36 protein-coding genes are annotated in these 48,942 nt (G+C 63.0%); 23 read left to right on the top strand and 13 right to left on the bottom strand.

The window, feature by feature from the left end:
- Positions 1-607 precede the first annotated feature (607 nt).
- From JQ574_RS32495 to JQ574_RS32485, 3 genes are read left to right on the top strand one after another with little or no spacing between them, the layout of a single operon-like run.
- The gene (locus tag JQ574_RS32495; protein WP_212209369.1) at positions 608-2,677 is read left to right on the top strand and encodes a DEAD/DEAH box helicase; all 2,070 of its coding nucleotides are present in this window, start codon (positions 608-610) and stop codon (positions 2,675-2,677) included.
- 60 nt (positions 2,678-2,737) lie between these two features.
- Entirely contained in the window at positions 2,738-4,099 is a 1,362-nt protein-coding gene (locus JQ574_RS32490; RefSeq protein WP_212209370.1) for an adenylosuccinate lyase family protein, read from the top strand.
- A gap of 54 nt (positions 4,100-4,153) precedes the next feature.
- A complete protein-coding gene (locus JQ574_RS32485) occupies positions 4,154-5,410 on the top strand; it encodes an aminopeptidase (RefSeq protein WP_212209371.1) in 1,257 nt (418 codons plus the stop codon).
- 24 nt (positions 5,411-5,434) lie between these two features.
- Here JQ574_RS32485 and JQ574_RS32480 read toward each other — a convergent pair whose 3' ends face one another.
- Both JQ574_RS32480 and JQ574_RS32475 read right to left on the bottom strand, forming a co-directional pair.
- The gene (locus JQ574_RS32480) at positions 5,435-6,487 is read right to left on the bottom strand and encodes an amidohydrolase (protein ID WP_212209372.1); all 1,053 of its coding nucleotides are present in this window, start codon (positions 6,485-6,487) and stop codon (positions 5,435-5,437) included.
- 42 nt (positions 6,488-6,529) lie between these two features.
- On the bottom strand, positions 6,530-7,345 hold the full coding sequence (locus tag JQ574_RS32475; RefSeq protein WP_212209405.1) for an MBL fold metallo-hydrolase: 816 nt from the start codon (positions 7,343-7,345) through the stop codon (positions 6,530-6,532).
- A gap of 221 nt (positions 7,346-7,566) precedes the next feature.
- On the opposite strand from JQ574_RS32475, the gene JQ574_RS32470 reads away from it, so the two are divergent.
- Positions 7,567-8,451, top strand: coding sequence for an alpha/beta fold hydrolase (locus JQ574_RS32470; RefSeq protein ID WP_409363408.1), 885 nt, complete (start codon positions 7,567-7,569; stop codon positions 8,449-8,451).
- Positions 8,452-8,522: 71 nt separating this feature from the next.
- On the opposite strand, the gene JQ574_RS32465 is transcribed toward JQ574_RS32470, so the two are convergent.
- The 4 genes from JQ574_RS32465 to JQ574_RS32450 form a co-directional block, all read right to left on the bottom strand.
- A complete protein-coding gene (locus tag JQ574_RS32465; RefSeq protein WP_249119748.1) occupies positions 8,523-9,161 on the bottom strand; it encodes a 5-bromo-4-chloroindolyl phosphate hydrolysis family protein in 639 nt (212 codons plus the stop codon).
- Positions 9,162-9,263: 102 nt separating this feature from the next.
- Entirely contained in the window at positions 9,264-10,322 is a 1,059-nt protein-coding gene (locus tag JQ574_RS32460) for a toxic anion resistance protein (protein WP_212209375.1), read from the bottom strand.
- Between the two features lie 216 nt (positions 10,323-10,538).
- Complete coding sequence (locus JQ574_RS32455; RefSeq protein ID WP_212209376.1) at positions 10,539-12,062, bottom strand: permease; 1,524 nt, start codon at positions 12,060-12,062, stop codon at positions 10,539-10,541.
- A complete protein-coding gene (locus JQ574_RS32450) occupies positions 12,059-12,808 on the bottom strand; it encodes an ABC transporter ATP-binding protein (protein WP_211999308.1) in 750 nt (249 codons plus the stop codon). The genes JQ574_RS32455 and JQ574_RS32450 overlap by 4 nt, the downstream gene beginning before the upstream one ends.
- 350 nt (positions 12,809-13,158) lie before the next feature.
- Here JQ574_RS32450 and JQ574_RS32445 point away from each other — a divergent pair, with 350 nt between their 5' ends.
- From JQ574_RS32445 to JQ574_RS32420, 6 genes are all read left to right on the top strand, one after another.
- Entirely contained in the window at positions 13,159-14,034 is an 876-nt protein-coding gene (locus JQ574_RS32445) for a branched-chain amino acid ABC transporter permease (RefSeq protein ID WP_212209377.1), read from the top strand.
- An 8-nt stretch (positions 14,035-14,042) separates the two neighbouring features.
- Positions 14,043-15,194, top strand: coding sequence for a branched-chain amino acid ABC transporter permease (locus tag JQ574_RS32440; RefSeq protein ID WP_212209378.1), 1,152 nt, complete (start codon positions 14,043-14,045; stop codon positions 15,192-15,194).
- Positions 15,191-15,949, top strand: coding sequence for an ABC transporter ATP-binding protein (locus tag JQ574_RS32435; protein ID WP_212209379.1), 759 nt, complete (start codon positions 15,191-15,193; stop codon positions 15,947-15,949). Before JQ574_RS32440 ends, JQ574_RS32435 begins: the two co-directional genes overlap by 4 nt.
- A 10-nt stretch (positions 15,950-15,959) precedes the next feature.
- The gene (locus tag JQ574_RS32430) at positions 15,960-16,739 is read left to right on the top strand and encodes an ABC transporter ATP-binding protein (protein ID WP_211999311.1); all 780 of its coding nucleotides are present in this window, start codon (positions 15,960-15,962) and stop codon (positions 16,737-16,739) included.
- A 119-nt stretch (positions 16,740-16,858) separates the two neighbouring features.
- A complete protein-coding gene (locus JQ574_RS32425) occupies positions 16,859-18,697 on the top strand; it encodes a long-chain fatty acid--CoA ligase (protein ID WP_212209380.1) in 1,839 nt (612 codons plus the stop codon).
- Between the two features lie 91 nt (positions 18,698-18,788).
- Positions 18,789-19,988, top strand: a complete 1,200-nt coding sequence (locus tag JQ574_RS32420; RefSeq protein WP_212209381.1) for an ABC transporter substrate-binding protein — start codon at positions 18,789-18,791, stop codon at positions 19,986-19,988.
- Positions 19,989-20,453: 465 nt separating this feature from the next.
- Here the strand turns inward: JQ574_RS32420 and JQ574_RS32415 are convergent, their stop codons facing one another.
- Genes JQ574_RS32415 through JQ574_RS32405 form a run of 3 tightly spaced genes read right to left on the bottom strand, consistent with a single transcriptional unit; the run spans position 20,454 to position 23,782 of the window.
- Positions 20,454-22,655 (bottom strand): PQQ-dependent dehydrogenase, methanol/ethanol family, encoded by a 2,202-nt coding sequence (locus tag JQ574_RS32415; RefSeq protein ID WP_212209382.1) that lies wholly within the window; start codon positions 22,653-22,655, stop codon positions 20,454-20,456.
- Positions 22,656-22,676: 21 nt separating this feature from the next.
- Positions 22,677-22,967 (bottom strand): hypothetical protein, encoded by a 291-nt coding sequence (locus tag JQ574_RS32410; protein WP_212384176.1) that lies wholly within the window; start codon positions 22,965-22,967, stop codon positions 22,677-22,679.
- Entirely contained in the window at positions 22,964-23,782 is an 819-nt protein-coding gene (locus JQ574_RS32405) for a transglutaminase-like cysteine peptidase (protein ID WP_212209384.1), read from the bottom strand. The genes JQ574_RS32410 and JQ574_RS32405 overlap by 4 nt, the downstream gene beginning before the upstream one ends.
- A gap of 619 nt (positions 23,783-24,401) precedes the next feature.
- Here JQ574_RS32405 and JQ574_RS32400 point away from each other — a divergent pair.
- Positions 24,402-30,059 (top strand): VCBS domain-containing protein, encoded by a 5,658-nt coding sequence (locus JQ574_RS32400; RefSeq protein ID WP_212209385.1) that lies wholly within the window; start codon positions 24,402-24,404, stop codon positions 30,057-30,059.
- 239 nt (positions 30,060-30,298) lie between these two features.
- Positions 30,299-32,527, top strand: coding sequence for a CHASE2 domain-containing protein (locus tag JQ574_RS32395; protein ID WP_212209386.1), 2,229 nt, complete (start codon positions 30,299-30,301; stop codon positions 32,525-32,527).
- Positions 32,528-32,666: 139 nt separating this feature from the next.
- On the opposite strand, the gene JQ574_RS32390 is transcribed toward JQ574_RS32395, so the two are convergent.
- Complete coding sequence (locus JQ574_RS32390) at positions 32,667-34,280, bottom strand: ABC transporter substrate-binding protein (protein WP_409363407.1); 1,614 nt, start codon at positions 34,278-34,280, stop codon at positions 32,667-32,669.
- Positions 34,281-34,530: 250 nt separating this feature from the next.
- Between JQ574_RS32390 and JQ574_RS32385 the strand changes: the two genes are divergently transcribed.
- From JQ574_RS32385 to JQ574_RS32355, 7 genes are all read left to right on the top strand, one after another.
- Complete coding sequence (locus JQ574_RS32385) at positions 34,531-36,150, top strand: ABC transporter substrate-binding protein (RefSeq protein WP_249119751.1); 1,620 nt, start codon at positions 34,531-34,533, stop codon at positions 36,148-36,150.
- A gap of 200 nt (positions 36,151-36,350) precedes the next feature.
- On the top strand, positions 36,351-37,304 hold the full coding sequence (locus tag JQ574_RS32380) for an ABC transporter permease (RefSeq protein ID WP_212209388.1): 954 nt from the start codon (positions 36,351-36,353) through the stop codon (positions 37,302-37,304).
- Positions 37,305-37,370: 66 nt separating this feature from the next.
- Entirely contained in the window at positions 37,371-38,258 is an 888-nt protein-coding gene (locus tag JQ574_RS32375) for an ABC transporter permease (RefSeq protein ID WP_212209389.1), read from the top strand.
- Positions 38,259-38,262: 4 nt separating this feature from the next.
- Complete coding sequence (locus tag JQ574_RS32370) at positions 38,263-39,294, top strand: ABC transporter ATP-binding protein (protein WP_212384175.1); 1,032 nt, start codon at positions 38,263-38,265, stop codon at positions 39,292-39,294.
- Positions 39,295-39,309: 15 nt separating this feature from the next.
- Entirely contained in the window at positions 39,310-39,507 is a 198-nt protein-coding gene (locus JQ574_RS32365; protein WP_192737026.1) for a hypothetical protein, read from the top strand.
- Positions 39,504-40,916 carry an amidase gene (locus JQ574_RS32360; RefSeq protein WP_212209391.1) on the top strand — a complete coding sequence of 471 codons (1,413 nt, stop codon included), beginning with the start codon at positions 39,504-39,506 and terminating at the stop codon, positions 40,914-40,916. The genes JQ574_RS32365 and JQ574_RS32360 overlap by 4 nt, the downstream gene beginning before the upstream one ends.
- A complete protein-coding gene (locus JQ574_RS32355; RefSeq protein ID WP_212209392.1) occupies positions 40,913-41,893 on the top strand; it encodes an ABC transporter ATP-binding protein in 981 nt (326 codons plus the stop codon). The genes JQ574_RS32360 and JQ574_RS32355 overlap by 4 nt, the downstream gene beginning before the upstream one ends.
- A gap of 161 nt (positions 41,894-42,054) precedes the next feature.
- Here JQ574_RS32355 and JQ574_RS32350 read toward each other — a convergent pair whose 3' ends face one another.
- Positions 42,055-42,228 (bottom strand): hypothetical protein, encoded by a 174-nt coding sequence (locus JQ574_RS32350; RefSeq protein WP_212209393.1) that lies wholly within the window; start codon positions 42,226-42,228, stop codon positions 42,055-42,057.
- 224 nt (positions 42,229-42,452) lie between these two features.
- Here JQ574_RS32350 and JQ574_RS32345 point away from each other — a divergent pair, with 224 nt between their 5' ends.
- The 3 genes from JQ574_RS32345 to JQ574_RS32335 all read left to right on the top strand — a co-directional run bounded on the left by JQ574_RS32345 (position 42,453) and on the right by JQ574_RS32335 (position 46,068).
- Positions 42,453-42,695: a GlsB/YeaQ/YmgE family stress response membrane protein gene (locus tag JQ574_RS32345; RefSeq protein WP_212209407.1), complete on the top strand. Its 243-nt coding sequence runs from the start codon at positions 42,453-42,455 to the stop codon at positions 42,693-42,695.
- Positions 42,696-43,015: 320 nt separating this feature from the next.
- Complete coding sequence (locus tag JQ574_RS32340; protein WP_212209394.1) at positions 43,016-44,761, top strand: type I secretion system permease/ATPase; 1,746 nt, start codon at positions 43,016-43,018, stop codon at positions 44,759-44,761.
- Entirely contained in the window at positions 44,758-46,068 is a 1,311-nt protein-coding gene (locus JQ574_RS32335) for an HlyD family type I secretion periplasmic adaptor subunit (RefSeq protein WP_212276567.1), read from the top strand. The genes JQ574_RS32340 and JQ574_RS32335 overlap by 4 nt, the downstream gene beginning before the upstream one ends.
- Before the next feature lie 157 nt (positions 46,069-46,225).
- Here the strand turns inward: JQ574_RS32335 and JQ574_RS32330 are convergent, their stop codons facing one another.
- Positions 46,226-46,543, bottom strand: coding sequence for a hypothetical protein (locus JQ574_RS32330; RefSeq protein ID WP_312014918.1), 318 nt, complete (start codon positions 46,541-46,543; stop codon positions 46,226-46,228).
- A gap of 313 nt (positions 46,544-46,856) precedes the next feature.
- Positions 46,857-47,750, bottom strand: coding sequence for a VOC family protein (locus JQ574_RS32325; protein ID WP_212209397.1), 894 nt, complete (start codon positions 47,748-47,750; stop codon positions 46,857-46,859).
- Positions 47,751-47,995: 245 nt separating this feature from the next.
- On the opposite strand from JQ574_RS32325, the gene JQ574_RS32320 reads away from it, so the two are divergent.
- Positions 47,996-48,847: a metal-dependent phosphohydrolase gene (locus JQ574_RS32320; protein ID WP_212209408.1), complete on the top strand. Its 852-nt coding sequence runs from the start codon at positions 47,996-47,998 to the stop codon at positions 48,845-48,847.
- Positions 48,848-48,942: the final 95 nt, after the last annotated feature.

Here is a 48,942-nt window from a genome sequence, read left to right as displayed (position 1 = left end):
GAGCACGGCATAAGCCGTAAAGCCATTGCGCAGGGAAGGCCGGGTGTTCTCCGCTGCCCTGTATGCTCGTGTGCAGCATTTCTTGTGCTAACCGCACACGGGACCGCGGGTGCAGCGCGCACCCGGTCTTCCTTGCGCCCTCTCATGAGAGGGCGGGAAGTTTCTGGCAAAGCTCGGGCGCAGTGCGTCGCGAGATTGCGAAGGTGTGTTCAGTGTTCAGTGCAGCAACAAAGAACGCCGTCGTCCCGGCCTTGACCACAGATGCGCAATTGCGCATCGGGGGACCCATAATCACAGGAAGAAGTTTTGCGGATGGTCTCGGCTACCGAACCTCATCGAGAGATCACGCGGTATGGGTCCCGGCTCAAGGCCGGGACGACGGGATATCGCTGCAATATCAACACCATAGCCCCGCCGTTAACGACGCAATGCAGCCTCCACCAACATTCCATGGCGCTTTGGCTGCGAATGGCCTAAAGGGTGCCTATCTCATTCAAATCGTTCGGGTCATCGGACCCGCGCATCCTCCAGCCGGCAGCCTCGATCGTATGGTTCGAGGCTTTATTCGGCTTTCCGGCGCAGCTGCGCCCATTAAGGTTCTGATCTCGTGACATCCCTGACCACAAGTCCGCCGCTCGCCCGAGCCCTGGCCGAGCGCAATTTCGATTCCCTGACGCCGGTCCAGACCGCCGTGCTGGCAAATGACGCTGCCGGCCGCGACCTGCTGGTGTCGGCGCAGACCGGCTCCGGCAAAACCGTCGCCTATGGCCTCGCCATATCAGCCGAACTGCTCGGCGATGCCGAGCGGTTCGAGCGGGCCGGCGCACCGCTTGCCCTGATCGTCGCACCGACGCGCGAGCTGGCGCTGCAGGTCCATCGCGAACTCGCCTGGCTCTATCAATACGCCGATGCGCGCGTGGTTTCCTGCGTCGGCGGCATGGATCCGCGCCGTGAACAGCGCGAGCTCGCGGCCGGCGCCCACATCGTGGTCGGTACCCCGGGGCGGCTGTGCGATCATTTGAGGCGCAACAGGCTGGATATTTCCGAACTGAAGGCCGTCGTGCTCGACGAGGCCGACGAAATGCTCGATCTCGGTTTTCGCGAGGATATGGAATTCATCCTCGAGACCACGCCGGAGACCCGCCGCACCCTATTGTTCTCGGCGACCCTGCCGCGCGTCATCATCGCCCTGGCCAAGGAATATCAGCAGGAAGCTTTCCGCATCGAGGTTGGCGGCGACGAAGGCGGTCATGCCGACATCGATTACCGCGCCATCCGGATCGCGCCTGGCGACGTCGACCATGCGGTCGTCAACACCTTGCGCTTCTTCGAATCGCCGAGCGCGCTGGTGTTCTGCAACACCCGCGAGGCGGTGCGGCATCTGCAGGCAACGTTGTCGGAGCGCGGCTTCTCGGTCGTGGCGCTATCGGGCGAATTGACCCAGAACGAGCGTACCCACGCACTGCAGGCATTGCGCGACGGCCGCGCCCGCGTTTGCGTCGCGACTGATGTGGCCGCGCGCGGCATCGATCTGCCAAACCTCGATCTCGTCATCCACGCCGATATTCCGAACGATCCTGAAGTCATGCAGCATCGCTCCGGCCGCACCGGCCGTGCCGGCCGCAAGGGGGTTAGCGTTCTATTGGTGCCGCCGGCGCGCAAGCGGCGCGCAGAAGTGCTGCTGAACCTGGCCGGCATCGATGCGATCTGGGGTACGGCGCCGCAGGCCGATGAAATCCGCAAGCTCGATCAAGAGCGCATGCTGAAGGATGCGCTGTTCGCCGAAGAAACTACGCCCGAGGATTTGATGTTGGCGCAGGCCCTGCTCGCCGAGCGCTCGGCCGAGGATATTGCCGCGGCACTGGCGCGCCTCTATCGATCACGGCTGCCCTCGCCGGAAGACATCATCGATCCCGGCGAACATCGCAGCCGGGGCCGCGAGGATCGCGGCCGTGAAAGTGATAGTCGTGCGCCGCGCGGTGACGACCGCAACGCCGGTCCACGATCCAAGTCGAAAAAGCCGTCGGCGCGCCACGTCATGGGCGAGAACAGCGTCTGGTTCCGCGCCTCGATCGGCAGCCGCAAGAATGCCGAGGCGCGCTGGCTGTTGCCGATGATCTGCCGCCGCGGCGGCATCGACAAAACAGACATCGGCGCCATCCGCGTCATGGACACGACGACCGAGTTCGAAATTTCCGCGCGCGCCGCCGACAAATTTGTCGGCAACCTCCGCCGTCCCGACAAGGAAGACAATATTCGCATCGAGCCCTTGCCCGAGGGCCCGCAGGGCGAGCCCGCGGCCGAGAAGCGTCCGCCTGCGCGCGAGCGTGAGGAGAGGGCGCCGAGGCCGCACGGCAAGCCGTGGCAAGACAAGCCGCGGGAAGCAAAGCCCTGGGACAAGCCTCGCGAAGACAAGCCTCACGACGAAAAACCCCGTGATGAAAAGTCCCGTGATGAAAAGTCCTGGGGCAACAAGCCGCCCGGCGGCAAATCCCGCGACAGCAAGCCGTATGAAGACAAGCCTCGCAGCGAAAAGGCGCCTGGATTCGACAAGGAAAGGCGTTACGACAAAAAGCGGCCATTCCGGGAGAAGCCTGCTTATGCCGCCAAGCCGAAACATGCCGGCGCTGCGAAGCCCGCATTCGGAAAGAAGAAAAAGAAGAAATTCCGCGACTGAGGGGGCGTGACGATGGTCTGAGCGTCCGGCATCCTTGAGGCGCGATTCGAAGGAAACGACATGCCCGCCTTTCCGACCTCGACCACCGTCCTCGACTCCATCCTGTTCCGCGACGCCTTCGGCACGCCGGCGATGCGGGACGTGTTTTCGGATTTCAGCCTGATCTCGCGCTACGCCGAAGTCGAGATCGCGCTGGCCAAGGCCGAGGCGCGCTGCGGCGTGATCCCGGCGCAAGCCGCCGAGGAAATCGCAAAGCGAACCGACGTCTCGGCGTTCGATTTCGACCTGCTGCGCAGCGAGACCGATATCGTCGGCTATCCGATCCTGCCGCTGGTGCACCAGATGGCAAACCAATGCGGCGAGGCCGGCCGCTACGTGCATTGGGGCGCGACCACGCAGGACATCATGGACACCGCCGTGGTGCTGCAGGTCCGCGCCGGGCTCGAAATCATCGAGGCTGACATCGCCGCCCTCCGCGGCATCCTCGCCGATCTCTCCAGGCGCTATCGCGACACACCGATGGCGGGGCGCACCCATCTGCAGCAGGCGCTGCCGGTGACGTTCGGCTACAAGACCGCGATTTATCTCGCGATGTTCGATCGCCACGCCGAGCGCCTCGCGCAATTGAAGCCGCGCGTCCTTGTCGGCCAGTTCGCAGGCGCCGCCGGCACGCTGGCCTCGCTCGGCGACAAGGGGTTCGAGGTTCAAAAGGCGCTGTGCGAGGAACTCGGGCTCGGCGTGCCGGTCTCCACGTGGCACGTCGCACGCGACGGCCTTGCGGAAGTGATCAATTTCTTCGGCCTCGTCACCGGCTCGCTCGGCAAGATCGCGCTCGACATCATGATCATGGCGTCGACCGAATTCGCCGAACTCTACGAGCCGTTCGTGAAAGGCCGCGGCGCGTCCTCGACCATGCCGCAGAAACGCAACCCGATTTCATCCGAACTGATGCTGGCGGCGGCCAAGGGCGTGCGCCAACACGCCGGCTTGATGCTGGACGCGATGGTGCAGGACTTCGAGCGCGCCACCGGGCCGTGGCATGCCGAATGGATGGCGATCCCGGAAAGTTTTGTCCTCACCGCAGGCGCGCTGCATCAGGCGAAATTCGCGCTGGGCGGCCTGATCGTGGACGAGACGAAGATGGCTGACAATCTCGACATCAGCCGCGGGTTGATCGTCGCCGAAGCCGTGATGATGGGGCTTGCTCCGGACATCGGCCGGCAGGAGGCGCACGACGTCGTTTATGACGCCTGCCGTGTCGCCAATGACAAAGGCATGACGCTGGCCGATGCGCTGTCCGTGGATCCGCGCGTTTCCTCGCGCATCGACCGCGCGACCATCGACCGCCTGACCTCGCCGAAGAACTATCTCGGCCTCGCGCCCGAGATGGTCGATCGCGTATTGGCGGCGTCGAAGCGTTGAAGGAACCAGCCGGTTCGCCTATCTCTGTAGCAACGATTGATTTGAGGACCCGTCATGACCGCACACGAACGTAATTTTTCGACACCGATCGATCCCGTGAAACTCGACCGCCTTGCCGAGGTCGCCGTGAAGGTCGGCCTGCAGTTGCAGCCGGGCCAGGACCTGCTTTTGACCGCGCCGTCGGTGGCGCTGCCGCTGGTTCGAAAAATTGCCGAGCATGCCTACAAGGCCGGTGCGGGCCTGGTGACGCCGTTCCTCTCCGACGAAGAGATCACGCTGTCGCGCTATCGCTACGGCCACAATGACGGGTTCGATCGCGCGGCCGGCTGGCTCTATGAGGGCATGGCGAAGGCGTTCGGCAATAACACCGCGCGGCTGGCGATCGTCGGTGACAATCCGATGCTGCTGTCGGGCGAGGATCCGACCAAGGTGGCGCGCGCCAGCAAAGCCAATTCGATGGCCTATCAGCCGGCGCTGGAAAAGATCGTCAATTTCGAAACCAACTGGAACATCATCGCCTATCCGAGCCCGGCATGGGCGAAGCAGGTATTTCCCGACGTTGCCGAGGATGTCGCGGTAGCCAAACTGGCGGACGCGATTTTTGCGGCCTCGCGCGTCGATCAGGACGGCGCGGTCGCGGCGTGGGAAAAACACAACGCTGTGCTGCGCGAGCGCACGCAGTGGCTGAACGGCCAGCGCTTCCACGCGCTGAAATATTCGGGGCCGGGAACGGATCTGACGATCGGTCTCGCCGACGGCCATGAATGGGAGGGCGGCGCCTCGACGGCCAAAAACGGCATCACCTGCAACGCCAATATCCCGACCGAGGAAGTCTTCACCACGCCGCACTGCCGGCGCGTCAGCGGGCATGTCGTCAGCTCCAAGCCGCTGTCCTATCAGGGTACCCTGATCGACAACATCGCGGTGCGGTTCGAGGAAGGCCGCATCGTCGACGCAAAGGCGTCGCGCGGCGAGGAAGTGCTCAAGAAGGTGCTCGATACCGACGAGGGCGCGGCGCGGCTCGGCGAAGTGGCGCTGGTGCCGCACTCCTCGCCGATCTCGAAGAGTGGATTGCTGTTCTTCAACACGCTGTTCGACGAGAACGCCGCCTCGCACATCGCGCTCGGCCAATGCTACTCGAAATGTTTCGTCGGCGGCGACAAGCTGACGCCGCAGCAGATCGCGGCGCAAGGCGGCAACAAGAGCCTCATTCATATAGACTGGATGATCGGCTCGGCCGAGACCGACATCGACGGCATTCACACCGACGGAAGCAGCGTCCCGGTGTTCCGCAAGGGCGAATGGGCGTGAGCAGGCGCTCACGCCGGCCGTGAGCTAGGTCAGCTGCAACCTGTAAAAGTCCGTCGCCGTCCTGGAAAACATCGCCGTCTTCTCGGCCTCGCTGTATTGCGCAGCGAGGCGCTTGAAGGCGTTGAAGATCACGTGATAGCTGCACTGGCCTTTATCGGGCGGAAAATTGCTCTCGAACATGCAGCGGCTGGGTCCAAAGGCCTCGATGCACGTCTCTATATAAGGGCGCCACGCGGCGGCGGCCTGTTCCGAAGTCGGCGGCTTCGGCCGCAGATGGAAGTCATAGCCGAGCAGGGCCATCGCAAGCCCGCCGAGCTTGACCACGACATTGGGACATCTGGCGATCTCCTGGATCGAGGCCTTCCAGACTGGAAAGATCTCCTCTCGCCGGCCCGCGTAACTGCCGATGCCGATCGGGCCGCCGCAATGATCGAGCACGATCCTGGTGTCCGGGAAGGCGCGGGCAAGATCGGTGAGTTCGCCGATCTGCGGATGGAACAGCCAGCCTTCGAAACTGAGGTCGAGCGGCGCGAGACAGGCAAAGCCCTTGCGAAAGGTTGCGTCGAGCAGCAGGCCCTGCGGCCGCGTCGCATAAATGCCGGCGACATCGGGATCGGCATCCCACGCCGCGGAATGCCGGATGCCGCGGAAGCGGCCATTGCCGGCGACGATCTCCGCCTCCAGCACCGGCCTGGCGCCTTCGCCAAGCAGCAGATTGACGTGGCTGACGATGCCGGCGCAGATCGCGGCCTTGCCGTATCCGCCGCTCGCCGCCATCGCGGCAATGCCGTTGGCGAATTCTACTTCGCCGACCGGCCGGAACGCCTCGGGCCCACTGGCGCGGTACATAGAACGGCAATCGACATAGACGGTCGCGATGATGTTGTGGCCGGAGGCGACATCGGCCGCCATCTCCTCGATCAAGTAGCGCTGCCCGCCGCGGTCCCAGAGATGATGGTGGGGGTCGACGATCGGGCGGTCGGGGTCGATGATCGCCTCGGTGTGTTGCGCCAGCCAGTCTTCGCGCGGATCGGCATAGAGCCCGCTCTTCGAGGCGGGTGCAGTGCTGACGGCCATGGATGGTCGCTCCCTGATTCTTATTATCGTTGTCGTGCCGGCTCACACCCCGTCGAGAATGATCACCGTCGGCGTGGTGGGCAGCGTTTCCCGCGAAATCTTCAGGGTTCGCTGGGTGCGCTGGTCGATCTCGAACTGCTTGCCGATCAGCCGCATGAATTCGTCGAGCGGGGTCGCAAAACGATGCATCGGCAGCACCACGGAGGCGCGCAGGCGCTTGGTGATTTCGGAGACGCCGTCGAGCGACATCGTGAAGGTGCCGTCGATCGGGACCATCACGATGTCGAGCCGGCCGATCGCCGCGAAATGGCTGTCGTCGAGCTTGTGATGCAGATGGCCGAGATGGCCGATGCAGAGGCCGGCGACCTCGAAGATGAAGATCGAGTTGCCGTCCCGGATCATCTCGCCGCCGGCGCCATCGCCGTAGTAGCGGCGGATGTCGGTGGTCACGTTGCGGATATAGACATCATCGACGCGCAGGCCGACCAGCGCAGGCTGCCCCTTCTCACCCCAGCCGTGCAGCACATGCTTGATCTTGGGGTCGGGAAACAGCGTGAAATGCGTCGAATGCGCCCGGTTCATGGTGACGACGTCGGGCAGCCGCCCGGTCTGGTAGTAGCCGTTGAAATCGGTGCCGATCCGCACCCCGCCGGGCGTGTCGATGTAATAGGTGGAATGACCGACATAGGTGATCGCGACTTCTTCCACCTTGGCGGCGGTGCGGCGGAGGCTGACCGGCACAGCCCACGGCGGGGCGTTGGCCATCGCCAGGCATTCACTGCGGAGCGGCGATTGCGCGGTCGCAGGAACGATCAGCGAACCGAGAAAGGCAGTGGCAAGCACGAGCGATCGCAGCATGGCATGACCCGTATGCGGCGACGGCCGCTGGCATACTGTATCGCCGAATTCAGCGCCCGTCATGATGTCAATCGCGCACAGCTCCCGTGCCACATTTGCTTCACCGGCGTTAGGCGATACCGTGTGGCCGGATGCCACAACGGAGTGACGCCTTGACCGAACAAGCCTCCACGCCAGCCAAAAAGACCCCACGCGCACCATCTTCGAGGCGGCTGGAACCGCTGCGCAGCATAGATGCCGGCGTGCTCAAGATCGCCTATTACGAGGCGGGTCCGGCGGATGGGCCGGTCGTCATGCTGATGCACGGCTTCCCTTACGACATTCACACCTATGTGGACGTGGCGCCGCAGCTTGCCGCCGAAGGGTGCCGCGTCATCGTTCCCTATCTGCGCGGCTATGGGCCGACCCGGTTTCGCGACAAGGCCACGCGGCGGTCGGGCGAGCAGGCGGCATTGGGCGCGGATTTGATGGCGCTGATGGATGCGCTCGGCATCAAGCGCGCGGTGTTCGCGGGCTATGATTGGGGCGGCCGCGCCGCCTGTATCGGTGCGGCACTCTGGCCGGAGCGCTGCATCGGCCTGGTGTCGGTCAACGGCTACAACATCCAGGATATCGCCAACGCGATGGTGCCGGCGCGGCCGGACCGCGAAGTGGCGCTCTGGTATCAGTATTATTTCCAGCTCGAGCGTGGCCGCGCCGGCCTTGCCGCCGACCGGCGCGGGATCGCCAAGTTATTATGGCAGCAATGGTCGCCGAACTGGCATTTCGACGACGCCTGCTTCGAGCGGACCGCAGTCGCGCACGACAATCCTGACTATGTCGAGGTGGTGATCCACAGCTATCGCCATCGCTACGGCCTTGCCGAGGGTGATCCGCAATATGCCGATCTGCAGCGCCGGTTGGCGGCGCAGCCCGCGATTGTGGTGCCGACCATTACGCTCGACGGCGACGGGGATGGCGTGAGCCCGGCCACCGACGGCAGCAAGAGCGCGCCGAAATTCGCCGGCCGCCGGGTTCATCGGGTGGTGCCGCGCGCCGGGCATAATTTGCCGCAGGAAGAGCCCGAGGCGTTTGCGGCGGCGGTGCTGGAATTGATCAGGGCGTAGGCAGAGCAGCGATCGAACGAGCGAAGTTGAGAAGCAGTAGCTGGCTACGCCGTCGCCAATCGATCGAGCCGTCAGGCTCTCCCTTTCCCTGGATCCGAGGGAGCGCCGAGTTGTGGCGGTGGCCCGAGGTCATCGTCGAGTGAGCTCTTCAGCAGCTTGAGCTCGATGTCCAGATTGCCGAGGTCGGCACTCTGCAAATTCCTCGCGTAATGGGTGAACGCGGTATCGAGCCGGTCGATCAGTTCAGCCGTCGTGGTGATCCGCACCGTGTCGCGCATGCCGCCCTTCTCAAGCAGCGCGTAGGCCTCGGCGAGTTCGGCCGCCCGCGGCAAATAATAGGTGAGGAAGCGCCGCACCAGGTCGACGCGCAGCGGGTCATCTTCGACACCCGCGAAGATCTCGCGGGAAACCCGCGCCAGATGGCGCACGCGGTCGGCGACCTCAGGCGTGCCGATCGAACTCACGGCGACCTCCAGCCGCACCGCCAGCGGCTCGGCATCGGTCAGCAGTTCCCGCGCGAATTCGATTCTGCCTCGCGCGGCCCCGCTGGAATCCAGCCCCTCGAACGGTTTGCGCGGCGAAAACGCCGTCACCAGCCCGCCGCCCGCCGCCAGGCTGACGATGCAGGCGACCCAGAATGGCATGCCGGCGCCGATCGCCAGCACCGGCAGCAGGACGGCGGCCGCGGCGCCGCCCGCGATCCAGTTCATGGCTGAAAAGCCTGATAGCATTCCGTTATAGCCTCGCACCGCGCGAAGCGCCAAGCGCCAGCGCCAACAGCAGGCCGGCAAGGCAACGTCGCATCGCGGACTTCATGTCGTCGACTTGGACATCGCTGACTTCAACTCGTCGGTCAATTGCGCCATCCGCTGCTCGATCTCGGCGCGCTTCTTGCGGCCTTCCGCCTGGACGTTGAGGACGCCCGAAATCGTGTCGACCAGATCGCTATTGGTTTTCTCCAGCGTCGCGATATCGATGATGCCGCGCTGTGATTGCTTTTCGATCTCGATCGCCTGGGTCTTCATCATCTCAGAGGCCTGTTTCATCATCTCGTTGGTGGCGTCGGTGACGGTCTTCTGCAAGTCGAGCGCGGACTTCTGGCGGGTAAGGCCGAGCAGCAGGATCATCTTCTGCTTCCAGACCGGGATCGTCAGTTCGGTCGTCGCCTGCAGGTTCTCGATTAGGGTCTCGTCGCCGGACTGCACGATACGGATCTGCGGCAACTGCTGAATGCCGATCTGGCGCGCCTGCTGCAGATAGAAGACGCGCTTCTCGAGCCGGTCGAGCGCCTGCGCGGCATCCTGATAGGTTTGCGCCGCCAGCAAGGCGTCGCTGCCTTCGCCGGCTGCCTTCACGGCCTGTTCAAGTTCGATCAGCCGGCCACGGCGGAAGTCTTCGGCAAAGGTCTTGCCGGCGGCGATGTGCGAATCGAGGTCGCCGAGCGATGCCTTGGTTTGTTCGTGCAGTTCGTCCAGCACGGCGATATCGCGCCGCAAGGTTTCCTTGTTGCGGTCGAGTTCGACGCAGACGCGGTCGATCTGGGAGGCGACGTCGCCGAATTGTTCGGAGAACCGCCGCAAGCGCGATTCCATCGAGGAGAACAGGCGCGTGAAAAAGCCGCTGTCCTTGAGCGTCGCTGGATCGAGCCCGCGCGCCTTGCCCAGGATGTCCGACAACAATTTGCCTGTCGTCCCGAGCTCCCGGTTCTGGGTTTGGGCGAGGATGCGGTCCGCGAACTCAACGACTGATCGCTGCGCGCGATCGCCGAAGGTAACGATGCGCGACCGATCGGAGATGTCGATCTCCGACTTGATCCGCGCGACCGCGGTCGCGTCCACCATGACCGCCGGGACATTGATGGCTTCGCTCATCGCGCTTCCTCTCCTGTGTGCTCATTCCCGGGGTGCCACATGGTGCCGCGGTAGTGCTTCGGCAAGATAGCCCAGCCAGCCAAACGAATCGATGACGGCGGCGTGGCCTCCCAGCCAATCAGGCTTGCCGGAAATCTGTCCTCAACTTCAATAGGATATCGCTTTGTCGGGGCTCGATCTGCCGAGGTTCACGGCTGAATGCCGGACGCTTCCGCATCAATCCCTTCGCGGGCTGATCTTCCACGTCCCGGCCAGCATCAGCGCGGTCATGGCGCCGCTGATGAGGGCGGCGATCGGGATTGTGACGGCGAGGATCGCGGTCGCCGCCCATCCGATCGAGCAGAACGCCTCGGCAAATGTCGCGATGCGTGACGAGGTCTGGCGGCGGCGAAACTGGCTGCGCTTGGCCTGGACGCGAAACCACAGCTGGATCGCGGCCGCCGACACGGTGGCGATGACGACGAAGATGGCGGTGACCGCTGCCTGCACGGGCGAGGCCAAGGCCAGTGCAGCCACCAAGGGAGCGAAGATGACGCCGATCGCGATCATCACCACTTCGACCTTGGCCCTGATCACGCTGCCGGGCGGCATCGGGGCGGTCGCGACCAGATCTGCCGCGTCCTCGCCTGAAATCGTCAGCCAGGCGAGACCGCCGGCGAGCTGGCCGGCCGCCATCACGATCACGGGCGTGATCAGGACGGTCGCGGCCGAGCTATCGGAGAAGCTGCGCCACAGCATCAGCGCCGGCGGCACCAGATAAAGCAATTGCATCAGGCTCTGCGACACCAGCCAGGGATCGCGCCGCAGCAGCATGAACTCCTTCCAGCGCAGCGCGGCTTGCCGCGAACCGCGGCGAAACGAGGTCGTCCGCGACCCGCGTCGGGTTGTCGTTGCGGTCGCGGCGGCGCTGACGACGGTGCCGGCAAATTTTGGCGAGAAGACCGCCATCACGCCGCCGAGCAGCACGAGGCTGCCGGCCAGCAGAAGCGAGAGCATTTCGCCGTCCCCGATCGCGGCGCGCGCCGGCCACCACAGCGGACTGTCGAAATCGGGGGCGTAGGCCGCCGCGGCGTCCGACGTCAGCACCGTGAACCGCGACAGCGTGCCGTAGGAGAGGATCGCGGCGACCTGAAGCGCGATGACAAAACCCGCGCCGATGACGGCGGCGAGAATTTGCGCGGCGAGCCGCGTGCGGCTCGGGCCGATCAAGCGAAACAATAGTACCGTGATTGCGATCGCAACCGCCGCGGCCGACAGGCCAATGGCGATGACGACGCCAAACGCCGAAAACCACCTGATGCCGCCGCCGATCACGAGAACGTCGACGAAAGGGCTCGACAACAGCAGCGCCATGGCCGTGACCGAGAGTGCGATTGCCGCGATCCGCACCGAGAAGATGTTGGTCAGCCTGACCGGCGACGACATGATCAAATCGAGGTCGGCGCGCGCATAGAACACCCGCGTCACCGATTCGATCGCCTGCGACAGCATCAGGGCCCAGGCCAGGAAGATCGTTGCTGACATGACGATCAGCGTCGGCTTGTCGAGCGGGGCCTGCAGATCGGCAAAGCGGCCGATCACCGCATAGGCCGGCAGATGCAGGAAGGCGGCGAGCACGAGCAGCCCGATCACGGCGCGCGTTCGTTTTCGCCGCGCGCCCGTCATCATGGCGAGCCATTCGCGCCACGCCAGCCGGATTTCGTGCCGGGCAAACCAGGTGAGATCAGCGGCCGAACTCATGCGGCCGCGTCGGTGTCGACGAGTGCAATGAACATGTCTTCGAGGCTGGTGTCGTTACGGCCGTTCTGCTGGCGCAATTCGGTGAGCGTGCCTTCGGCCACCAGCCGGCCCGCGGCGATGACGCCGATCCGGTCGGCCATCCGTTCGGCGACTTCGAGAATATGCGTCGTCATGATGACGGTGCAGCCGGCGCGGACGCGTGCCTGCAGCAATCCCTTGACGTGACGCGCGGACAGCGCGTCGAGGCCGGTGAGCGGTTCATCGAGGATGATCAGGCGGGGGTCATGGACCAGTGCACCGGCCAACGCCACCTTCTGGCGCATACCTTTCGAAAAGCCTTCGCAGCGTTCGTGCAGATGCGGCTGAAGCCCGAGCGACACCAGCAGATCCTGCGCGGAGGATTCGGCAATCGAAGCATCGACGCCCCAGAGGCCGGCAACGAATTCGAGATATTCCAGGGGCGTCAGCTTGTCATAAATCATCGGCTCGTCCGACACCCACGCCATGATCTGCTTGGCGGCGACGGGATCGGCGAGTGCATCGATGCCCAATATAGAGACAGCGCCGGCGTCGGGCCGCAACAGCCCGGCCACCATGCGCAACGTCGTGGTCTTGCCGGCACCGTTGGGGCCGAGCAGGGCGTAGAATTCGCCGCGGTGGACGGTGAGATCGAGGGCATCGACCGCCGGGCGGTCAAAACGCTTCGTTAACCCTCGCACCTGCAACGCTGATACATCGGGGTTCATGAGGTCGGGACGGTCCGGGTTTCATGTGTCGCCGCGAACCATGGACCCAAGAACTTTCGGTGCGGTGAATCGAAGACCCCAAATCGCGCCGATATGAACGCTTCCAAGGCAACTTCCAAGGCAACTTCCAAGGCAACTTCCAAGGCGACTTCAAAGCCAACTTCCGCCCTGCGGCATTTCTGCGCAATTGTTAACGCGGGTCGCAACCAGCGCTCTGTTGACAGTCGTCGGCGCTTTGGTCTCAATGGGGACGGACATATGTGGCCTTCAGCGCTTCGACACAAGAGCGCGAAGGCAGGATGCGTTAAGGCGATCCGTAGAATCGCGGGGCATCCGGGGGAGGGGAATCAATGCTGGACTTCGTTCAGCAACTGGTGAGTGGCATCGCACTTGGCTGCGTTTACGGCCTGATCGCGCTCGGCTTCGTGCTGGTGTACAAGGCCACCGAGGTCGTCAATTTCGCCCAGGGCGATTTGATGATGCTGGGCGGTTTCTTCGCCTTCACTTTCATCGGTATGCTCGGCCTCAATTACTGGCTCGGATTCGCCGGCGCCGTCATCTGCATGGCGCTGTTTGGCATGCTGGCCGAACGCGTGGTGGTGCGTCCGATCCTCGGCTATCCCCAGTTTTCCATCATCATGGCGACGATCGGGCTCGGATACTTCCTGCGCTCCATCGCCGGCATGATCTGGGGCACCGACGACCTCAAGATCGAGACCCCGTTCAGCCAGGGCGTGTTGCGGATCGGCTCGCTGGTGCTGGCCCATGACAAGCTCTCGGTGATCGCTGCGACCATCATCCTTTGCGGCTTGCTCTATCTGTTCTTCAACCGCACCACGCTCGGCACCGCGATGCGCGCCAGTTCCGAGAACATGCTGGCTGCCTATTACATGGGCATTCCGGTCAAGCGGGTGGTGTCGATCGTCTGGGCGATCAGCGCTGCGGTCGCAACAGCTGCCGGCGTGCTGCTGGCTCCGATCACCTTCATTCATTCCAACGTCGGGCTGGTGCTGGGATTGAAGGCGTTTCCCGCCGCGGTGCTCGGCGGCTTCGGATCGATTCCAGGTGCGGTGGTCGGTGGTGTCCTGATCGGCGTGATTGAGAGCATGGCCGGCTTCTATCTGCCGCAAGGCTGGAAAGACGTCGCGCCTTACCTCGTTCTCCTCGTGGTGTTGCTGCTCAAACCCGAAGGCCTGTTCGGTGTGCACACACGCAAGAAGGTTTAGGGGCCGCGATGCGTTTTCTCTTCAAGACCGACTACGAAGACGACATCCGGTTGATGCCGCACAGCGGCTATCTGGTCACCTATGGCGTGCTGCTGGCACTGCTGGCGATCGCGCCGTTTGTGCTGTCCAGCTATATTGTCAGCCAGCTAGTGTTCGTCTGCATCTACGCTACCGTCGGCGTCGGGCTGATGATCCTGACCGGCTTTACCGGGCAGGCGTCGCTGGGGCACGCCGCCTTCCTCGCCATCGGCGCCTATACGGCGGCCTTCCTGCAGCAATACAACGTCCCGTTTCCGGTGTATTTCCTGGCCGCAGGCCTGCTGACCGGCGTAGTCGGCGCGCTGGTCGGATTCCCGGCGCTGCGGCTGCAGGGCATCTATCTCGTCATTGCGACGATTTCCTTTGCCTTCATCGTCGAGGAAATCCTGGCGCGCTGGGAAAGCGTGACCCATGGCAATGAGGGCATGCGCGTCAAGACCATGCAGTTGTTCGGCATGGCGATATCGCGCGATAGTCCGAGCTTCTATTTCCTTTGTCTGGGTTTCCTGATCCTGACCATCGTCGGCACCCTGAACCTCCTGCGTTCGCCGACCGGCCGCGCCTTCGTCGCCATCCGCGACAGCGAGACGGCGGCGCGCAGCATGGGCATCAACGTCTCGCTCTACAAGGTCAAGTCGTTTGCGATCAGCGCCGCGATCACCGGATTCGCGGGCTGCCTGTTCGCCCACAAACTTTCCTTCATCAGCCCGGAAATGTTCACGCTGCTGCTCTCGATCGAGTTCATCATCGTGATCCTGATCGGCGGCTCGTTCAGTCTGCACGGCGCGGTGCTGGGCGCCATCTTCCTGGTCATGATCGATCCGCTCCTGACCTATCTTAAGGACGACTTGCCCGGAATGATCGCGGGCGTCGCTTCGACGTTTGGCGCGGGCAAGGAGAGTGCGTCTCAAATTCAGGACAAGGCCGCCGCCATCGCTTCCGCCAACGGCCTCAAGGGCGCGATCTACGGCCTGATCATCGTGCTGTTCGTGCTGTTCGAGCCGCTTGGCCTCTACGGACGCTGGCTGAAGATCAAGCTCTTCTTCCAGCTGTTCCCGCTCTACAAGCGCGCCACTTTCAAGCGGCAGAAAATCTATGTGAAGTCGGAGCGGAACCGATGACCTATTTCCGTGCCGAAGACCTGTCCTTGCACTTCGGTGGCCTCAAGGCGGTCGATGCCGTCAGCTTCGCGGTGGAGAAGGGCGAGATCCTCTCGATCATCGGCCCCAACGGCGCCGGCAAGAGCTCGATCTTCAATCTGATTTCGCGCATTTACCCGCCGACCTCGGGCAAGATCTACTTCGAGGATCAAGACATCACCCAGCAGCCGGCTTACGAAATCGCCGGCCTCGGCATTGCCCGCACCTTTCAGAACATCGAACTGTTCGAGAACGCGACGATGCTGAGCAATCTCTTGGTCGGCCGGCACCGCCACTCCACCACGCAGCTGTGGCAGGAGTTGCTGTTCCTGCCGAGCGTGCGCGCCCACGAAAAGGCGCATCGCCGCCGTGTCGAGCAGGTGATCGAGTTCCTCGACCTCGAAGTCTATCGCGACAAGCTGATCTCGGGGCTGCCCTACGGCGTCCGCAAGGTGATCGAGCTTGCACGCGCGCTGTGCTCGGAGCCGAAACTGATCCTGCTGGACGAGCCGTCTTCCGGGCTGAACGTCGAGGAAACCGGCGACATGTCGTTCTGGATCCGCGACCTGAAGACCGACCTCGGCATCACCGTTCTGATGGTCGAACACGACATGTCGCTGGTGAACCGGGTGTCGGACCGGGTGATCGCACTGAATTACGGCAAGGTGATCGCGATGGGGTCACCTTCCGAAGTGCAGCGCCATCCCGACGTCGTCGCCGCCTATCTCGGCGCATAAGGATGATGCCATGAGTGCTCCCGACATCATCCTGAAGCTCAGCAATATCGAGAGCTATTACGGGCCGATTCAGGCGATCAGGGGCATCAGCCTCGAAGTGCCGCGTGGCAAGATCGTCACACTGCTCGGCGCCAACGGCGCCGGCAAGACCACCGTTTTGAAAACCATTTCCGGCATCCTCGATCCGCAGAAGGGATCAATCGAATTTCTGGGCAAATCAATCCAGCGCGTGGAAGCCGACAAGATCGTGCGGCTGGGCCTGAGCCACGTGCCGGAGGGGCGCGAAGTGTTCCCGTTTCTCTCCGTGCGCGAGAACCTGATGATGGGCGCCTATCCGCGCAAGGATCGCGACGGCGTCGCCGAGGATCTTGAGCGCGTCTATGGCTATTTCCCCCGGCTGAAGGAACGCATCAACCAGCCGGCCGGACAGCTCTCCGGCGGGGAACAGCAGATGCTGGCGATCGGGCGCGCGTTGATGAACCGGCCGACGCTGTTGTTGCTGGACGAACCCTCGCTCGGGCTGTCACCGATCCTGGTGAAGGAGATTTTCACCATCATCAAGCGCGTCAACGAAGAGCAGGGCATGTCGATCCTGCTGGTCGAGCAGAACGCCAAGGTGGCGCTGGAGACGGCGCACTATGGCTATGTGCTGGAAATCGGCCGGGTCGTCATGAACGACAGCTGCGAGCGGCTGATGCATTCAAAGGACATCCAGGAATTCTATCTCGGCGCCAAGGAAGAGGGCGCTCGCGGTGAGCGACGCTGGAAAAAGAAGAAGACATGGCGCTAAACGACGCAGTTAAGGCATTGGCGTTCCTAGTGATTTGGAGCTAAATTCGAGCTGCTTCCGAAAACAAGACCGGCTGACAAGACCGGCGGCGGACGCAGGCGAGAGAGGGAGGAAGACGCATGGCCAGACCGGCAGTGCTGACGGTCGCCGACACGCTAGCGAAGAGTTTTCTGCTGTCCGTGGAAACGCGCGGCGACCGGCCGGCGATCCGCGAAAAGAAGTTCGGTATCTGGGAGCCGACCAGCTGGCGGCAGTGGCTGCAGATATCGAAAGATATCGCCTACGCCTTGCATGCCACCGGCTTCAAGCCGGGCGACGTCGCCTCGATCATCGCGAACGCGGTTCCGGAGTGGGTGTATGCCGACATGGGCATCCTCTGCGCCGGCGGCGTCTCATCCGGGATCTATCCAACCGACTCGTCGGTCCAGGTCGAATACCTCATCAACGATTCCTCGACACGCGTGATCTTCGCCGAGGATGAAGAGCAGCTCGACAAGATCCTGTCCTGCCGCGAACGCTGCCCGACCTTGCAGAAGATCGTCGTGTTCGACATGGAAGGCCTCTCTGGCTTCAGCGACCCGATGGTGATGTCGCTGGCCGAATTCACCGCCCTCGGGCGCAACCACAGTCACGACGATCCGGCGCTGTGGGATGCGATGATCGCCAGCCGAGGCGCGGGCGATCTGGCCATCCTCGTCTACACGTCAGGCACGACCGGTCCGCCCAAGGGCGCGATGCATTCCAACCGCAGCGTGACGCACCAGATGCGCCACGCCAACGATCTGTTCCCCTCCACCGACGCCGAAGAGCGGCTGGTGTTCCTGCCGCTCTGTCATGTCGCCGAGCGGATCGGTGGCTATTACATTTCGCTGGCACTGGGGTCGGTGATGAATTTCGCCGAAAGCCCGGAAACCGTGCCGGACAATCTGCGCGAAGTGCAGCCGACCGCGTTCCTGGCGGTGCCGCGGATCTGGGAAAAATTCTATTCCGGGATCACGATTGCACTCAAGGACGCGACGCCGTTCCAGAACTGGATGTACCGCCAGGCGCTGGGAATCGGCAATCGCGTGACCGAGAGCAAGCTCGAGGGTAAAACGCCGCCGCTGACCTTGCGGATCGCCAATCAGTTCGCCTATTGGCTGGTGTTCCGCAACATTCGCCGCATGCTCGGGCTCGATCGCTGCCGTCTGGCCTTTACCGGGGCTGCGCCGATCGCGCCGGATCTGATCCGCTGGTATCTCGCACTCGGCATCGACATGCGCGAGGTCTACGGCCAGACCGAGAATTGCGGTGTGGCCACCGTGATGCCGCCCGACCGCATGAAGCTGGGCTCAGTCGGCAAGGCCGCGCCCTGGGGTGAGGTCGCGATTTCCCCGCAAGGCGAAATCCTGATCAAGGGCGACTTCCTGTTCATGGGTTACCTAAACCAGCCGGAGAAGACCGCAGAGACCATCGACGCCAAAGGCTGGCTGCACACGGGCGACGTCGGCTCGATCGACAATGAGGGCTTCGTCAAGATCACCGACCGGATGAAGGACATCATCATCACCTCGGGCGGCAAGAACATCACGCCGTCCGAGATCGAGAATCAGCTGAAATTCTCGCCTTACGTCTCGGACGCGGTGGTGATCGGCGACAAGCGGCCGTACCTCACCTGTCTCATCATGATCGACCAGGAGAATGTCGAGAAGTTCGCGCAGGACCACGACATTCCCTTCACCAACTACGCGAGCCTGTGCCGCGCGCCCGAGATCCAGGACCTGATCCAGCGCGAGATCGAGGCGGTCAACGTCAACTTCGCGCGGGTCGAGACCATCAAGAAATTTTTCCTGATCGAGCGTCAGCTGACGCCCGAAGACGAGGAATTGACGCCGACCATGAAATTGAAGCGCAGTTTTGTGAACAAGCGTTACGCGGCCGAGATCGGCGCCATGTACGGCGAACGGGCGGTGGCGTAACGGACGAACTTTGAGCAAAATTTGTAGAAACGGCGAAGGACAAGAAGGCCCCACCCTTCGCTCAACACGGGCCAACGAAGAGGAGACTGCAATGTCGAAATCGTATAGGGCGTTGGGCCTTGCGGTGAGCGCCCTTGCGCTGACCCATTTGCCAGCCTACGCCCAGACCAAGGTTACCAATGAAGGCATCTCGGCGAGCGAGATCGTCATCGGCACCCATCAGGATCTGTCCGGCCCGATCAAGGGCTGGGGCGTTCCGGTGTCCAACGGCATGAAGATGGCGGTTGAGGAAACCAACGCCGCCGGCGGCATTCACGGCCGCAAGATCAAGTTGGTCCTGGAGGACTCCGGCTACGATCCGAAGCGCGCGGTGCTCGCGTCGCAGAAGATGGTGGAGCGTGACAAGGTGTTCGCGATGGTCGGACCGATGGGCTCGCCCACCGTGCTCGCCTCGCAGGACATTCTGTTCGATGCCGGCGTGTTGCAGCTGTTTCCGCTGACCGCGGCCGAATTCACCTACAAGTTCGACCCGGCCAAGCCGCAGGAGCGGTTGAAGTTCAATAATCTGCTGCCCTATGTCGAGAGCACCCGCGCTGCCGTCAAATACATGATCGAGAACAAGAGCTTCAAGAAGCCCTGCATCATGCATCAGGACGACGAGTACGGTAAGAACGTGCTCGACGGCTTTACCCAGCAGGTAACCGCGATGAAGATGACACCGGCATCGGTAACCAGCTACAAGCGCGGCGCGTCCGACTTCAGTGCGCAGGTCGCCAAAATGAAAGCCGACGGCTGCGATATGGTAGTGCTCGGCACCGTGCTCCGCGAGACCATCGGTGCGATGGGCGAAGCCAAGAAGCTCGGATGGGACGTGACGTTCCTCGGCGCCACGCCGACCAACGTGCTTGAAGTGCCGGCGCTCGGCAAGGAAGCGGTGGAAGGGCTGTATGCCGCCTCCGGCTTCGAAATTCCCTACGAGGACACCGCGAAGGGGAAAGTGAAGGACTGGCTCGTCAACTACAAGAAAATGTTCGGCACCGACGCCAACACCCAGGCGATCATCGGCTACAATGCGGTGATGACGTTCGCGCATTATGCCAACAAGGCCGGCAAGGATCTGACCGGCCAGAAGATGCTCGATGCGCTGGAGTCCGGCGACAAGTTCCAGGATATCTTCAGTTCGCCACCGACCGTGTTCTCGAAAACCAACCATCTCGCCACCACCATCACCCAGGTCCAGCAGGTCAAGAACGGCCGCTGGGTGCTGGTGAAGGAAGGCCTGATGTTCTGAGGCGCGTCTTCCGAAGGCTTGCCTTCCAAACGATGAAGGGCTGCGCGATCACCTCGCGCAGCCCTTTTTATTGTGCATTTCCGCTGGTTCCTCTGTCATTGCCTGTGGCAAACGCGAAGCGTTTGCGCAAGGGAGCAAAGACGAAGCAATCCATTCTTGCTTGTTGGCTATGGATTGCTTCGCTTGCGCTCGCAATGACGGCTGCTACTTCTTCGGCTGAATCGGTCCAGCGATGCGCTGGATGAAATCAGCCGGTCATCGCCAATGCACGCTCCAATAAAAAGGGCTGCGCGATCATATTGCGCAGCCCTTTTTTTGGGATGGATCCCACTCTCCGTCATGCCCGGGCATCGCCGTCTGAAGGACGGCGTCGCTTCCGCTCGCCTACGTCCCGGGCATCCACGTCTTGGCGGCATAAAAAAGAAGACGTGGATGGCCGGGACAAGCCGGCCATGACGAGTTGGGCTACTGCTTCGGCTGTCCAGCTGCTTCGGCCGGCTTCGGCCTGATCGCATCCGCCGTGCCCTGGATGAAGGCGACGATCTTCGTTACGTCAGCTTCGGTCAGCTTGCCGGTGAAGTCAGGCATGCCCTGGTCGCGGAACGGACCCTTGAACACGAAGTCCTTCAGGTTCTCGATGGTCTCCTTCGGAACATAGCCGAGGTTTCGGACATTGCCGCCCTTGTCGATGCCGGGCACGCCGTGGCACTGCGCGCAGGCGGTGACATAGAGCGCGGTGCCATCGGGCACGTCCTTCGGGTCATACTTGACGCCGGCGAGCAGGCCCTCGGTCTGGTACTTCACGAAGGCCGGCAGCGGCGCCTTGCCGTCGACCGCGAAGGTGTAGACCGTGCCCGGGCTGCGCAGTTCGGTGGCGCGTGCGGCGATGCCGAACACGCCGCCCCAGCCGACCGCGATCGACACATATTGCTTGCCGTCGAGCATATAGGTCGAGGCCGCCGCGACCACGCCGGTGCCGGTCGGCGACTCCCAGAGCTTTTCGCCTGACGTGGCGTTGTAGGCAATGAAGCGTCCGTCAGCCGTGCCCTGGAAAACCAGATTGCCCGCGGTGGTGAGCGTGCCGCCGTTCCACGGCGCCACATATTCCGCGCGCCAGGCCTCCTTCTGCTTGACCGGATCCCAGGCGATCAACCGGCCGAACGGCGCTGATTTCGGCGGCGTCGCATTCAGCATGAAGCCGACATTCCAGCCCGCAGCGGACGCGAATTTGCCCGGCTCCTGCGCATTATGCTTGAAGGCCTTTTCCGGCGTCAGGTTCACCGGAATGTTCTGCGCCGGCAGATAGACGAGGCCGGTCTGCGGATTGAACGACATCGGGTGCCAGTTATGGGCGCCGTACGGGCCGGGAATGCTGTCATACTGTTCTCTCCCACGCGCCGCCGGCACTTCGATCGGCCGACCATTGGCGTCGTAACCGGTCGCCCAGTTCACATCGACGAAGTTCTTGGCCGAGATGAACTTGCCGTTGGTGCGGTCGACGACGAAGAAGAAACCGTTCTTCGGTGCATGGAGAATGACCTTCCTTGGCGCGCCATCGATGTTGATGTCCGCCAGGATCATCGGCTGCGTCGATGTGTAGTCCCAATGATCGCCGGGGGTTTCCTGATAGTGCCAGATGTATTTGCCGGTGTCGGCGTTCAGCGCCACCAGCGACGCCAAATAGAGATTGTCACCGCCGGATGGGCTGCGGAGGTCCCGATTCCATGGCGAGCCGTTACCGGTGCCGACATAGACCATGTTCAGGTCGGGATCGAAGGTGATGGTGTCCCACACCGTTCCACCGCCGCCGTTGAGCCAGTATTTCCCGGCCGGATCCCAGGTCTTGGCGGCTGCCGCCATCGATTCATCTTCGAACGGTTTTGAGGGATCGCCGGGCACCGTGAACCAGCGCCAGGCCTGGTTGCCGGTCTCGGCGTCATAGGCGGTGATGTAGCCGCGCGCGCCATATTCGGCGCCGCCATTGCCGATCACGACCTTGCCGTTGAATACGCGCGGCGCGCCGGTGATGGTGTAGGAGTGCTCCTTGCTGACGATGGTGTCCTTTTCCCAGACGACCTTGCCGGTGACGGCATCGAGCGCGATCAGGCGGCCGTCATAGGCGCCGAGGAAAACCTTGCCCTTCCAGAGCGCCACGCCGCGATTGACGACGTCGCAACAGCCCTTGTAGCCCTTCTCCTTGTCAATGCCGGGATCGAAGGTCCAGAGCCTCTTGCCGGTTCGGGCGTCGATCGCATGCACCACGCTCCAGGAGGCGGTCTGGTACATGATGCCATCGACCACCACCGGGGTAGCCTCGACACCGCGCGAGGATTCGAGCGGATAGCTCCACACCAGGCCGAGCTTCTTGACGTTGTCGGTGTTGATCTGGTTCAGCTTGGAAAAGCGCGTTTCCGCGTAATCGAGGCCGATGGTCGGCCAGTCGTTCGATGTCGCGGTGTTGGCCTTGATCGAGGCGCCGTCGACCGCCGAGGTGACGGCCTTGATGTGCTCCGGCGATCCCTTGGCGGGACTTTGCGCGAGTGCCGCCGTGGAGGAGACCGCCAGCCCAAGCCCGATCGCCAGCGCAAGGCGAACCGGCCGATGCAAGTTGGAAAAGCTGTCAGGAAAAAAACGGCAAACAGAATCACCGTACGGCGAACGCGTCATCCTAGTCCCCTCCAATGATCTCTAGCGGATCTGTCGGAATGGTATGCCGGTGGGAACGACGGCGTCAATCAAGTGCGAGCGCGAAAAGAAAAAGAGAAAATTTGTATCGTCATGTTTTCGCCAAACGGAATGCAGCATGCGGTCCGGCTGCACTGCAGCATGGCATGATGACTCTCGTTGATCCCAATGAAAATTGCGGGAAGCGTTGTATCCGATATCCCAGAGCGGATCATGGGCGCGCATGGCGGCACCGAGCGGCCGCAGCATTGGTCGTGCGGTGTTTGATAGTCGCGGCGCAATGAAATCGCTCAATCGGCTGTCGTCGGAGCCTGATTGGCGGGCGCGACACGGCCGGGCGCTGCCAGAGCGCTGATCACGACCGGTGCTTCGGGATTGCGAGATGCGGCAATGAGCACGGGCGCATCGGTGTATCGCATGACGCTGTGCTGATCGATCACGAAGGTCGGCCGGTAATTCCGGATGTCGGAATCCTCAACCATCGCCATGCGGCGGTTATCCAGCGTCAGCCAGTGCCCGTCGAGCCGCGCGGCGGCAACCGCGTGATCCTCACCGCGGACGGTGTCACGCATGATCACGATCCTTAAGTCGTCGGGCGCAATGCCGGCCCGGCGCAACGCCACGAATTTCGCAATGGCGTAATCCTCGCAGTCGCCGCCCCGCGTCAGCGTCGTGAGCGGCGAGGCCCAGACGTCGAGCTGGCCATATTGGGCGAGGTCGCTCACCGGCCTGACCGCAAGGTTGATGGCCCGATTGATCTCGCCGAGCCGGGCGCGGCCCTCGCGAAGTTTGGCGGCGTCGATGATGGCTAGAAATTGCAGCGCGGCCGGCGAGACGCAGCCTTCGCGGTCGCCCTCGCACAGCGCAAGCTGCACCATTTCGTCCTCAAGGCGGCGCTGCAAACTTTGCCATTTCTCGTGCAATCCGCCGTCGAGAAGCATCGCGGTGGGCTGCCCGAACGGCTGGGTGGATTTCTTGATCAGAACCGCCGTGCCGGGGGAGAGCAGCGTTCCGGCGGCCGCCGGTCCGAACCAGGCCAAGCCGCTTATGGACAGGCCGCACGCGAGGAAGGCTGCGCGCAACGCACGCGGATAATTTGAGATCGCCATCTGACACCCCTCGTCCGGGCATTATCGGCAGGCTCGTTAACCTACTCGTGACCGGATCATTTCGCTGGGGGCATAGTGGGTAGGTGGGCTTTTGATCTGCTTAAAACCCGCGATATCGGGCCGGAAAGCGCGAAACAGCTTAAAATTTGTCTCGCCGGTTTCCCGAAAATTTTATCGAACCTTTGCGGAGCCGTGACTGCCCTATCCATGGGATGGTGCTTAACCACGCGTTATCGTTGTTTTCAGGTTAATATGACTAATCTGGTCAGATTCGCGTGAGTTGTGAGCCAAGTCACAGTTTTGACTTGGAAAATCGCATCATATACCGGGGTTATACGGGGGAAGAGAATTGATAAGTATAGACCGCAGACGTTTTACTACGAATAGCTCAACTAATCTCCCTGGTGCTCAAGCTTAACCATGTATTCCTCTGTGTATGACAGAAGAGTGCTAGATATGCTTGAGAAAAATCGAGAAGACTGATCTAGAAGCCGGCTCTAACCTAAGCAAACTGCACAAAAAATGGATGGTTCCGTAGAAGACCATCCGTGATATGCAAGCTTAGACCTTTGAATATTGTATTTGTATTAACCTTAGCGGCGGCGGGGCTCATTTGACTTTGGCCGGTAAATTTACCGACGTGCTGCCTGACGGCCACGGCGCTCACCTGGGTGGGCACCTCCAGGTCGACAGCGTCTCCACGCATGCACCGTCGGGCGCCATTATCGTTCCAGACGCCCATTTGCTTTTCACCGGCGATTTCAAGCGCGCGGGTGTCGACCTCGTTCTGTCGGGCGACGGCCGCGAGATGGTGCTGCACGACTATTTCAAGGGCGAGAAGCGCGCAGCCCTGGCATCACCCGATGGCGCCCATCTGACCGGCGATATTGTCAACGCGCTGACCGGTCACCTCCAACTGGCGCAGGCCGACGGCAGCCCGAGCGTGGCCCAGGTCATCGGTCATGTGACCAAGCTCGTCGGCACCGCGACCGCGATCCGCAACGGCGTTTCAATCATTCTGAACAATGGCGACAACGTCAACAAAGGCGACGTGGTCCAGTCCGGCTCCGATTCGACGCTCGGCATCACCTTCATCGACGGCAGTGTGTTCGGCCTCGCGTCGAATGCCAGAATGGTGCTGAACGAAATGATTTACGACCCGAACGGGTCGAACAATTCGTCGCTGATCAGCCTGGTGCAGGGCACGATCTCGTTCGTCGCCGGCGCGACCGCCAAGAAGGGCGACATGAAGGTCGACACGCCGGTCGCGACCATGGGCATCCGCGGCACCGCGGTACTGGTCGAAATCGACTTTGCCGTGCCGGGCCAGGGCGGCGCGCCGCCGGCGAAATTCCAGGTGCTGGTCGAACCCGACGGCACCACCGGCTCCTACATCCTGTTCGACAAGACCACGATGACGCCGATCGCGACCGTCAATCAGGCCGGCACGCAGACCATCGTCAGCGGCCAGGGCACGGTCAATTTTCTCTCGTCCGTGCAGCTGTCGCCGGATGCGCAGAAGATCATCTCCGATGTCTTCCAGCTGAAATTCACCGACCTGAACAATCCGCAAACGCTGCAGCGTCTTGGCTCTGCGCCGATTTCGGAAACCATGTACATCAGACTGGCGGGCGGGGAAACCGTGCCCGTGACGCTGACGGTTACCCCGATTATCGACACGCCCATTCGTACGACCACCAACACGACCGTCAGATCGACCGACCACATTCCGGGGCCGCCTGACGTTGTCACCTCCAATGCGGCCTTCACCGAGCGCGCCGGCCTGACCGGCAGTGCCGCGCAAGATACGTTGACCGGCGAGATCGCGTATTCCGACCTCAATCCGGGCGACGTGCCGACCGCCCAGGCGAGTTTTGCCTCGTTCAAATATGAGAACGCGCAACACAGCGACGTCACCGCATCGCTGACGGCGGAGCAGGTAGCCGCGATCAAGGCGGTGGAAGTGCCGCTTATCGTGGTGCAGGATCCCAACCAGAAAAACCGCGGCACGGCGACCTGGACCTACAGCGTCCCAGACGGCGCCTTCGACTTCCTGGCCGCCGGCGAGACCTTGACGCTGACCTATCTGGCGCGGGTCGACAATAATTTCGCGGCGAACAACGAGATCACGTTCAAGACCTTCACCATTACGATAACCGGCACCAATGACGCGCCGACCGTCGTCACCCGCGGCGGCACCGTCATCGAGCGGGACGGCACCGGCAATACCACGATCGATACGATCTCGGGTACGGTCAGCTTTACCGATACCGATTTGACCGACCGTCCGGTGGTGAGTGCGGCGCTCTCGACCAGCGAGCCGTTCCGATACCTCGACGCGCAGGGGCATAACGTCACCGCGACGCTGACGCAGGCGCAACTGGATGCGATTGCGGCCGTCAAAATTCCCTTGAAAGTGGTGCAGGGGGGCGGAAACGGCCATAACGGTTCGGCGACCTGGACTTACAGCATCGCCGACCATGCCTTCGATTTCCTCGCCAAGGGCGAGACGCTGATCCTCAACTACGTCATCAAGGTCGACGACGGCCATGGCGGCGTGGTGTACACGCCGGTCAGCATCTCGATCAACGGCGCCGACGTCACCGTGATCGGCACCAACGACGTCCCCACCATCGCGACGACGGACGACGCGTTCGCCGAACTGTCGAACCCTGATCAGCCCAATCCGACGGGATCACCGACACCGGATACGGCATCAGGCACGATCACCTTCACCGACGTCGATCTGACCGACCGGCCGGTGGTGAGCGCGGCCTACACGTCCTACAGTTACGTCGGCGCGGCACAGAATCAGTTGTCGCTGACGGCGCAGCAATTGGCCGACGTGGCCGTGGCGCTCGATGTGTCGCAGGCGGCAGGCAATACCCATAACGGTTCGGCGAACTGGACCTACACTGTCGCCGACGGCAAGTTCGACTTTCTCGCGGTCGGCGAAATCCTGACGCTCACCTATACCGCCAAAGTCGACGACGGCCGTGGCGGGGTGATCACAAAGCCGTTCACGATCACCATCACTGGAACCAACGATACCGCTGCCATCACGACGACGAACGCAGCTTTCACGGAAATGGCCGGCACCGGCAATGCCGCGCTAGACCATGCCGGCGGCACCATCAACTTCACCGACGCCGACCTCAGCGACCGGCCGGTGGTGAGCGCGCAGTTCTCGAACTACGGCTACAAGGCGGCTGACGGCACCACCAATCTGACGCTGACGCCGCAGCAGGTGAGCGACCTCGCCGCCGCGCTGTCACTGACGCCGGCCGGCGGCAATACCAACGCCGGCTCGGTGAACTGGTCCTACGACGTCGCCGACAACAAGTTCGATTTCCTCGCCGATGGCGAGGTCCTGACGCTGACCTATGTTGCGACCGTCAACGATGGTCATGGCGGGGTCATTACCAAGCCGATCACCGTCACCGTCACCGGAACCAACGATGCGCCGACGGTGACCGCGGTGAATGCGGGCACGCTGACCGATACGGCCATCAACGACAGTTTTGGCAATCTGACGGGTACGCTGGTCGGATACGATGCCGATCATGACGAGACCGCGTCGCTGAGCTACAGCGCTCTCGATTTGACCAGCCATCCCGTGAACTCGGCCATCGCAGGCCAATATGGTTCGCTGACGGTGAATGCCGACGGCACGTGGAGTTATGTCGTCAACGCCACTGTCATCAACGCCCTGCATGCCGGCGCCTACACCGACACGTTCACGGTGCAGACGTCAGACGTTCACGGTGCCATCGGCACCGCCGTGCTCACCGTGCACGTCAATGGTGCCAACGACACCCCGACGCTCGCGGGCGTGGCCGCGGGCAAACTGACCGATGGCGCTGACAACGACAGTTTCGGCGATCTTACGGGAATTTTGGTCGGCAACGACCGCGACAGCGGCGAAACCGCGACGCTGCAATACGCAGCACTTGATGCCGGCAATCCCGTCAACTCGGCGGTAGTAGGCCTCTATGGCTCGCTCACGGTGAACCCCGACGGCACCTATACCTATGTCCCCAATGCGGCCGTCATCAACGCGCTGCATGCCGGCTCCTATACCGACACCTTCACGGTGCAGACGATAGACGTGAACGGCGCCATCGCCACCGCCGTTCTGACGGTGGACGTGACAGGCGACAACGATACGCCGACGCTGGGCGCCGTGACCGCGGGTAAATTCACGGACGGTGCGGCAAACGACAGTTTCAGCAACCTTGTGGGATTGCTGAACGGCCATGATCGCGACAGCGGCGAAACCGCGACGCTGGAATATGCTGCGCTCGACGGCGGCAATCCGGTTAATTCTGCGCTAGCGGGCCTCTATGGTTCGCTGACGGTGAACCCCGACGGCACCTATACCTATGTCCCCAATGCGAGCGTCATCAACGCGCTGCATGCCGGCTCCTACACCGACACTTTCACGGTGCAGACGTCAGACGTCAACGGCGCCTCCGGCACCGCGGTTCTCACGGTGGACGTCACCGGCGCCAACGACGCCCCGACGCTGGCGGCAGTGAATGCGGGAACGCTCACCGATACCGCGGGCAACACCAATTTCGGCAACCTGACCGGCACGCTGGTTGGGGCGGACCTCGACAGCGGCGAGACGGTTTCGTTGCATTACGCCGCGCTCGATGCCTCAAGCAACGCCGTGACAACGGTGGTCGGCGACTACGGTTCGCTGACGGTGAACGCCGACGGCACTTACCGCTATGTCGCCAATGCCGCGGCGATCAACGCGCTGCATACCGGCTCCTATGTCGACACCTTCACGGTGCAGACGTCAGACGCGAACGGCGCCACCGGTACCGCTGTTCTCACGGTAGACGTGATCGGCGCCAACGACGCGCCGACGCTGGCGGCCGTCAATGCCGGCACGCTCACTGACACGGCGGCGAACGACAGTTTCGGCAATCTGACCGGCGCGCTGGTCGGCGCCGACCTCGACAGCGGCGAGACGGCGTCGCTGCATTATGCGGCGCTCGATGCCGCAAACAGCGTCGTGGCAACCGTCGTCGGCGACTACGGCTCGTTGACGGTGAACGCTGACGGCACGTACAGCTATGTCGCCAATGCGGCGGCGATCAACGCGCTGCATGCCGGCACCTATGCCGACACCTTCACCGTGCAAACGTCAGACGTGAACGGCGCCACCGGTACCGCTGTTTTGACGGTGAACGTGACCGGCGCCAACGACGCACCGACGATGGCGGCGGTCAATGCCGGAACGCTGGCCGATACGGCTGCTAACGACAGCTTCGCCGATCTGACCGGCACGCTGGTTGGGGCGGATTTCGACAGCGGCGAAACTGCGTCGCTGCACTATGCCGCACTCGATGCCGCAAACAACGTCGTGACGACCGTCGTCGGAAACTACGGCTCGTTGACGGTGAACGCCAACGGCACTTACAGCTATGTCGCCAATGCGGCGGCGATCAACGCGCTCAACCCGGGCTCTTACGCCGACCTCTTTACGGTGCAGGTCGCCGACGCAAGTGGCGCCCTCGGAACAACGACGCTGACGGTGGACGTTACCGGCGCCAATGAAGCGCCCGTGCTGCGCGATTCGATCCCGACCAGTCTCGTAATCGAAACCGATCAATTCCACCTCGGCGTGGACGGCAATGGCGTGACAACGGTGACGGGCCTTTACGTCACCGATAGCGCCCCCTCGGCAGCGACCGAAACCATTACGCTCACCACGGCGACCGGCGCATCGCCGGCCAGTGGTTCTACGCCGTCGACGGACACGGGCTCGCTCGCGCATATCAACGCGACGCTGGACGACGGTGTCACCTACGACCCCGGCAGCAGCCAGGCGCAGACCGCTTCGCTCGTTTTCACCGTCGCCGACAGCCTTGGCGGCTCGGACACGGTCAATTTCATCTTCAACCAGGGCGGCGCGGGTCCGGACATCAGCCTGACCGGCACCTCAGGCAAGGACGTCATCTTCGCGACCGAAAACACCGACACCCTGACAGGCGGCGCGGGCGCCGATCAGTTCGTGTTCAGGACCAGCGACGGCCTCGACACCATCACTGATTTCACCCCGGGTCAGGATCATATCGACCTGAGGGCGTTTTTGGCGATCGATTCGTCCAATATCGATGACTGGCTTTCGAGCCACGCGGCGACCAGCCCGGCCAACTCCGCGGACGTGCTGATCACGGTGGACGATGACAAGAGCATCCTCCTCAAGCATGTCGCTCTTGGCAGCCTGCACGCCGGCGACTTCATCGTGTCGCCGCACGCCTGATCCCGATCTTTCCTGTCGACCTTCCGCTCGGCGGGGTTGAAGGACCGATCCGCCTGACCTCCAAATCCGGACCATGCGTATTCTTGGCGAGCGAAGTAGTTCGCCAGAACAATGGCGCGACTGGAAGTATAAAGCCGATTATCTTAGGCTTCAGACTGAAGAGCGCCGGGGTCCCATAATGCTGCGGCGCGGGTCGCAACCCGTTGGAACAATCTGCCTGCCCGTGATACCGAAGCAGCATGAAGCGGCTGAGAATATTCTTGCGGTGGTTCAAGCGGCGCTTTGGCTATGCCCGGCTGGCCTGCGTTGCGCTGCTGATCGGGTTTGCCGCGCTGCGCGTGTGGGACCCGGCTCCGGTCGAGGAGATCCGCGTTCGAACCTTCGACGCCTTCCAGCGCGTCGACCCTCGCAAGAAGACCGCACGTCCGGTCACCATCGTCGATATCGACGACAAGAGCCTGGAAAAGCTTGGACAGTGGCCTTGGCCGCGGACGCGGCTGGCGGATCTGGTAACGGAGCTGACCAATCTCGGCGCCGTCGTGATCGCCTTCGACGTGGTGTTTCCGGAGCCCGACCGGCTCAACCCGGAATTTGTCGCCGACACCTACCGCAATCTCGATGAGGAAACCCGCAGCCGGTTGCGCTCGCTGCCGAGCAACGACCAGGTTTTCGCCGATGCCATCCGCGCCTCAAGGGTGGTGCTGGGTGAATCGGGTTTGCCGGAAGAACTGGGTGTGCTCGACAAGACGCTTCCGGTGACCGGGCTTGCGATGCTCGGCGAGGAGCCGCAGCGCTTCATGTTCGAATTCCCCGGCCTGCTGCGCAACACCAAGGTGCTGGAGCACGCAGCGGCCGGGCGCGGGCTATTCACCGTCAAGCCTGAACGCGACGGCATCGTGCGGCGGGTGCCGATGATCATGCAGGCGCAGGGCCAGACCATGCCCTCGCTGAGTTTCGAGATGCTGCGGGTCGCCACCGGTTCGGGTACGATCCTGATCAAGGCCGAAAAGGGCGGCATCAAGAGCCTCGGCATCAAGGGCTTTCAGTTGCCGACCGACGGCAATGGCCAGCTTTGGGTCCATTACGCCCGGCACGATGCCTCACTCTATGTCCCGGCGATCAACGTGCTGGAAAAGACCGTTGCGCCCGAGAAGATCGCCGGCAAACTGGTGTTGATCGGCACCTCGGCCGTCGGTCTCAACGATATCAAGACCACGCCGGTGTCGCGAGCCATGCCGGGCGTGGAAATCCATGCCCAGGTGCTGGAGAGCGCGCTGACCGGGGAGGTGATCTCGCAGCCGATCTACGGCATCTCGATCGAATTCGCCACCGCGGTCTTGTTCGGATTATTGGTGATCGCGTTCGCGCCCTTGTTCGGACCGGTCACGCTGGTCGCCCTCGGAGCGGCGTTTGCCACCGCGCTGATCGGAACGTCCTGGTATTTCTACTCGCAGCACCGGCTGCTGATCGATTTCACCTATCCCTTGATATCGACGACGTCGATCTATCTCACGCTGATCTTCTCGAGTTTCGTCCGGGAGCAGAAGCAGCGCAAACAGATCCGTAACGCGTTCTCCCAGTACATGTCGCCCGCGCTGGTCGCGCAGCTGGCGCAGTCGCCGGAGAAGCTCGTGCTCGGCGGCGAGGAGCGCGAGATGACCATCATGTTCTCCGACATGCGTGGCTTCACCTCGATCTCGGAGACCTACAAGCGAGACCCGCAGGGCCTCACCGCGCTGATGAACCGCTTCCTGACGCCGCTGACCAACGCCATCCTGCACCGCAAGGGCACCATCGACAAATATATGGGCGACGCCATCATGGCGTTCTGGAACGCGCCGCTCGACGACAAGGATCACCAGCTCAACGCCTGCGAGGCGGCGCTCGATATGCTGGAGCGTGTCGACGAGCTCAATCAGGAGCGGATGGAGGAAGCCGAGGAAGAGGGCCGCCCGTTCATTCCGCTCAATGTCGGCGTCGGACTCAATACCGGAACCTGCGTGGTCGGCAACATGGGGTCGGACATGCGGTTCGACTATTCGGTGTTCGGCGACAGCGTCAATCTGGCCTCACGGCTGGAGGGCCAGTCCAAGGAATACGGCTTCCCGATCATCGTCGGCTCGAAAACCGCGCTCGCGGTCAAGGACAAGTTCGCGATCCTCGAACTCGACTTCATCATGGTGAAGGGCAAGAAGGAGCCCGAGGTGATCTACGCGATCGCCGGGCGGGAGGACACCGCGCAGTCCGGCCGTTTCCAGCGCTTGCGCAACCTGACCATCGAAATGCTGGCCTGCTATCGCGGCCGCGACTGGCAAGGCGCGCTGGCGGCGATCGAACGCGGCCGCCGCACCGACGAGGTGCGTTCGCTCGAGCTGTTGTTCAATCTCTACGAAGCGCGAATCCGCAACTTCCAGGACGCCCCGCCGCCGGAAGACTGGAACGGCGCGTTTGCGCTGCTGACGAAGTGACGCACCGCTGTCGTCACCCGCGCAGGCGGGTGACCCAGTATTCCAGAGACGCCAGCGATAAAATCGATAGGCCGCAACGTACTGGCTCCCCGCATGCGCGGGGATGACGACCGTTGGTTGGGCGGCGTTCGGTAACCCCTCACTCCAGCCCGATCGTCGTCAAATCCTGAAACCAGTGCTGCGCCTGCACGAATTTCTTCACCTTGGGCGAAAGCGCATGCGGGTTGGTGTCGTGCACCACCCAGACCAGCACGGCGTCGTCGACGATCTGGGCGTGGGCCTGTGCCAGCAGTTCGTCCTGCTTGGCGGCATCGAAGGTCTGCTTGGCTTCGTCGATCAGCGCGTCGACCTTTGGCGACTTGTAGCCACCCCAGTTGACGCCGACAGGCGCGATCTGGCCGGAGTGGAAGAAGCGCACGATGGCGTAGAGCGGATCCGAGGTGACATAGGCGATGTTGTTGGAGGTGATGCCGGCGTTCATCTCGTCGGCCGCGCCCTTGCGCCAGTGCGTATATAACGTCTCGAGCTCGACCACCTTGAAGTCGATCTCGATGCCGATTTCCTTGAAGCTCTGCTGCAGGAATTCGTTCATCGGCAGCGACAGCATCTGTCCGGTGCCGCCCTGCGCGATGATGAAGGTGGCCTTCAGCGGCTTCTGCCTGGAGTAGCCGGCTTCCTCGACCAGTTTTTTTGCCGCCGCCACATCATGCTTGAGCTCGAAAGTCGGCTTGCCAAACCAGGGGCTCGACGGATCGACCTGGCCCTTGGCGGGCTTGGCCAGGCCGTTCATCAGGCCGACGACGCCTTCACGGTCGATCGCGAGGTTGAGCGCTTTGCGCAGGCGGATGTCGGTCCAGGGCGAACCCGGCAGCACGCTCAAGTGATAATTCCAGACATGCGGCGTGATGTTGTCGACGATGCGCATTCCGGCGGACTTCAGCTGCGGCACCGCGTCAGGGGCCGGCGTTTCGATCAGATCGACCTGGCCGGCGAGCAGCGCATTGGTGCGCGTCAGCGCTTCCGGCATCGGAATCAGGACGATCTTGTCGGCCTTTGGAATTCGCTTCTTGTTCCAGTAATCCGCATTCTTGGTGAGTTCGGCGAGTTCGCGCGGCACCAGCTTTGTCAGTTTGAACGGGCCGGTGCCGGAAGGCTGGCTGGCGAACTTGTCCCAGTCCTTGCCGAGCTTTTCATATTGGGCGGGGCTCGAGACCAGGAACCAGAGCATCTGGTAGGGGAAGAACGAATCCACCGCCTTGGTTGATATCTCGATGGTGTCGTCGTCGATCTTGGCGTAGCTCGCGACCGAGGGCAGGCGGGTCTTCACCTGCGCGCTCTGGCGCTTGTCGAATTGCGGTGCCTTTTCGTTCAGCACCTTGTCGAGATTCCAGATCACCGCGTCGGCATTAAACGCACTGCCGTCATGGAATTTGACGTCCTTGCGCAGACTGAAGCGCCATTTGGTCTTGTCCTTGTCGTCGACCTTCCATTCCGTCGCGAGCCCCGGCACCAGCTTGCCGGGCCGGTCGGCCACGTCCATTTCCCAGGCCACCAGCGGATCGTAGATCGTGTAGGCGCTGAACTGGTAGGCGCCGGCGCCGCGGTCCGGCTGACCGGTGGTCAGCGGGATGTCCGCCATCGAAATACCGTAGCGCACAACGGATTCTGCCCTTGCTGAATTCGTGGGCAGTCCGGCATACAAGCAGAGTGCCGCCGCTGTGGCAGCAAGAAGCATCGAAATCCGATTGCGCATGAATTAAGCTCCATAGAACGGGGTTCGGAGCTGAAAAATGCAAGCTTGGTGCCAGATGGAGCATGGATACGCGCTTGCATGCATACTCACAGGGAGTCGTGCGGCTAATCGCCCCTCGGGACGCGCCGTCCTTGGCACAGGCGTTGCATAACTCTGCATAAGAATTAGTCACCCAAAGTCTGAGAAGGGATTGCTGCATATGCGTAACGAGAGGTTCAAGAAAACCGCCGGGAAAACCGCCAAGGCCTGGATGCTGGCGACGGCGATAGTGGTCGGCCTGCCGCTGGCCGCCAGCGCCGAAACCGTGCTGCGCATCGGCATGACGGCTGCCGATATTCCGCGCACGCTGGGTCAGCCGGACCAGGGCTTTGAGGGCAACCGTTTCACCGGCCTCACGATGTATGACGCGCTGACGCTGTGGGATCTGTCCTCGGCCAGCAAAGCGAGCGTGATGATCCCGGGCCTCTCGACCGAATGGAAGGTCGATGAGGCCGACAAGAAGAAGTGGACCTTCAAGCTTCGTCCCGGCGTCACCTTCCACGACGGCTCGCCGTTCAACGCCGACGCCGTGGTCTGGAACGTCGAGAAGGTGCTGAAGCAGGATGCGCCGCATTTCGACGCCAGCCAGGTCGGCGTGACAGCCTCGCGCATGCCTACGCTGGCCTCCGCGAAGAAAATCGACGATCTGACGGTGGAATTGACCACCAAGGAGCCCGACAGCTTCCTGCCGATCAACCTGACCAATCTGTTCATGGCGAGCCCGGCCAAGTGGCAGGCATTTTACGACAAGGCTGAAGGCGCCGACGCCAAGGCCAAATCGCAGGCCGCCTGGGCCGCGTTTGCGCGCGATGCCTCCGGCACCGGTCCCTGGAAGATGTCGAAGTTCACGCCGCGCGAGCGGCTCGAACTGGTCAAGAACGAGGGTTACTGGGACAAGGCGCGCGTTCCCAAGGTCGACAAGATGGTGCTGCTGCCGATGCCGGAAGCCAATGCCCGCACCGCGGCGTTGCTCTCCGGTCAGGTCGACTGGGTCGAGGCGCCCGCGCCCGATGCGGTCAAGGAAATCAAGGCACGCGGCTTCGCGCTGCAGGCCAACGAATCGCCGCATGTCTGGCCCTGGCAGTTCTCGCGCATCGAGGGTTCGCCCTGGAACGACATCCGCGTTCGCAAGGCCGCCAATCTGTGCATCGATCGTGAAGGCCTCAAGGAGGGCCTGCTCGCCGGGCTGATGGTGCCGGCGACCGGCACCTTCGAGCCCGGCCACCCCTGGCGCGGCAAGCCCACCTTCGAGATCAAGTATGACCTGAAGGCGGCGCAAAAGCTGATGCAGGAGGCCGGTTACGGTCCGTCGAAGAAGCTGACGGTCAAGACCCAGACCTCGGCGTCCGGCTCCGGCCAGATGCAACCGCTGCCGATGAACGAATATCTGCAGCAGGCGCTGGCTGAATGTTACTTCGACGTCCAGCTCGACGTCATCGAATGGAATACGCTGTTCACCAACTGGCGCCGCGGCGCCAAGGACGCGTCCGCCAACGGTGCCCACGCCACCAACGTGACCTATGCGGCGATGGATCCGTTCTTCGCGCTGGTGCGCTTCCTGCAGTCAGGTATGGCGCCGCCTGTCTCGAACAATTGGGGTTACATCAACAATCCCAAATTCGATGAGCTGGTGACCAAGGCACGCCAGACCTTCGACCCCGCGGCGCGCGATGCGGCGCTCGCCGAACTGCATGCGGCCTCGGTCGACGATGCCGCCTTCCTCTACGTCGCCCATGACGTGTCTCCGCGCGCCATGAGCCCGAAGGTGAAGGGTTTTGTGCAGCCGAAGAGCTGGTTCGTCGACTTCTCGCCGGTGACGATCGCGCCGTAAGGAACGGCATTCTAAGCCCGCGGTGCCCCCTCTCCCCTTGTGGGAGGGGGTGGCTTCGCGAAGCGAAGACGGGTGAGGGGTTCTCTCCGCGGACACGCCTCTCTCATTCGCGATGACTGTGTCTGCGGATAGAACCCCTCATCCGGCGCGCTTTGCGCGCCACCTTCTCCCACAAGGGGAGAAGGAAGAAAGAATGTCTCGTGCTCGTCTATATCGCCCGCCGTATCGTCTATGTGATCCCGATCGTGGCCAGCGTGGCGCTGGTGTGCTTCCTCTTGGTCCACATCACGCCGGGCGATCCCCTGGTGGCGGTGCTGCCGGCGGATGCCAGCCAGGAACTCGCGGCGCAATTGCGCACCGCCTATGGCTTCGACCGCCCGCTGCCGGTCCAGTTCGGGCTCTGGCTGTGGCGTGCGCTGCATGGTGATCTCGGCAATTCGATCGCGACGGGCCGTCCGGTGCTGTCGGAGGTGCTGCGCGCGGTCGGCAACACCGTGACGCTGGCGATCGCCGCCGCCGCGATCGGCTTCACGCTGGGTTTGTTCTTCGGCCTGATCGCCGGTTATTTCCGCGACACCTGGATCGACAAGGTCGCGACCTCGATCGCGATCGCCGGCGTCTCCGTGCCGCATTACTGGCTCGGCATGGTGCTGGTCATCATCTTCTCGGTGCAGCTCAACTGGCTGCCCGCGGTCGGCGCCGGTCCCGGCGGCTCCGGTGCGTGGGGCTGGGACTGGGAGCACATGAAATATCTCATCCTTCCCGCGATCACGACATCGGTCATTCCAATGGGCATCGTCACCCGCACGGTGCGGGCCCTGACCGGCGACATCCTGAGCCAGGACTTCGTCGAGGCCTTGCGCGCCAAAGGGCTGCGCGAGACCGACGTGTTCCGTCATGTCATCAAGAACGCCGCGCCGACCGCGCTTGCGGTGATGGGCCTTCAGCTCGGCTATATGCTCGGCGGCTCGATCCTGATCGAAACCGTGTTCTCATGGCCGGGTTCTGGGCTGCTGCTGAATTCGGCGATCTTCCAGCGCGATTTGCCGCTGCTGCAAGGCACGATCCTGGTGCTGGCGCTGTTCTTCGTAGCCCTCAACCTCCTGGTCGATATCGCGCAAGCGTCGATCGATCCGCGCATCAAGCGGAGCTAGCATGATCCGGAAAAGTGGGAACCGGTTTTCCGAAAAGATCATGCTCAAACAAAAAGAGCGTAGCGCATGAGCGCGATCACAGATACCGCCCTGCAGGCGGCGCCGGCGACCCAGGCGCGGGGCTATTGGGCCACCGTCGGCCGCCGCATCCGGCGCGACAAGGTCAGCATGGTCTGCGCCTTCATTCTGGTGCTGATCTTCATGTCCGCGCTGCTGGCGCCATGGCTCGGCCTCGCCGATCCCTATCAGGGCTCGATGATCCGCCGGCTCCGCCATATCGGCACGCCGAACTATCCGCTCGGCACCGATGAGCTCGGCCGCGACATGCTGGCGCGGCTGATCTATGGCGGCCGGCTGTCGCTGATCATCGGCATTCTGCCTGTGATCCTCGCCTTCTTTATCGGCACCTCCCTGGGCTTGGTCGCCGGCTATGTCGGCGGCAAGCTCAACACCGCGATCATGCGCACCGTCGACGTGTTTTATGCGTTTCCCTCGGTGCTGCTGGCGATCGCGATTTCCGGCGCGCTGGGCGCCGGCATCGTCAACTCCATCGTCTCGCTGACCATCGTATTCGTGCCGCAGATCACCCGCGTCGCCGAGAGCGTCACGACAGGCGTTCGCAACATGGACTTTGTCGAGGCCGCGCGCGCTTCCGGCGCCGGGCCCTTCACCATCATGCGTGTGCACATGCTCGGCAACGTGCTGGGCCCGATCTTCGTCTACGCCACCGGCCTGATCTCGGTGTCGATGATCCTCGCCGCCGGCCTTTCGTTCCTCGGTTTGGGTACAAAACCGCCGGAGCCGGAATGGGGCCTGATGCTCAACACGCTGCGCACCGCGATCTATGTCAATCCGTGGGTCGCGGCGTTGCCCGGCGTCATGATCTTTGCGGTGTCGATCTGTTTCAATCTGCTCAGCGACGGCATGCGCAGCGCCATGGACATCAGGAACTGACGCGATGACCGAGACCAGCCCGTCAGTCGAAGTTCTGGAAAAGGTCGAGGATGTCGGCGGCGCCGCGCAGCCGCTGCTGCAGGTCAGTGGCCTGACCAAGCATTTCCCGGTGCGCGGTGATCTGTTCAGCGCGCGCAAGACCGTCCGCGCGGTCGACGACGTCTCGTTTTCGATCGCCAAGGGTGAAACAGTCGGGATCGTCGGCGAATCCGGCTGCGGCAAGTCGACCACCGCGCGGCTTCTGATGCATCTGATGAAATCAGATGCCGGCGATATCATCTATGACGGCATGCAGGTCGGCCGCGCATTGTCGCTGCGCGATTTGCGCCGCGGCATGCAGATGGTGTTTCAGGACAGCTACGCCTCGCTCAACCCGCGCCTCACCATCGAGGATTCGATCGCGTTCGGCCCGAAGGTGCATGGCATGGCGGATGCCGCCGCGCGCACGCTGGCGCGCGAACTATTGGGCAAGGTGGGCTTGCGGCCCGAGACTTTTGCAAATCGCTATCCGCACGAGATTTCCGGCGGCCAGCGGCTGGTGATCCTCGACGAAGCGGTATCGGCGCTCGACAAGTCGGTTGAAGCCCAGGTGCTCAACCTGCTGGCCGACCTCAAGCGCGAATTCGGCCTCACCTACCTCTTCATCAGCCACGATCTCAACGTGGTGCGCTACATCAGTGATCGCGTGCTGGTGATGTATCTCGGCGAGGTCGTCGAGCTCGGTCCGGTCGACAAGGTCTGGGATGAACCGGCGCATCCCTACACGCGGGCGCTGCTGGCGGCGATGCCGTCGGCCGATCCCGACAACCGTACCCAGACGCCGCCGATCTCGGGCGATCCGCCCAATCCGATCGATCCGCCGCCCGGCTGCCGGTTTCACACCCGGTGTCCATACGCGGAGCCGCTCTGCGCAAATGCGACGCCAAAACTCAGCGACCTCGATACAATGGGCCACCAGGCGGCGTGCTACATGGCCATTCCGGGATCAGGACACAGCCGCGCACCGGCCAAAGAAACGACCAAGAAAAACGCATAAGGGAGCAAATCCGCAATGACAAAACCCAGTCCAAAAGAGGTCAAGGTCATGACCGATGTCGCGGGCGTGCCGGCGAGTGCCGAAGTCGCCGAGCGGATCGCCAATTCCATCGGGCCGGCGTTCGAAGGCTTCGCGCCGGTCGCCGGCACCCTGCCGTTCGATCTGGAACCCGCGAGCTTTCTTCTGGCGCAGAACCTCGGGGTGTCGAAATGAGCACCGAACCGGCACTGATGTCGCTGGTGTCGGTCGCCAGGGCGATCGCCAGCAAGGAAGTTTCGTCGCGCGAGGCGACAAAATCCTGTCTCGACCGCATCGCGCAATGGCAGCCGCGGCTCAACGCCTTCATGGCGATCGAGGCGGAGGAGGCGCTGGCGGCGGCCGACGCCGCCGATGCCGATCTTGCCAAGGGCAACAATAGGGGCGTGCTGCATGGCGTGCCGATGGCGCACAAGGATATGTATTACGAGGCCGGCAAGGTCGTCACCTGCGGCTCGAAGATCCGCCGCGACTTCGTCGCCACCACGAATTCGACCGCGCTGCAGCGCCTGAAGGATGCCGGCACCGTCCGGCTGGGTTCGTTGCAGATGGTGGAGTTCGCCTATGGTCCGACCGGCCACAACCCGCATTACGGTCCGGTGCGCAATCCCTGGAATGTCGATCACATCACCGGCGGCTCGTCGTCCGGCTCGGGCTCGGCGGTCGCCGCCCGCCTGACCTTTGCCGCGCTGGGATCGGACACCGGCGGCTCGATCCGGATGCCCGCGCATTTCTGCGGCGTCACCGGGTTGAAGACGACGGTCGGTCGCGTCAGCCGTGCCGGCGCGATGCCGCTGTCGCAATCGCTCGATACGGTTGGGCCGCTGGCGCAGAGCGCGGAAGATTGCGCGCTGCTGCTCGGGTTGATGGCGGGCGCCGACCCCGACGACCTCACCGCTTCCACGCGGCCGGTGCCGGACTATATGGCGGCCACCAAGGGCTCGCTCAAAGGCCTCAGGATCGGCGTGCCGACCGCGTTCTATGTCGACGATCTCGATGCCGAAGTGGCGCGCGTTCTCGATGAGACGATCGCGACGCTGAAGAAAGAGGGCGCCGAAATCGTCTCGGTCGAGCTACCCGACCAGCGCCAGCTCACGGCCGCCTGCCAGATCGTGCTCGCGACCGAAGCCGCCGCGTTCCACAAAAGGTGGATGATCGAACGGCCACAGGATTACGGCGCGCAGGTGCTGATGCGGCTGCAGAACGGCCTCGCGATCCCTGCGGTGTCGTATCTGGAAGCAATGCGCTGGCGCGGTCCGGCGCTGGCGGCGTACCTTGCGGCGGTCACCGGCACCGATGCGGTGATTGCGCCGGTCGCGCCGATACCGGCGGCGACCATCGCCGAGAGCGATGTCGGCAACAGCCGCGACGCCGAGGCCGTGATCCAGCGGATCACGAAATTCACCCGCCCGGTCAACTACCTCGGCCTGCCCTCGCTTTCGATTCCCTCGGGCTTCACCAAAAGCGGTTTGCCGGTCGGCCTGCAATTGATCGGCCGGTCCTTTGATGAGGCCATGCTGCTGCGGATCGGCGCCGCGTTCCAGCGCGCCACGGACTATCATAAACAGGTACCCAAACCGGCATGACCAACCTCGTCGAAATCCGCGATCTCAGCATCCGCTTCACCGGCGAGCGCACCGTGCACGCCGTCAACGACATCTCGCTCTCGCTCGGCGAGGGCGAGGTGCTCGGCCTGCTCGGTGAATCCGGTTCGGGCAAGAGCGTGACCTTGCGCGCGCTGATGCGGCTGTTGCCGAAGAAGCGGACGCAGATTTCGGGCAGCGTGAATGTTCTCGGCCGCGACGTGCTGGCGTTGAACGACGAGGAATTGTCGAAGTTTCGTGGCCAGACCGTATCGATGATCTTCCAGGAGCCGGCGCTGGCGCTCGATCCGGTCTACACCATCGGCCGGCAGATTTCCGAATCCGTGATGCGCCATGAGGGCAAGAGCGAGAAGGAGGCTACTGCGCGGGCGCTGGAAATGCTCGAAGTCGTACGCATTCCCTCCGCCAGGCGCCGCCTCGATGCCTATCCGCACGAGATGAGCGGCGGCATGCGGCAGCGCGCGATGATCGCGCTGGCACTGGCCTGCAAGCCCAAGATCCTGCTGGCCGACGAGCCGACCACGGCGCTCGACGCCACCGTGCAGATCCAGATCCTGCTGCTGCTGCGCGAGCTGCAGCGCGAGTTCGGCATGTCGGTGATTTTCGTGACCCACGACATCGGCGTCGCCATCGAAATCTGCGACCGCGTCGCTGTCATGTATGCCGGACAGATCGTCGAGCAGGGCAAGCTGCGCGACATCGTGCGGACGCCGATGCATCCCTATGCGCGCGGGCTCCTGGCGTCGACCACCCACGGCGCCAAACGCGGCCAGCGGCTGGAGACCATCCCGGGCACGCCGCCATCGCTCGACAAGGCGCCGGTGAACTGCTCGTTCGCACCGCGCTGCAGCGTGGCGCAGCCGCGCTGTACCGAGCAACTGCCGCCCAACGTGCAGGTTGCGCCGGATCGAATCGCGCGCTGCGTCCTGGCCGAACCGGCCGAGGCCGCCGCGGGCTGAGCGCGCGGGCGTTATCTCACAACTCGTCATGCCCGGCCTTGTGCCGGGCATCCACGTCTTTGCTGCACACAAGCAAGAAAGACGTGGATGGCCGGGCATAGGCGAGTGGAAGCGACGCCGTCCTTCAGACGGCTATGCCCAGCCATGACGGAGAGTAATATCTATCCGCCCAAGCCCGGATCCGCCCATTGTTCGATCTGGGCGGGACCCACGACCTGCTTGGGCTGGTGCGGGTTGAGCGTGCCTGCGCTCGCAGACCAGCCCTTCGCCAGGATCTGCATCGCGAACAGCTTGGCGTCGACTTCCGATTTAAATTTGCGGGTCGTACGGACCATGCTCGTCGCACTCTCGTCGGTCCGGTCCGGCCCAAAAGTTACGTACCAAATATCAGGTTGCGTCATTGCCGGATAACGCGGATTGCGATTGACAGTTCCACGACGGACCGGCGTGGCGGGCTGATTCAGGTCGTCACATCAGGGAATTGCCGGTAGTCTAAAACCGTGGCGTCAGGCCACGCGCGCGAACCGGGGAATCCAAGGGTGCACGTATCCAACCAGGCATTTTGGTCATCCTGCTTATCGGGCTCGTCGCCGGCTGGCTGGCCGGCAAGATCGTGCGCGGCACCGGTTTTGGCCTGATCGGCGACATCCTCGTCGGCATCGCCGGCGCGCTGGTTGCAAATCTTCTTTTGCCCAAGCTCGGCATCCACATCGGCACCGGCGTGATCAGGGAGATCATCAATGCCGGGATCGGCGCCGTGATATTGCTGCTGGTGGTGCGGGCGGTGCGCGGCCGGAGGTAGCGGTCGAAGCGCTCGCGTGGGTCGAGGCCTTCGGTATCAAAGCTCCGCCGATGCCTGCCGGTGCAGGCCCGGGGGGCGAGGAACCTGCCATGATCCGCAGGACCGCGCCCCGGTCATCAGCGGGTCCGGGCGGAGCGCCGAAAACCCCACCCCGGAGCTGTTTGCCCCGTCCGTCGGCTGATTTCCCGGTGTTTCGCCCAGACGTTCGGCCGGCCCCGGGCATGAACCGCATTCAGGTTAACGTGACTTAAATAGACGCTGGCCACAAACATCGGTAGAACCAGCCCGTTAGCTAATCCCTTTTGCAGAGACTCGAATTGATGGCAGCTGCTCCCGGTGTCCGGCGGACCGAACTCGGTATTGCGCTGCGCGCCTGTCGCAACGCGTTTATCGGCGTCGGCGTCATGAGCTGCATGATCAATCTGCTGTACCTGACCGGCTCGATTTTCATGCTGGAGGTCTATGACCGCGTGATTCCGAGCCGGAGCGTGCCGACCCTGATCGGCCTGGTCGTGCTCGCCGGCGGATTATACGTCGCCCAGGGCGGCCTCGACCTGATCCGGGGCCGGATTCTCGGCCGCATCGGCACCGCGCTCGATGAAGCCATCAATGCCCGCGTGTTCGATACCGTCGTGCGCCTGCCGCTGATGGTGGGCGCTCGCAATGAAGGCCTGCAGCCGCTGCGCGACCTCGATAACGTGCGCTCCTTCCTCGGCAGTCAGGGGCCGGGCGCGTTTTTCGATCTGCCCTGGCTGCCATTCTACCTCGCCATCTGTTTCGCGTTCCACTGGTTGCTGGGTCTTACCGCGCTGGTCGGCGCCATCATCCTGGTGATCCTCACCGTGATCACCGAAGTGATGTCGCGCCAGCCGGCCAAAGACGCCATGACGCTGGCGGCGCGGCGCAACGATCTGGCGGCGACCAGCCGGCGCAACGCCGAAGTGCTGGTCGCGATGGGCATGGCCGGACGGCTGACCAAGCGCTGGACCGAAGCCAACGAGAGCTATCTGGCCGGCAACCAGCGCGCCAGCGACGTCGCGGGCGGCTTAGGTGCAATCGCCAAGGTGCTGCGCATGATGCTGCAATCGGCGGTGCTGGCGGTCGGCGCCTATCTGGTGATCCATCAGGAGGCGTCCGGCGGTATCATCATCGCAGGCTCGATCCTGAGTGCGCGGGCGCTGGCGCCGGTCGATCTGGCGATCGCGCACTGGAAAGGCTTTGTCGCGGCGCGCCAGAGCTGGCATCGCCTCAACAAACTGCTCGAACAGATCCCGGCGCAGAGCACCCAGACCCTGCTGCAGAGCCCGTCGAAGCGATTGTCGGTCGAGGGCGTCACCATCGTGCCGCCCGGCGATCAGCGGGTCATCGTCCAGGATGTCACTTTTGCGGTCGAGGCCGGCACCGGCGTCGGCGTGATCGGGCCCAGCGGATCGGGCAAGTCGTCGCTGATACGCGCACTGGTCGGCGTCTGGATGCCGGTGCGCGGCAAGGTGCGGCTCGATGGCGCCGCGCTCGACCAATGGTCATCAGACGTGCTCGGCCGTCACGTTGGCTATCTGCCGCAGGACGTCGAATTGTTCGCCGGCTCGATCGCCCAGAACATTTCCCGTTTCGATCCCGACGCCAAATCGGATGCGATCATCACCGCGGCCAAGGAGGCCGGCGTGCATGACATGATCATCAAGATGCGCGAGGGTTATGACACCCAGATCGGCGAGCAGGGGACCGCGTTGTCGGCCGGGCAGGCGCAGCGCGTCGGGCTGGCGCGGGCGCTGTTTGGTCATCCCTTCCTAATCGTGCTCGACGAGCCGAACTCCAACCTCGACACCGAGGGCGACGAGGCGCTGACCCGCGCGGTTCGCGGCGCGCGCGAGCGCGGCGCCATCGTGATCGTGGTGGCGCACCGGCCGATCGGCATCGAGGCGGTCGACCAACTGCTGGTGCTCAAGGATGGCCGCATGCAGGCGTTCGGGCCGAAGGAAACCGTTCTCGGCCAGGTGCTGCAGCGCGCCGTCCCGCCGCCGCCCGCGCCGATCAAGATCGTTGCCCCAGGAGCCAAATCATGAGCGAGGAGTTGAAAGGCGCCCGCCGTTCGATCCGGTCGCATCTGGTGGTCGGCCTGGCGTTGATGCTGGTGCTGGTGGGCGGATTCGGCGGCTGGGCCTCGACGGTGCCGATCTCGGGCGCGCTGATCGCGCCGGGATCGGTGGTGGTCGATTCCAACGTCAAGAAGGTGCAGCACCCGACCGGTGGCGTGGTCGGCGAAGTGCGGGTGCGCGACGGCGATACCGTCAAGGCCGGCGACGTCGTGGTCCGTCTCGACGAGACCGTGGTCAAGGCAAGCCTGGCGATCGTCGTCAAAACCCTCAACGGCCTGTTGGCGCGCGCGGCACGGCTGGAGGCCGAACAGCGCGGCACCGACAAGATCAAGTTTCCCCCGCTGCTGGCCGATCGCGCCGACGATCCCGACGTCAGGGACGTCATGGCGAGCGAGACCAAATTGTTCGAGGTTCGTGTCAACGGCCGCGCCGGGCAAAAGGCCCAGCTGCGCGAGCGGGTCATGCAGCTCAATGAGGAAATCGAGGGCCTCTCGGCGCAGGAGAAGGCCAAGGACAAGGAAATCGCACTGGTCGAAAAGGAACTGGTCGGCGTCCGTCAGCTCTACGACCAGCGGCTGATCCAGATTTCGCGCCTGACCACGCTGGAGCGCGATTCCGCCCGCCTGTCGGGCGAGCGCGCGCAGTACATCGCCTCGCGCGCGCAGGCCAAGGGCAAGATCACCGAGACCGAACTGCAGATCATCCAGATCGACAAGGAACTGGTCAGCGAGGTTTCCAAGGATTTGCGCGAGACCAACGACAAGATCGGCGAATTCGTCGAGCGCAAGGTCACCGCGGAAGATCAACTCCGCCGCATCGACATCCGGGCGCCGCAGGCCGGCATGGTGCTGCAGTCGACGGTGCATACCATCGGCGGCGTGATCACCGCGGGCGACGCCATCATGATGATCGTGCCGCAGGCCGACGATCTGTCGGTCGAAGCCAAGGTCAATCCGCAGGACATCGACAAGCTGCAGATCGGCCAGAAGACATTGCTGCGGCTATCGGCCTTCAACCAGCACACCACGCCGGAGCTGAACGGCAAGGTCACCAGGGTGTCGGCCGACGTCACCACCGAGCAGCGCACCGGGCAAACCTATTACACGATCCGCGTCTCGCTGCCGCCGGAAGAAGTCGCCCGCCTCGGCGCCAACAACAAGCTGATTCCGGGAATGCCGGTGGAAGCCTTCGTGCAAACCGGCGACCGCACCATGTTCTCGTATCTGATGAAGCCGCTGAGCGATCAGCTGATGCGCTCGTTCAGAGAGAAGTGAGTTACTGTCGTCCCGGCCTTGAGCTCAGATGCGCAATTGCGCATCGGGGGGATCCATACGCCGTGTCGGTTATGAAGAGAGACGGTGTTTGACGACTGGTATCTACCCACGAAAGCCTGTGGTTATGGGTCCCGGCTCAAGGCCGGGACGACGAAAATCAATAGCACCGCGTGATGTTGATGGTCGTATGACCATTACGTCCGGGAACCGTGACGGGCTCCGAGGAGCAGCTCGACACGTAGGGCCGGTCGGACGGGACAACGTTCGGCGGATAGCGATGCGCCCAATCCCAGGGCACGTCATAGGTATAGGTGTAACGGATGTCGCGCGTGGTGGATTGGGGCGCTTCGACCACGGTCTCGCCATTCGACGGCGAATAGTAATAGCCGCCGCCTCCCGGCCAGAAGGTCCCGACATTGTGCCGGCGGTGATGCCCGAAACCATGGACGGCCGGTGAATGGGGGCCCGCACGCACGCCACCCGGCGCTGTTCCTGATCTTGCGAATGTATCGCCCGCGGCAAGCAAAAGCGCGGCTGCGCTGAGAGACGCGACAAGCGCCGAATGCATTCTATACGCCATGGCACATACCAATCGTTGGTTTCCAGGCGGCTCCCCCAAACCGCTCCCTGTACGCTAGGTCGGGCCTTTCGGGCCCGCAAACGCATACTTAATGATTGGTTAAGATGTAACGTTAATAGGGCCATCTTTCATCGAATATCTGGCGATACCGCTGCGACCAATTGGACGCGCCGGTTCCATGTCAATCGATTACGCGGAAAGACGACGGCTATGACCGCCGGTCATATTCGTCAGGTCCCATCGCCCAGGCCCATTGCTCGTGGCCGGGCGCGTAGGTGCGGTTGGTCTCGGCCGGGTTGCGGTTGACCAGCGGCCGCATGAACATCGGGTGGGTGGCGCTGCGCACCTCGTGCTCGACCGTGAACAGATGCTTGCCGCTGTCGAGGTCGACGATGTCCTTGAAGCGGTACTGGTACGGGTTGTCCTCCTGTGAGACCAGATTGCGCTCCAGCAGCTTGCGGTAGGGGCCCGAGAAGTCAGTGATGTAGATCTGCACGTGGTGGCCGTCGAATTCCGGCTGCTTCCGGTCGGTCTCGCGGAACTGCAGATATTGGTCCTTGCCGGCCTTGACGCGCGCCATGGTGCCGTCGCCGTTTTTGAGTTCGGCCGGCATCCCCATGATTTCGGGGTAGAAGCCGCAAATGGCTTTCGCGGTGCCGACCGGCACGTCGAATTCGACGTAGGGAATGCCGAGCGTGATGCGGCCGAAGCGCGCGGCGTCCGGCTCATAGCAGCGCACGCGATTGCCCCAGGGACAGATCGCCTCGACATGATCATTGTGTTCGCGATACGCAAATTTGGTGCCTTCGAGCTTTTTGGCGACCGACGCCAGCCGCTCCAGCAGCGCTTCGCGGCCGGAGATGACGATGCCGGTATGGCCGCGCAGCACCTGCGCCTCACCATCAGGCAAATGAAACTGGCTCTTGCCGACATTCACCCACATGTTGGTGTCCGACACCATCAGATAAGGGTCGCGCGTCAGTCCGAGCCCGGTGACATAGAACAACGTCGCCAGCCGCTGATCGGGCACGAAGACGTTGACGTGTTCGAAATGGATCGAGTTGCCGAGGTCTTCCGCGGCGCGGTCGAACGGCTGTTGCATGGCTGCGATCCCCCGAGGTTTCAGCGGATTATAGTCAGGCGTGGTGCCATGATCCAGCCGTCGCCGCGACGAGCTGGTATCTTCCCCGAGCGCATCACGGGCATCGCCGATCAGACATTTCAAAGGGTGCGGCGGATGCAGGGATTGGTGATAGGATGGTTTCGATGAGTGAGCGATCGGAAAGCCGGGATGCTGCGGCGCAGGCCGTCGTCACGGCGCGACCACAGACGGGAGCGGGTGCCGAGATGATCACAATCCCCCAACTGACCGCGCAAGCCCTGGGTTCGTTCCTGTCACGGGAAACCGAGGGACGGTTCGGCTCCTCGCATTCCGATCTGACCAAACTCCTGCCCTTTGCCGCGCGGCTGACCCTGGAGTGCATCGGCAACAGCGATGCGCTGTATCACAACATCGAGCACACCATGCTGGTGACGCTGGTGGGCCACGACATCCTGGTCGGCCGCGCGCTGGCGCGCGCCACCACGGCCGACGATTACGCGAACTTCATCATGGCCTGCCTCGCCCATGATATCGGATATGTCCGCGGCGTCGTCCAGGGCGACGAGGATGACGCCTTCGTTGCTGATCTCAGTGGCCGCAAGGTCCAATTGCCGGTTGGCTCGTCCGACGCGGCGCTTGCGCCCTACCATGTCGATCGCTCAAAGCTGTTCGTGATCGAGCGACTGGATGCCGTGGAGGAAGTCGACGCGGCCCGGATTGCCCGGGCGATCGAATATACCCGCTTTCCCTACGCGACCAGCCCGAACGACGGTGATGACCTCAACGAGGAGGAAGGATTGCTGCTGCGCGCAGCCGATCTGATCGGCCAGCTCGGCGATCCCAACTACATGCGCAAGTCGAATGCGCTGTTTTACGAGTTCGAGGAAATCGGGTTGAACAAGACGCTGGGCTACGCGACGCCCGCCGACATCGTTTATCGGTTCCCGCAGTTCTACTGGACCAACGTCGCGCCGCAGATCCAGCTTGCGATCCGCTATCTCAACGTCACCTCCAGCGGCCGGCAATGGATCGCCAATTTGCACAGCAACGTCTTCCGGGCGGAGCGGGAGGTGAATCTGTCCGGACCGCAGCGATGACGCATATTCCGGCGTCGTCCCGCCTTCGCGCTAGGGCATGCACACATGTCTGAGGCTCCATCCTGCGGCGGCGGCGTGGAAGTATTCGAGGCCGT

It is taken from the genome of Bradyrhizobium sp. AUGA SZCCT0158 (assembly GCF_018130065.1).
Lineage (GTDB): Bacteria > Pseudomonadota > Alphaproteobacteria > Rhizobiales > Xanthobacteraceae > Bradyrhizobium.
This window is presented reverse-complemented; position numbering and strand designations above follow the sequence as displayed.

Coding starts and splice junctions, on each gene's coding strand:
- JQ574_RS32490 (WP_212209370.1), top strand. CDS start 2,738: ATGCCCGCCTTTCCGACCTCGACCACCGTCCTCGACTCCATCCTGTTC.
- JQ574_RS32485 (WP_212209371.1), top strand. CDS start 4,154: ATGACCGCACACGAACGTAATTTTTCGACACCGATCGATCCCGTGAAA.
- JQ574_RS32480 (WP_212209372.1), bottom strand. CDS start 6,487: ATGGCCGTCAGCACTGCACCCGCCTCGAAGAGCGGGCTCTATGCCGAT.
- JQ574_RS32475 (WP_212209405.1), bottom strand. CDS start 7,345: ATGCTGCGATCGCTCGTGCTTGCCACTGCCTTTCTCGGTTCGCTGATC.
- JQ574_RS32465 (WP_249119748.1), bottom strand. CDS start 9,161: ATGAACTGGATCGCGGGCGGCGCCGCGGCCGCCGTCCTGCTGCCGGTG.
- JQ574_RS32460 (WP_212209375.1), bottom strand. CDS start 10,322: ATGAGCGAAGCCATCAATGTCCCGGCGGTCATGGTGGACGCGACCGCG.
- JQ574_RS32455 (WP_212209376.1), bottom strand. CDS start 12,062: ATGAGTTCGGCCGCTGATCTCACCTGGTTTGCCCGGCACGAAATCCGG.
- JQ574_RS32450 (WP_211999308.1), bottom strand. CDS start 12,808: ATGAACCCCGATGTATCAGCGTTGCAGGTGCGAGGGTTAACGAAGCGT.
- JQ574_RS32445 (WP_212209377.1), top strand. CDS start 13,159: ATGCTGGACTTCGTTCAGCAACTGGTGAGTGGCATCGCACTTGGCTGC.
- JQ574_RS32440 (WP_212209378.1), top strand. CDS start 14,043: ATGCGTTTTCTCTTCAAGACCGACTACGAAGACGACATCCGGTTGATG.
- JQ574_RS32435 (WP_212209379.1), top strand. CDS start 15,191: ATGACCTATTTCCGTGCCGAAGACCTGTCCTTGCACTTCGGTGGCCTC.
- JQ574_RS32430 (WP_211999311.1), top strand. CDS start 15,960: ATGAGTGCTCCCGACATCATCCTGAAGCTCAGCAATATCGAGAGCTAT.
- JQ574_RS32425 (WP_212209380.1), top strand. CDS start 16,859: ATGGCCAGACCGGCAGTGCTGACGGTCGCCGACACGCTAGCGAAGAGT.
- JQ574_RS32420 (WP_212209381.1), top strand. CDS start 18,789: ATGTCGAAATCGTATAGGGCGTTGGGCCTTGCGGTGAGCGCCCTTGCG.
- JQ574_RS32415 (WP_212209382.1), bottom strand. CDS start 22,655: ATGACGCGTTCGCCGTACGGTGATTCTGTTTGCCGTTTTTTTCCTGAC.
- JQ574_RS32405 (WP_212209384.1), bottom strand. CDS start 23,782: ATGGCGATCTCAAATTATCCGCGTGCGTTGCGCGCAGCCTTCCTCGCG.
- JQ574_RS32395 (WP_212209386.1), top strand. CDS start 30,299: ATGAAGCGGCTGAGAATATTCTTGCGGTGGTTCAAGCGGCGCTTTGGC.
- JQ574_RS32390 (WP_409363407.1), bottom strand. CDS start 34,280: ATGCGCAATCGGATTTCGATGCTTCTTGCTGCCACAGCGGCGGCACTC.
- JQ574_RS32385 (WP_249119751.1), top strand. CDS start 34,531: ATGCTGGCGACGGCGATAGTGGTCGGCCTGCCGCTGGCCGCCAGCGCC.
- JQ574_RS32375 (WP_212209389.1), top strand. CDS start 37,371: ATGAGCGCGATCACAGATACCGCCCTGCAGGCGGCGCCGGCGACCCAG.
- JQ574_RS32370 (WP_212384175.1), top strand. CDS start 38,263: ATGACCGAGACCAGCCCGTCAGTCGAAGTTCTGGAAAAGGTCGAGGAT.
- JQ574_RS32365 (WP_192737026.1), top strand. CDS start 39,310: ATGACAAAACCCAGTCCAAAAGAGGTCAAGGTCATGACCGATGTCGCG.
- JQ574_RS32360 (WP_212209391.1), top strand. CDS start 39,504: ATGAGCACCGAACCGGCACTGATGTCGCTGGTGTCGGTCGCCAGGGCG.
- JQ574_RS32355 (WP_212209392.1), top strand. CDS start 40,913: ATGACCAACCTCGTCGAAATCCGCGATCTCAGCATCCGCTTCACCGGC.
- JQ574_RS32350 (WP_212209393.1), bottom strand. CDS start 42,228: ATGGTCCGTACGACCCGCAAATTTAAATCGGAAGTCGACGCCAAGCTG.
- JQ574_RS32340 (WP_212209394.1), top strand. CDS start 43,016: ATGGCAGCTGCTCCCGGTGTCCGGCGGACCGAACTCGGTATTGCGCTG.
- JQ574_RS32335 (WP_212276567.1), top strand. CDS start 44,758: ATGAGCGAGGAGTTGAAAGGCGCCCGCCGTTCGATCCGGTCGCATCTG.
- JQ574_RS32325 (WP_212209397.1), bottom strand. CDS start 47,750: ATGCAACAGCCGTTCGACCGCGCCGCGGAAGACCTCGGCAACTCGATC.
- JQ574_RS32320 (WP_212209408.1), top strand. CDS start 47,996: ATGATCACAATCCCCCAACTGACCGCGCAAGCCCTGGGTTCGTTCCTG.